Annotated in this window: 50 protein-coding genes and 1 pseudogene (1 of these 51 running past the window's edge); 25 read left to right on the forward strand and 26 right to left on the reverse strand. The window is 43.7% G+C overall.

The window, feature by feature from the left end:
- Nucleotides 1–76 precede the first annotated feature (76 nt).
- Together IEY48_RS12415 and IEY48_RS12420 are read left to right on the forward strand one after the other, a co-directional pair.
- Entirely contained in the window at nucleotides 77–436 is a 360-nt protein-coding gene (locus tag IEY48_RS12415; RefSeq protein ID WP_188920764.1) for a YciI family protein, read from the forward strand.
- 140 nt (nucleotides 437–576) lie between these two features.
- Nucleotides 577–876, forward strand: coding sequence for a 2OG-Fe(II) oxygenase (locus tag IEY48_RS12420; protein WP_188920852.1), 300 nt, complete (start codon nucleotides 577–579; stop codon nucleotides 874–876).
- A 66-nt stretch (nucleotides 877–942) separates the two neighbouring features.
- Here the strand turns inward: IEY48_RS12420 and yfaE are convergent, their stop codons facing one another.
- The 5 genes from yfaE to ubiG all read right to left on the reverse strand — a co-directional run bounded on the left by yfaE (nucleotide 943) and on the right by ubiG (nucleotide 6,802).
- Nucleotides 943–1,311 (reverse strand): class I ribonucleotide reductase maintenance protein YfaE, encoded by a 369-nt coding sequence (gene yfaE, locus IEY48_RS12425; protein ID WP_188920766.1) that lies wholly within the window; start codon nucleotides 1,309–1,311, stop codon nucleotides 943–945.
- The gene (gene nrdB, locus IEY48_RS12430; protein WP_188920768.1) at nucleotides 1,301–2,431 is read right to left on the reverse strand and encodes a class Ia ribonucleoside-diphosphate reductase subunit beta; all 1,131 of its coding nucleotides are present in this window, start codon (nucleotides 2,429–2,431) and stop codon (nucleotides 1,301–1,303) included. The genes yfaE and nrdB overlap by 11 nt, the downstream gene beginning before the upstream one ends.
- Before the next feature lie 67 nt (nucleotides 2,432–2,498).
- Nucleotides 2,499–4,787: a class 1a ribonucleoside-diphosphate reductase subunit alpha gene (nrdA, locus tag IEY48_RS12435; protein WP_188920770.1), complete on the reverse strand. Its 2,289-nt coding sequence runs from the start codon at nucleotides 4,785–4,787 to the stop codon at nucleotides 2,499–2,501.
- Between the two features lie 536 nt (nucleotides 4,788–5,323).
- Nucleotides 5,324–5,986 (reverse strand): HAD family hydrolase, encoded by a 663-nt coding sequence (locus IEY48_RS12440; RefSeq protein ID WP_188920772.1) that lies wholly within the window; start codon nucleotides 5,984–5,986, stop codon nucleotides 5,324–5,326.
- Between the two features lie 93 nt (nucleotides 5,987–6,079).
- The gene (gene ubiG / locus IEY48_RS12445) at nucleotides 6,080–6,802 is read right to left on the reverse strand and encodes a bifunctional 2-polyprenyl-6-hydroxyphenol methylase/3-demethylubiquinol 3-O-methyltransferase UbiG (RefSeq protein WP_188920774.1); all 723 of its coding nucleotides are present in this window, start codon (nucleotides 6,800–6,802) and stop codon (nucleotides 6,080–6,082) included.
- Between the two features lie 387 nt (nucleotides 6,803–7,189).
- Here ubiG and gyrA point away from each other — a divergent pair, with 387 nt between their 5' ends.
- The 5 genes from gyrA (at nucleotide 7,190) to IEY48_RS12470 (ending at nucleotide 14,822) form a co-directional block, all read left to right on the forward strand.
- Nucleotides 7,190–9,901, forward strand: a complete 2,712-nt coding sequence (gene gyrA, locus IEY48_RS12450) for a DNA gyrase subunit A (protein WP_188920776.1) — start codon at nucleotides 7,190–7,192, stop codon at nucleotides 9,899–9,901.
- 212 nt (nucleotides 9,902–10,113) lie between these two features.
- A complete protein-coding gene (gene serC, locus IEY48_RS12455) occupies nucleotides 10,114–11,205 on the forward strand; it encodes a 3-phosphoserine/phosphohydroxythreonine transaminase (RefSeq protein WP_188920778.1) in 1,092 nt (363 codons plus the stop codon).
- A gap of 207 nt (nucleotides 11,206–11,412) precedes the next feature.
- Nucleotides 11,413–12,813: a ferredoxin reductase family protein gene (locus IEY48_RS12460; RefSeq protein WP_188920780.1), complete on the forward strand. Its 1,401-nt coding sequence runs from the start codon at nucleotides 11,413–11,415 to the stop codon at nucleotides 12,811–12,813.
- A 9-nt stretch (nucleotides 12,814–12,822) separates the two neighbouring features.
- Complete coding sequence (locus tag IEY48_RS12465) at nucleotides 12,823–13,038, forward strand: 4Fe-4S dicluster domain-containing protein (protein ID WP_137227248.1); 216 nt, start codon at nucleotides 12,823–12,825, stop codon at nucleotides 13,036–13,038.
- Complete coding sequence (locus IEY48_RS12470; protein WP_188920782.1) at nucleotides 13,038–14,822, forward strand: FAD-dependent oxidoreductase; 1,785 nt, start codon at nucleotides 13,038–13,040, stop codon at nucleotides 14,820–14,822. The genes IEY48_RS12465 and IEY48_RS12470 overlap by 1 nt, the downstream gene beginning before the upstream one ends.
- A 71-nt stretch (nucleotides 14,823–14,893) precedes the next feature.
- On the opposite strand, the gene IEY48_RS12475 is transcribed toward IEY48_RS12470, so the two are convergent.
- Nucleotides 14,894–16,087, reverse strand: coding sequence for an amino acid aminotransferase (locus IEY48_RS12475; RefSeq protein WP_188920784.1), 1,194 nt, complete (start codon nucleotides 16,085–16,087; stop codon nucleotides 14,894–14,896).
- A 425-nt stretch (nucleotides 16,088–16,512) separates the two neighbouring features.
- Here IEY48_RS12475 and aroA point away from each other — a divergent pair, with 425 nt between their 5' ends.
- The 9 genes from aroA (at nucleotide 16,513) to IEY48_RS12520 (ending at nucleotide 24,591) form a co-directional block, all read left to right on the forward strand.
- A complete protein-coding gene (aroA, locus tag IEY48_RS12480; RefSeq protein ID WP_188920786.1) occupies nucleotides 16,513–17,793 on the forward strand; it encodes a 3-phosphoshikimate 1-carboxyvinyltransferase in 1,281 nt (426 codons plus the stop codon).
- Nucleotides 17,794–17,977: 184 nt separating this feature from the next.
- Complete coding sequence (cmk, locus tag IEY48_RS12485) at nucleotides 17,978–18,667, forward strand: (d)CMP kinase (protein ID WP_188920788.1); 690 nt, start codon at nucleotides 17,978–17,980, stop codon at nucleotides 18,665–18,667.
- Between the two features lie 116 nt (nucleotides 18,668–18,783).
- Nucleotides 18,784–20,451 carry a 30S ribosomal protein S1 gene (rpsA, locus tag IEY48_RS12490; RefSeq protein ID WP_188740495.1) on the forward strand — a complete coding sequence of 556 codons (1,668 nt, stop codon included), beginning with the start codon at nucleotides 18,784–18,786 and terminating at the stop codon, nucleotides 20,449–20,451.
- A gap of 77 nt (nucleotides 20,452–20,528) precedes the next feature.
- Complete coding sequence (ihfB, locus tag IEY48_RS12495) at nucleotides 20,529–20,816, forward strand: integration host factor subunit beta (protein WP_188920789.1); 288 nt, start codon at nucleotides 20,529–20,531, stop codon at nucleotides 20,814–20,816.
- Nucleotides 20,817–20,938: 122 nt separating this feature from the next.
- Nucleotides 20,939–21,235, forward strand: a complete 297-nt coding sequence (locus IEY48_RS12500; protein WP_188920792.1) for a LapA family protein — start codon at nucleotides 20,939–20,941, stop codon at nucleotides 21,233–21,235.
- Between the two features lies 1 nt (nucleotide 21,236).
- A complete protein-coding gene (lapB, locus tag IEY48_RS12505) occupies nucleotides 21,237–22,397 on the forward strand; it encodes a lipopolysaccharide assembly protein LapB (RefSeq protein WP_188920794.1) in 1,161 nt (386 codons plus the stop codon).
- Between the two features lie 55 nt (nucleotides 22,398–22,452).
- Complete coding sequence (gene pyrF, locus IEY48_RS12510) at nucleotides 22,453–23,151, forward strand: orotidine-5'-phosphate decarboxylase (RefSeq protein WP_188920796.1); 699 nt, start codon at nucleotides 22,453–22,455, stop codon at nucleotides 23,149–23,151.
- Between the two features lie 37 nt (nucleotides 23,152–23,188).
- Nucleotides 23,189–24,013, forward strand: coding sequence for an SDR family oxidoreductase (locus IEY48_RS12515; protein ID WP_188920798.1), 825 nt, complete (start codon nucleotides 23,189–23,191; stop codon nucleotides 24,011–24,013).
- A gap of 26 nt (nucleotides 24,014–24,039) precedes the next feature.
- Nucleotides 24,040–24,591 carry a DUF2058 domain-containing protein gene (locus IEY48_RS12520; protein WP_188920800.1) on the forward strand — a complete coding sequence of 184 codons (552 nt, stop codon included), beginning with the start codon at nucleotides 24,040–24,042 and terminating at the stop codon, nucleotides 24,589–24,591.
- A 51-nt stretch (nucleotides 24,592–24,642) separates the two neighbouring features.
- Here the strand turns inward: IEY48_RS12520 and IEY48_RS12525 are convergent, their stop codons facing one another.
- Together IEY48_RS12525 and IEY48_RS12530 are read right to left on the reverse strand one after the other, a co-directional pair.
- On the reverse strand, nucleotides 24,643–25,167 hold the full coding sequence (locus tag IEY48_RS12525; protein ID WP_229786433.1) for a hypothetical protein: 525 nt from the start codon (nucleotides 25,165–25,167) through the stop codon (nucleotides 24,643–24,645).
- Nucleotides 25,168–25,182: 15 nt separating this feature from the next.
- Nucleotides 25,183–25,419 (reverse strand): DUF2798 domain-containing protein, encoded by a 237-nt coding sequence (locus IEY48_RS12530; RefSeq protein ID WP_188920802.1) that lies wholly within the window; start codon nucleotides 25,417–25,419, stop codon nucleotides 25,183–25,185.
- Between the two features lie 151 nt (nucleotides 25,420–25,570).
- Here IEY48_RS12530 and IEY48_RS12535 point away from each other — a divergent pair, with 151 nt between their 5' ends.
- Nucleotides 25,571–26,482, forward strand: a complete 912-nt coding sequence (locus IEY48_RS12535) for a LysR family transcriptional regulator (protein ID WP_188920804.1) — start codon at nucleotides 25,571–25,573, stop codon at nucleotides 26,480–26,482.
- Nucleotides 26,483–26,539: 57 nt separating this feature from the next.
- Here IEY48_RS12535 and IEY48_RS12540 read toward each other — a convergent pair whose 3' ends face one another.
- Nucleotides 26,540–27,457 carry a hypothetical protein gene (locus IEY48_RS12540; protein WP_188920806.1) on the reverse strand — a complete coding sequence of 306 codons (918 nt, stop codon included), beginning with the start codon at nucleotides 27,455–27,457 and terminating at the stop codon, nucleotides 26,540–26,542.
- 214 nt (nucleotides 27,458–27,671) lie between these two features.
- Here IEY48_RS12540 and IEY48_RS12545 point away from each other — a divergent pair, with 214 nt between their 5' ends.
- Nucleotides 27,672–29,429 (forward strand): acyl-CoA dehydrogenase C-terminal domain-containing protein, encoded by a 1,758-nt coding sequence (locus IEY48_RS12545; RefSeq protein ID WP_188920808.1) that lies wholly within the window; start codon nucleotides 27,672–27,674, stop codon nucleotides 29,427–29,429.
- Between the two features lie 75 nt (nucleotides 29,430–29,504).
- Here the strand turns inward: IEY48_RS12545 and IEY48_RS12550 are convergent, their stop codons facing one another.
- From IEY48_RS12550 to hyaA, 12 genes are all read right to left on the reverse strand, one after another.
- Entirely contained in the window at nucleotides 29,505–29,669 is a 165-nt protein-coding gene (locus tag IEY48_RS12550; protein ID WP_188920810.1) for a hypothetical protein, read from the reverse strand.
- Nucleotides 29,670–29,727: 58 nt separating this feature from the next.
- A complete protein-coding gene (locus IEY48_RS12555; RefSeq protein ID WP_188920812.1) occupies nucleotides 29,728–30,072 on the reverse strand; it encodes a hydrogenase maturation nickel metallochaperone HypA/HybF in 345 nt (114 codons plus the stop codon).
- Nucleotides 30,072–31,079, reverse strand: a complete 1,008-nt coding sequence (gene hypE / locus IEY48_RS12560; protein ID WP_188920813.1) for a hydrogenase expression/formation protein HypE — start codon at nucleotides 31,077–31,079, stop codon at nucleotides 30,072–30,074. Before hypE ends, IEY48_RS12555 begins: the two co-directional genes overlap by 1 nt.
- Complete coding sequence (gene hypD / locus IEY48_RS12565; protein WP_188920815.1) at nucleotides 31,069–32,196, reverse strand: hydrogenase formation protein HypD; 1,128 nt, start codon at nucleotides 32,194–32,196, stop codon at nucleotides 31,069–31,071. The genes hypE and hypD overlap by 11 nt, the downstream gene beginning before the upstream one ends.
- Nucleotides 32,196–32,435, reverse strand: a complete 240-nt coding sequence (locus IEY48_RS12570) for a HypC/HybG/HupF family hydrogenase formation chaperone (protein WP_188920817.1) — start codon at nucleotides 32,433–32,435, stop codon at nucleotides 32,196–32,198. The genes hypD and IEY48_RS12570 overlap by 1 nt, the downstream gene beginning before the upstream one ends.
- Before the next feature lie 2 nt (nucleotides 32,436–32,437).
- On the reverse strand, nucleotides 32,438–33,190 hold the full coding sequence (hypB, locus tag IEY48_RS12575) for a hydrogenase nickel incorporation protein HypB (RefSeq protein WP_188920819.1): 753 nt from the start codon (nucleotides 33,188–33,190) through the stop codon (nucleotides 32,438–32,440).
- 185 nt (nucleotides 33,191–33,375) lie between these two features.
- Nucleotides 33,376–35,775: a carbamoyltransferase HypF gene (gene hypF / locus IEY48_RS12580; protein WP_188920821.1), complete on the reverse strand. Its 2,400-nt coding sequence runs from the start codon at nucleotides 35,773–35,775 to the stop codon at nucleotides 33,376–33,378.
- A gap of 47 nt (nucleotides 35,776–35,822) precedes the next feature.
- Nucleotides 35,823–37,712 (reverse strand): NiFe hydrogenase, encoded by a 1,890-nt coding sequence (locus IEY48_RS12585; RefSeq protein ID WP_188920822.1) that lies wholly within the window; start codon nucleotides 37,710–37,712, stop codon nucleotides 35,823–35,825.
- Nucleotides 37,678–38,232 carry a HyaD/HybD family hydrogenase maturation endopeptidase gene (locus IEY48_RS12590; protein WP_188920824.1) on the reverse strand — a complete coding sequence of 185 codons (555 nt, stop codon included), beginning with the start codon at nucleotides 38,230–38,232 and terminating at the stop codon, nucleotides 37,678–37,680. Before IEY48_RS12590 ends, IEY48_RS12585 begins: the two co-directional genes overlap by 35 nt.
- A 5-nt stretch (nucleotides 38,233–38,237) precedes the next feature.
- Nucleotides 38,238–38,903, reverse strand: a complete 666-nt coding sequence (cybH, locus tag IEY48_RS12595) for a Ni/Fe-hydrogenase, b-type cytochrome subunit (RefSeq protein ID WP_188920826.1) — start codon at nucleotides 38,901–38,903, stop codon at nucleotides 38,238–38,240.
- Between the two features lie 30 nt (nucleotides 38,904–38,933).
- Nucleotides 38,934–40,637: a nickel-dependent hydrogenase large subunit gene (hyaB, locus tag IEY48_RS12600; RefSeq protein ID WP_188920829.1), complete on the reverse strand. Its 1,704-nt coding sequence runs from the start codon at nucleotides 40,635–40,637 to the stop codon at nucleotides 38,934–38,936.
- Nucleotides 40,638–40,639: 2 nt separating this feature from the next.
- Nucleotides 40,640–41,776, reverse strand: a complete 1,137-nt coding sequence (gene hyaA / locus IEY48_RS12605) for a nickel-dependent hydrogenase small subunit (protein ID WP_188920831.1) — start codon at nucleotides 41,774–41,776, stop codon at nucleotides 40,640–40,642.
- 380 nt (nucleotides 41,777–42,156) lie between these two features.
- Between hyaA and IEY48_RS12610 the strand changes: the two genes are divergently transcribed.
- Nucleotides 42,157–43,008 carry a mechanosensitive ion channel family protein gene (locus IEY48_RS12610; RefSeq protein WP_188920832.1) on the forward strand — a complete coding sequence of 284 codons (852 nt, stop codon included), beginning with the start codon at nucleotides 42,157–42,159 and terminating at the stop codon, nucleotides 43,006–43,008.
- A gap of 54 nt (nucleotides 43,009–43,062) precedes the next feature.
- Here IEY48_RS12610 and IEY48_RS12615 read toward each other — a convergent pair whose 3' ends face one another.
- The 5 genes and pseudogenes from IEY48_RS12615 to IEY48_RS12635 all read right to left on the reverse strand — a co-directional run bounded on the left by IEY48_RS12615 (nucleotide 43,063) and on the right by IEY48_RS12635 (nucleotide 47,696).
- Nucleotides 43,063–43,965: a DMT family transporter gene (locus IEY48_RS12615; RefSeq protein WP_188920834.1), complete on the reverse strand. Its 903-nt coding sequence runs from the start codon at nucleotides 43,963–43,965 to the stop codon at nucleotides 43,063–43,065.
- Between the two features lie 181 nt (nucleotides 43,966–44,146).
- Nucleotides 44,147–45,247 (reverse strand): alkene reductase, encoded by a 1,101-nt coding sequence (locus IEY48_RS12620; protein ID WP_188920836.1) that lies wholly within the window; start codon nucleotides 45,245–45,247, stop codon nucleotides 44,147–44,149.
- A gap of 13 nt (nucleotides 45,248–45,260) precedes the next feature.
- Nucleotides 45,261–45,371: pseudogene (locus IEY48_RS12625) on the reverse strand (lactoylglutathione lyase); the annotation flags it as partial.
- 207 nt (nucleotides 45,372–45,578) lie between these two features.
- Nucleotides 45,579–46,397 carry a RecX family transcriptional regulator gene (locus IEY48_RS12630; RefSeq protein ID WP_188920837.1) on the reverse strand — a complete coding sequence of 273 codons (819 nt, stop codon included), beginning with the start codon at nucleotides 46,395–46,397 and terminating at the stop codon, nucleotides 45,579–45,581.
- A 96-nt stretch (nucleotides 46,398–46,493) separates the two neighbouring features.
- The gene (locus IEY48_RS12635) at nucleotides 46,494–47,696 is read right to left on the reverse strand and encodes a multidrug effflux MFS transporter (RefSeq protein ID WP_229786435.1); all 1,203 of its coding nucleotides are present in this window, start codon (nucleotides 47,694–47,696) and stop codon (nucleotides 46,494–46,496) included.
- A gap of 336 nt (nucleotides 47,697–48,032) precedes the next feature.
- Between IEY48_RS12635 and IEY48_RS12640 the strand changes: the two genes are divergently transcribed.
- The 6 genes from IEY48_RS12640 to IEY48_RS12665 all read left to right on the forward strand — a co-directional run.
- Nucleotides 48,033–49,223 carry an efflux RND transporter periplasmic adaptor subunit gene (locus tag IEY48_RS12640; protein WP_188920841.1) on the forward strand — a complete coding sequence of 397 codons (1,191 nt, stop codon included), beginning with the start codon at nucleotides 48,033–48,035 and terminating at the stop codon, nucleotides 49,221–49,223.
- Between the two features lie 3 nt (nucleotides 49,224–49,226).
- Nucleotides 49,227–51,170 (forward strand): MacB family efflux pump subunit, encoded by a 1,944-nt coding sequence (locus IEY48_RS12645; protein ID WP_188920842.1) that lies wholly within the window; start codon nucleotides 49,227–49,229, stop codon nucleotides 51,168–51,170.
- Nucleotides 51,171–51,172: 2 nt separating this feature from the next.
- A complete protein-coding gene (locus IEY48_RS12650) occupies nucleotides 51,173–52,570 on the forward strand; it encodes an efflux transporter outer membrane subunit (RefSeq protein ID WP_188920844.1) in 1,398 nt (465 codons plus the stop codon).
- A 388-nt stretch (nucleotides 52,571–52,958) separates the two neighbouring features.
- Nucleotides 52,959–54,164: an efflux RND transporter periplasmic adaptor subunit gene (locus IEY48_RS12655; RefSeq protein ID WP_188920846.1), complete on the forward strand. Its 1,206-nt coding sequence runs from the start codon at nucleotides 52,959–52,961 to the stop codon at nucleotides 54,162–54,164.
- Nucleotides 54,165–54,167: 3 nt separating this feature from the next.
- Complete coding sequence (locus tag IEY48_RS12660) at nucleotides 54,168–57,386, forward strand: efflux RND transporter permease subunit (RefSeq protein WP_188920848.1); 3,219 nt, start codon at nucleotides 54,168–54,170, stop codon at nucleotides 57,384–57,386.
- Nucleotides 57,379–57,671 carry the 5' portion of an efflux transporter outer membrane subunit gene (locus IEY48_RS12665; RefSeq protein WP_188920850.1) on the forward strand. The gene runs 1,219 nt beyond the window's last position, so the window shows 293 of its 1,512 coding nt (coding positions 1–293); it begins with the start codon at nucleotides 57,379–57,381; its stop codon lies beyond the right edge, outside the window. Before IEY48_RS12660 ends, IEY48_RS12665 begins: the two co-directional genes overlap by 8 nt.

Raw genomic sequence — 57,671 nt, forward strand, 5'->3', positions numbered from 1 at the left:
TGAAGGCTTCAAGGTACATATTTTACTCTCCTAAAAGAGAGTATAAGATCACAGCTAAGCCAAGGCGTCAAACAGATTGTGTGTCAATATCAGCAGCTCAAAAAACGTTCACGATCTCACCCTGCTCAAGCGTGGGCCTAATCAAGATCGCACTAAAGCTAAAGCCGATGAGTTACAACGCTTACATATGGCCAATATTGGACGTTTAGCAGAAGAGGGTAAATTGGTATTGGCAGGGCCTTTTTTAACTGATGGCGAGCTCCGTGGTATTTATATTTTCGATGTAGAAACCATTGAACAGGCCAAACAATTAACTGCAACTGACCCTGCGATTCAAGCGGGCAGTTTAGTGATGGAGCTTGTGCCCTGGTATGGCAGCGCAGCATTAATGGAAGTCAATGCTATTCATAACACGCTGGCCAAAACGCTGATGTAATAATGAGTCATAAGTTAATCGAATTGATTTAGGTTAAGCATCCAATAAAACTAAATATCATATGCTATTTTGAATGGACATTTCACCTTAAAACCAACGGATTAGCAGGTACAATGTCCTTTGTTAAGTCGATGGGATCCATTATGGCCAAGGTGGTTAATAAAGCGATATTCAGTAGTCGTGTATTTTCTGTTAATTTAGTGACTTATCATATTAATCATCGGGTAATGAACCATGTTGATCCAGTACAGCAAGGGCGCTATTTTAAGTTCAACATTATTGTTAAACAGCCTAAGGTGGGTGGGGTGTTTATCTGCCAAAAGACGATATTTAATTTATTTAATCGAGTGTATTTATTCCGCCCAGATCGTTATGAGCACAGCGTGACTAAAATAGAGTCGGGTAAACGGGTTATATTGAGTATTGCTGTGAATATTTGACGTAAGGTTACAACATCATCATATCAGTGTTGTGGAGGGGAGTTCGCCATTTAGTACTTAAGCTGATTAACCTTCGTGGGCAAGTTTAGTCATTACGGGTGCAGATGTGTTGGTCTCTGTGTATTGGCGCTTAGCCACCACCTCGACACCTTTACATGATAATTTAAGGTTAAGGTCAGTTTTAGGTACACAACAGCAGGGTAGGCATTCGTCGTCTTTTAATTCTGCCAGTGGCTCGGTGAAGTAACTGACTTCACCTGAAATCACTGTGGTTTTACAAGCACCGCAAAAACCATTGCGGCACTCAGAAAACGTTTTCACTTTTTTAAATTCAAGCGCGTCTAATAAACTTGAATGCTGGCCGTCGAACAAGATGACTGGCTGGCCCTTCAGGCTTACTATGGGTGCTTTTTTAAAAAAATTCTTATAAGTCAAAATCTAAAAACTCATCGCCATCAACAGAAGAATCAATTTGTCCTACAAGGTATGATGACACTTCAACTTCTTGTGGCGCTACTTGAACGGCATCGCTTTCTAACCAGTTCTTCATCCACGGAAGTGGGTTTGAAGACTCTTCGTAAGGTTGTGGTAAGTGCACTGACTTCATACGTTGGTTAGTAATGTATTCAACATACTGACATAAGATTTGTTCGTTAAGGCCGATCATTGAACCGTCTTTGAACAAGTACTTAGCCCATTCTTTTTCTTGCTCAGCGGCTTTAACAAACAGGTCGTAGGCTTCTTGTTGACACTCAATGGCAATTTCGGCCATTTCAGGGTCGTCTTTACCACCTTGCATTAAGCTTAGAATGTGCTGAGTGCTGTTAAGGTGTAAGGCTTCATCACGGGCGATTAAGCGAATGATTTTGGCATTACCTTCCATTAAACGGCGCTCTGCAAAAGCAAATGAACACGCAAAGCTTACATAGAAACGAATCGCTTCTAGTGCGTTGACTGACATCATGCATAAATACAACGATTTTTTTAGGATGCGCAAGTTGACGGTAATTTTTTCACCGTTGACGATATGCGTGCCCGAGCCGTGCAGGTTATGCACCTGAGTCAGCTTAATTAAGTCATCGTAATAACGGGCAATGTCGCCTGCACGTTTTAAGATGTGATCATTTTCGACGATATCGTCAAATACCACTGACGGGTTATTAACGATATTACGAATAATATGGGTATATGAACGTGAGTGAATGGTTTCAGAAAACGACCAGGTTTCAATCCAGGTTTCTAACTCTGGTAATGACACTAACGGTAAAAACGCCACGTTGGGTGAGCGACCTTGAATAGAGTCAAGCAGGGTTTGATATTTAAGGTTTGAAATAAAAATGTGCTGTTCGTGCTCTGGTAAAGCACCAAAGTCGATTTTGTCACGGCTGACATCAACTTCTTCAGGGCGCCAGAAAAACGATAATTGTTTTTCAATCAGCTTTTCGAAGACTTCGTATTTTTGTTGATCGTAGCGAGCCACGTTAACTGATTGGCCAAAAAACATCGGTTCTTTAGTGGCATCGTTAGGTGTTTGACAAAATGTTGAGTAAGCCATTATTTAGGTGTCCTGAAAGCGCATTTGAAAAAGCGAGGAAGTCCCCGCTAATAATTCCATTCGATGATTAAATCTTGCAAGCTCCGCCTGCGCAACCGTCATCTTCTTCCTCTACGGCAATCAAGTCGTCAAACTGATCTTTAGCGCCGTCACGGGTGTTATGATAATACAAAGTCTTAACCCCTAACTTGTACACACTTAACAAATCTTTAAGTAAGGTTTGCATCGGTACACGACCGCCTTCAAATCGGCTAGGGTCGTAGTTAGTATTGGCTGAAATCGCCTGGTCAATAAACTTCTGCATAATGCCCACAAGTTGGATGTAACCATCATTGTTTGGCATGTTCCATAACAATTCATACTTGTCTTTAAGTTGGTCAAAGTCAGGTACTACTTGCTTTAATTGTCCGTCTTTACTGGCCTTAACACTGATTAAGCCGCGCGGAGGCTCGATACCGTTAGTCGCGTTTGAAATTTGCGATGAGGTTTCAGACGGCATTAATGCAGACAAGGTTGAGTTACGTAAACCGTACTGTTTAATGTCGCTACGGAGTGTTTCCCAATCCATGTGTAATGGCTCGTCACAAATCTTATCGAGGTCACGTTTATAAGTGTCGATAGGTAAGATACCTTGCGAGTAAGTGGTCTCGTTAAATAACGGACATGCACCTTTTTCTTTCGCGAGGTTCATTGAAGCTTTCAATAAATAGAACTGAATCGCTTCAAATGTTTTGTGAGTCAGGTTGTTTGCTGAACCGTCTGAGTACTTCTTGCCATTTTTAGCAAGGTAGTTAGCAAAGTTAATCACACCAACACCTAGGGTACGGCGGTTCATTGAACCAAGCTGTGCAGACTTAATTGGGTAATCTTGATAATCCAATAAATTATCAAGAGCACGCACGGCTAAGTCGGCTAATGGCTCAAGTTCAGATAAATCTTCAATTGCCCCTAAGTTAAGCGCAGACAGTGTACAAAGCGCAATCTCACCATTTGGATCGTCAATGTTATTCATTGGCTTGGTCGGCAATGCAATTTCTAAACATAAATTAGATTGCTTAATTGGCGCGACTTTAGAGTCAAACGGGCTGTGGGTATTACAGTGGTCCACGTTTTGAATGTAGATACGGCCAGTAGAAGCACGTTCTTGCATCATTAGAGAGAACAACTCAACCGCTTTAATTTGCTTTTTACGGACACTGTCGTCTTGTTCATACTGAAGATATAAACGTTCAAACTCAGCCTGATCTTCAAAGAAGGCGTCGTAAAGGCCGGGTACGTCTGATGGGCTGAATAAGCTGATGTATTCACCTTTAATCAAACGTTGGTACATGAGTTTGTTTAACTGTACGCCGTAATCAAGGTGACGAACACGGTTGTCGTCAACACCTCGGTTGTTTTTAAGCACTAGTAACGACTCAACTTCTAAATGCCATAACGGGTAGAACAGGGTCGCAGCACCACCACGAACGCCGCCTTGAGAACAAGACTTAACCGCAGTTTGGAAGTACTTATAAAAAGGTAAGCAACCGGTATGGAATGCTTCGCCGCCACGAATAGGGCTACCTAATGCGCGGATTCGACCAGCGTTAATACCAATACCTGCACGTTGGCTAACGTATTTAACGATAGAAGATGCCGTTGCGTTGATTGAATCTAAGCTGTCATCACATTCGATTAATACACATGAGCTGAACTGACGCGTAGGTGTACGCACGCCAGACATGATAGGTGTCGGTAATGAAATCTTGAACAGAGACGTCGCATCGTAAAAATCTTTAATGTACTTTAAACGCACATCTGCTGGGTAACGTGCAAATAAACACGCTGCCACAAGAATATATAAAAACTGCGCGCTTTCATAAACTTCATGAGTCACACGGTTTTGCACCAGATATTTACCTTCTAATTGCTTAACAGCAGCATAAGAGAAGTTCATATCGCGCCAGTGGTCGATATAGCTGTCTAGTGTGTCGATTTCTTCACGAGTGTAGTCGGCCAAAATATGCATATCATATTTGCCCATTTCCACTAAACGCGTCACATGATCGTACAGCTTAGGTGGCTCGAACTGACCAAAGGCTTTTTTGCGTAAATGAAATACCGCTAAGCGAGCCGCTAAAAATTGATAATCTGGCGATTCTGGCGAGATTAAGTCAGCAGCGGCTTTAATAATGGTTTCATGAATGGCTTCTGTTGGAATGCCGTCAAAAAACTGCAGGTGAGATCGAAGTTCAACTTCAGATACTGAGACGTTTTTTAATCCCTTGGCTGCCCAAGTGATTACGCGATGAATTTTATCTAAATCGATATTTTCACGTTCGCCACTGCGTTTAGTGACTGTCATATTGCTATTCATTGAAGAGAGGCCTTGGTTCTATATCAGGTCATGTGATCATGTTCAGGATGCTGTAGCTTTTATTCGATCAGAACAAATCACAAAACAGTTCCATGTTAAAACAATCAAAGTGAATGGACTTACGGCAATGTCTATCTACAGTACACTCACGATACTAACTACGTCTTTTGTACGACAACAACGTAGTGTTTTGATTGTTACCCACACACAAGATATGGTGTTATTTATTAACTGAGATACAAGATAGTGAGGTTTGAAGTGATTTGCAAGCCACAATTACATTAACTTCTTGTGGATAAGTTGAGGATAACGGCTAGGGTTAGTAACGACTAACCCTAGAGCCCAAATTTTTATAGCGTTTTTGATAGGTGATGTTTTTTCAATCGATAGATTAGAAAAATTTGATCGCTAAAATAAGCAGCGATCAAAATATTCAGCCCATTTTTAGATTGATCTTTTACCCTATTTGATATGCGACGTTGGCCGTAATCAATTGAGCACAATTATTCAGAACGTGGTTGCAATTATCCCTTGGGTTATTCAACAAAAAACTGCTTTAACGACGCACCATGCTCAAAGTGGCGTTTAGCCGGCCACAAATGCGGATTGTCGGCTGCAGACAAGTAACCCCATAACGCAACGCCACCATGCATATTGGCATTGTCTGCGGCCACTAAGTCACGTTCAGCATCGCCAAGATACAAAATTTGTTCAGGTGGGACTGCGATTTGCTGGGCCGCTAGAAACATTGGCGCGGTATGCGGTTTGGCATGGCGGGTACTGTCACCGCTCACCATGGCTTTAAGATGAGGTGTTAAGCCTAGTTTATCAACCAATGGCCGAGCAAAACGGGCAGGTTTATTGGTGACCACCCCATAAGGGATCCCCTGTTGGTCCAATAAAGTCAGCAGCTCTGGTAAATCATCAAATAGACGACTGTGCTGACCGTTGATACGGCCATAATGTTGTAACAGCCCTTGTTGAATACTCATTTGTAAGGCTTCATCTGCATCAGGAATCGCGGTTTTAACCAGAAATAAACTGCCGTGGGAGGCAGCATGACGCATTGTATCAAGGGGTTGAGCACTAAAACCGGCGTCATCTAAACTCAAATTAAGTGCATAAACTAAGTCTGGCGCGGTATCAGCAAGGGTACCGTCAAGATCAAATAGCACGCCTTTAACATCATGTTTATGCACTGTGTGATTCCTTTATTCTGAGGGGAATGGTGCTTGAGAGCAGGGCACCGATAAACTTAGCGTTTATCGGTGTTATTTGATTGGTTAATACAGTTAGTCGATTTTTTGTGTGGCAATCATGTAGTTAACATCAACACTATTGGTGTACTTAAATACGCCAGATAATGGATTGTACGTAATACCGAGGGCGTCTTTACACAATAAATCAGTGTTATCAACCAGCGCCATAAGCTCAGATGGACGCAAAAACTTGCTGTGGTCGTGAGTACCGACTGGCAACATTTTCAAAAGATACTCTGCACCAATAATCGTTTGCAAGTAAGACATCACATTGCGATTAATGGTCGAGAAAAACACAAACCCGTTAGGTTTAACCATGTCACAACACGCCTGAATAACCGATTGAGGGTCTGGCACGTGCTCAAGCATTTCCATGCAGGTGACGACATCATAGTGTTCGCGGTGATTATCACGGTGTTCTTCTGCGGTCGTTTTAAGGTAATTAACTGTCACTCCAGAATCTAACGCATGCAATTTTGCCACTTCTAACGGTTCTGTACCCATGTCGATGCCATCAACATTCGCGCCAATACGTGCCATGCTTTCAGATAAAATCCCGCCACCACAGCCAACATCTAATACTTTTTTACCAAATACGCCGCCTGAGGTTTGATCAATATAATTTAAGCGCAGTGGGTTGAGTAAATGTAATGGTTTGAACTCGCCATCAAGATCCCACCAAGTTTGTGCCATGGCTTCAAATTTTGCGATTTCTTCAGGATCAACATTGGCCGGTAATTGTTCAGCGTGTGACATAAGCTAACCTAAGTGTCTAATAATGTATGGCGGTTATTATAACGATTACCTTAGCGAATAGTAGTCAACATTACGCTTTTGCCAGGTTGCGCAGGTTATAAAACCACCGTTCAGCATCGAGCCTGACTATTTTTATAAACCAAAGCGCTTAAAGCTGCAGCAGTTTGGCTTTTATGTCGGCATATTGAGCCACTATATTAGCAACTGAATATACTAAATTTGCTGAAAATATTGGCTTTTTTATAAATTTTACCCTGCATAGTACATTTGGCTGGTGTTTGCTCTGGCGACATTAAATATCTGTGTTAGAATGCCAAATCACGTTTTTAAGCTAGATAATAATATGGAACATTTATTGTCAGCTAATTTTAGGGGAACGCGCAGTTTATGACTGATCTGGCATCATCTATTTCGCCAATTAATATCGAAGACGAACTTAAGAATTCTTACCTTGATTACGCCATGAGTGTAATTGTAGGTCGTGCATTACCTGACGTACGTGACGGTTTAAAACCAGTTCACCGTCGCGTATTGTTCGCCATGAGTGAATTGAAAAACGATTGGAACAAACCATATAAAAAATCCGCTCGTGTTGTTGGTGACGTAATCGGTAAATATCACCCACATGGTGATACCGCTGTATACGATACGATTGTTCGTATGGCGCAACCATTCTCGCTTCGTTACACCTTGGTTGACGGACAAGGAAACTTTGGTTCGGTCGACGGTGACTCTGCAGCAGCAATGCGTTACACAGAAATCCGTATGCAAAAGTTGGCGCACTCGCTGCTTGCCGACCTTGAAAAAGAAACCGTCGATTTTGTTCCTAACTACGACGGCACAGAATTTATTCCTGCAGTATTGCCAACACGTGTACCTAACCTGTTAATTAACGGTTCATCAGGTATCGCGGTCGGTATGGCGACTAATATTCCGCCACACAACTTAACTGAAGTTGTTCAAGGCTGTTTAGCCTTAATCGCAGAGCCTAGCCTGTCGATTGAGCAGCTAATGGAATACATTCCAGGTCCTGATTTCCCAACAGCAGCATCGATTAATGGTCGTAAAGGCATTATTGATGCGTATAAAACGGGTCGCGGCCGAGCTGTGATGCGTTCTAAAGCAGAAATCGAAACCGAAGATAATGGCCGCGAACGTATTATCGTTCATGAAATTCCATATCAGGTGAACAAAGCTAAGTTAATTGAAAAAATTGCTGAGCTAGTAAAAGACAAAAAGATTGAAGGCATTAGCGGTTTACGCGACGAGTCTGATAAAGACGGTATGCGTATCGTGATTGAAATCAAGCGCGGCGAAGTGGGCGAGGTTGTATTAAACAACTTATATGCGCAAACGCAAATGCAGTGTTCTTTTGGTATTAACATGGTGGCATTGACTAACGGTCAGCCTAAATTGTTTAACCTTAAAGAAATGCTCGAGTGCTTTATTCTTCACCGCCGTGAAGTGGTTACCCGCCGTACCGTGTTTGAACTGCGTAAAGCGCGCGAACGTGCTCATATCCTTGAAGCACTAGCGATTGCACTGGCTAACATCGACCCAATTATTGCATTAATTAAAGCCTCTCCAACACCAGCTGAAGCGAAAGTGAAGTTAGTGGCACAAGGCTGGGAATTAGGCCATGTACAAGGCATGCTTGAAAAAGCCGGCGATGATGCTGCACGTCCTGAATGGCTAGAGCCTGAGTATGGTATCCGTGATGGCAAATACTATTTAACAGAACAACAAGCACAAGCGATTCTTGAGTTACGTTTACACCGTTTAACCGGTTTAGAACATGACAAGATTTTAGCTGAATACGAAGATCTATTAGTGCTCATTGCGGGTCTATTATTGATCCTTCGTAGTCCAGAGCGCTTAATGGAAGTCATCAAAGAAGAGCTAGAAGAAATTCTAGAACAATATGGTGATGCCCGTCGCACCGTGATCAACGCCAACGAAATTGACATGAGTCTTGAAGACTTAATCAATGAAGAAGACGTTGTGGTGACCTTATCGCATTTAGGTTATGCCAAGTACCAGCCATTGTCTGATTACCAAGCACAACGCCGTGGCGGTAAAGGTAAAGCTGCAACTAAAGTGAAAGACGAAGATTTTGTTGAAAAACTACTGGTTGCTAACACCCATGACACCATTTTGTGCTTCTCTGACTTTGGAAAAATGTACTGGCTTAAAGTGTACCAGTTACCGCTTGCGAGCCGCACAGCACGTGGTCGTCCAATTGTTAATTTATTACCACTGTCTGAGGGTGAGCGCATTACTGCGATTTTACCCGTACGTGAATACGCTGATGACAAATACATCATCATGGCGACTGCTGACGGTACCGTGAAGAAAACGGCATTAACTGCGTACAGCAACCCACGCGCTAACGGCATTATTGCCGTGAACCTAAAAGATGGCGACCAATTAATTGGCGTCGATATTACTGAAGGTAGCGACGACATTATGTTGTTCTCTAACGAAGGTAAAGTGGTTCGCTTTAACGAAAAAGCCCGTGACTCTGAAACCGGTGAAGTGAAGATTGATGCTGAAACCGGTGAAGAAATCATTGCATTACGTCCAATGGGCCGTACAGCAACGGGTGTACGTGGTATTAAGCTTGAAGACGGTCAAAAAGTGGTATCACTGATTGTACCTAAAGGTGATGGCGCAATCTTAACGGTAACCGAAAACGGTTATGGTAAGCGTACTGAACTAGAGGAATACCCAGCGAAGAGTCGTGGCACCAAAGGTGTTGTATCCATTAAAGTGAGCGAGCGTAATGGCTCAGTCGTGGGTGCAGTACAGGTTGGCGAGTTTGATGAAATTATGCTGATTAGTGATAAAGGCACCTTGGTTCGTACGCCAGCAGAAGGCGTATCAGTCATTGGCCGTAACACGCAAGGTGTGACCATCATTCGTACCGCAGATGACGAGAAAGTCGTTGGCTTGCAACGTATTGAAGAAATTCAAACTGAAGATCTACTCGATGCAGACGGTAATGTGATTGTGCCTGCAGATGCGATTGAAGGTGAAGTTGCTGCAGAACAACCTGCAACAGACGTAGCTGATGATGCAGAAGGTGACGAACAGGAATAATCTGAACGTAACACCAATGCAACGATAACGAGCGCCTTAGGGCGCTCGTTTTATTTTGCGGAAAATTATTCATCAAAATAGGCAAATAAAGGCCTATTCAACAGCACATAAAGCCCTTAGTATTAACGGCTATTATGATAGTAATCCTATGCTCAGTTGTGTCGACAGAGCATATGATTGTTATGAGTACAAACTGAATCAAGGAGTTGTCTGTGAGCGCGATTTATAATTTCTGTGCGGGTCCTGCGATGTTACCTCAAGCTGTAATGCAAAAAGCACAACAGGAATTAATCAATTGGAATGGTCTTGGTGTTTCCGTTATGGAAATAAGCCATCGGAGTAAAGAGTTTATCGCCTTAACGGAGCAGGCTGAAACCACCTTGCGCCAGTTAATGCACATTCCAAAAAACTATCACGTGTTATTTATGCACGGTGGTGGCCGCGCTCAGTTTTCTAATGTGGTGAATAACTTTTTAGGCGACAACGGCCGTGCCTTGTATTTAATCAGTGGCCAATGGTCGTCTTCGGCGGTTACTGAAGCACGTAAATTAGTTGATGAAAGCCAAATAGACAGTCTTAATATTGTTGAAAAAGTTGACGGACTAAACCAGGTTAACTTGCCAGATCTTAATGCAATCGATAAAGACTATCGTTATGTGCATTACTGCTCTAATGAAACCGTAGACGGCATAGAAATCTTTGAAGAGTTAGACAGCCCATGGCCAGTGGTTGCCGATCTTTCTTCAACCATTATGTCTCATAATATTGATGTCAGTAAATATGGTCTTATTTATGCGGGTGCACAAAAGAACATTGGCCCATCGGGCTTATCTATTGTGATAGTGCGTGATGACATGCTTAAGTTACCAGCATTGCCACAATCGTCTATCATGGATTATCGTGTTGCGGTTGAGCATGGCTCAATGTTTAATACGCCGCCCACGTTTGCATGGTACCTCGCATCTGAAGTGTTTGCCTGGTTAGCGGCAAATGGTGGTGTGAGCGAAATGGCTGAAGTCAATCAGCAAAAAGCGGCATTACTGTATGATTGTATCGATTCAAATCCATTTTATAAAAATGGTGTTGCGCCGCACAATCGTTCACGCATGAACGTTACTTTCCAGTTGGTGAATGACGCTCTTGATGGCGAGTTTTTAAAACAAGCAGAGCAGGCGGGTTTAGTTGCGCTAAAAGGCCATCGTATTGTCGGCGGCATGCGCGCGAGTATTTATAACGCAATGCCATTAGCGGGTGTGCAAAAACTGGTCAACTTTATGAATCAATTTGCCACTCAGCATGCTTAACGTTTGCTTCCATTGTTAACGCCTCTGTTGAGGCGTTAAACCCCAAAAAGATCCCGAGAGGATCTTTTTTGCTATGTGTAGCGTAAATGTGGATGAGTCATCACTTATCTTTGCATAGCTTTACCCTTAAATACGGGTTTGTTAACCCCTTTTTAACCGCATAAGTTTTATAGTCTTTCCATGGCGCGACACTCATGGAGACAAATAATGACCAGTCCAACAGCAACAAAATCGCCTATCCATAAGACCAGTATTAACCCATTACAACTGCCTAAAAGTACCAAGTTGGCAGTGGCCTATCTCTCTATCGTGATCGTTCCGGTTGTCATAGCACAGCTTTTAGGTATGCAAATTGAAGGTATTTACACCAGCATATTAAGTGTGGTTAACTTACTTGCCATGAGTGTGTTTTTTATGCAATTCCCGCTGGCGGGTCGCATCAAGCAATTACCTTTGTTCGCCAATATTGACTGGGGGATCACCAAACATAAACAGCTCGGGCAGTATTTAGGCATATTCTTTTTCTTACATCCCATTTTGATTTTACTGCCTAAAGCTATGATGTCATTTGACGACTTTAGTGTCAGCCTCATCAGCGCAATTACGTCACCCCATTTATTAACAGGGATACTCGCCTGGGTCACGATGGCGGTGTGGGTGTTGATGTCGGTGTTTAAAGATAAGCTCAATATCAAATATGAAACTTGGCGTTTTCTGCATGTGATTGGCTTTAGCATTATCGCTACACTGGCAACATTGCATATCACCACAGTGGGCAGTCATGGCCAGTATAATCAACAGTTTAATGTTACTTGGTGGCTGCTATATGCCGTGTCTATGACATTAATTGTGTATAACTATGTCATTAAACCGCGTCTAATTAAGCAACGTCCTTATGCCATTTCTCATGTTGAAAAAATGAATGAATCTGATTGGCAGGTTAACATTGCACCGACCACCTCCAATGCGCTGGCATATCAGCCAGGGCAATTTGTGTGGCTCAATACCACGGGCAACCCTTACAGCTTTGAGCAACATCCATTTTCAATTGTGACAGGGACTGAACAAGGGCAATTAGGCTTTATTATCAGAGCACTTGGCGATTATACCTCGTCACTTGATCAACTAACTGCAGGTCAAACCGTGTTTGTTGATGGCCCCTACGGCTGCATGACGTTAGATCAAAGCCAGCTTGCCAGTGGTATCACCCTCATCGCCGGCGGAGCGGGGATTGCACCCATGTTAAGTTTATTACGCCAGCTTGCCGCGCAACATGATCCACGGCCTATCCGGTTGCTCTATGCTAACCGCACCCAAGCGCGCATGGTGTATGTTGATGAGTTAGTTGAGCTTGAAAAAACCATGATCGATTTTAAAGTACAGCTAATATGTGAACAGCTAAATGTGCATGATGACAGCTTACCGAGTTACCTCGTACCAGGACTGATTAATCAAACGCTTATCAATGCCACCATGACAACAGGTAAAGAGTCACAATGGGCGTTTTACTTATGTGGCCCAAAAGGGATGATTGCTGCAACGACAACACATTTACACACGTTAGGCATTACTCAGCCGCAAATTAATTTTGAACAACTTGCATTTTAGGAGCGCAGCATGCCAATTAAACAAATTTCTGGATGTATTGGTTGTGAGGCTTGCGTTAAAAGTTGTCCAACCGATGTTATCCATATGAATAAAGAAACAAATAAAGCCGAAATACGTTATCCAGAAGACTGTCAAATCTGTCATTTATGCAGACTGTATTGTCCGGTTGGGGCGATTACCATCACGCCCGATAAAAGTATCCCTGTTATGGTTTCGTGGAGGTAATGATGAACCCTAAAGCTAACTTATCGCGCCGTCAGTTTATTGGTATTGCTGGCGGCATTGCAGGGGCTGCTGCATTAGCCAATATTCCGTTTGATGCACCCGCGCAAGAAAATAAACCTAAAATAGACAGTAATGGTTTTGATATTGAAAATCGCCACCTTGACGTATTGATCATTGGCGGCGGCATGGCCGGTGTGTTTGCGGCGGTCAAAGCCCACGACGCTGGCGCTAACGTGTTGATGGTGTCTAAAGGTCGTGTTGGCAGCTCTGGGTTAACGCCTTTTGCCAAAGGTATTTTTAGTTACGATAAAGCCAATGCCAGCATGAGCATTGATGAATTTGTCGACACAGTGACCGAATCTGCAATACAAACCAACAACCCAGTGTTTACCAGACAACTTGCCGAACATTCTTATGCGCGAGTTCAAGAATTAAAGGATTGGGGTTTTTTTGACTCGCCACTCTATAATCACAGTTTTATGAAGCCTCTAAGTGAGCGCAATATACCGATTGAAGAGCGCATGATGATCACTCATCTGCTCAAACAAGATGGCCGTGTGGTTGGCGCGTCAGGATTTAGTTTGGATCTGCAAAAAATCGTTCATTACCATGCAAAAACCGTGGTGCTATGCACAGGATCTGGTGGGTTTAAACCCAATGGTTTTCCGGTATGCGACTTAACCCATGACGGCACCATCATGGCCTATAAAATTGGCGCTAAAGTCACCGGTAAAGAATGGAACGATGGTCATCCCGGTTCGGCTAAAAATTCTGGGTCAAGCTACGATAATTGGCATGGACAAATTGAAGAGAAGCCATCGATTACCTCAGCGCAAATTAACCATCACTTGGGTGTAGATATGAATTATCAAGCATACACACAAGGTGCGCCCGTTATGATGATGCCACCAAGGCCTCAACGCCCAGGTGAGAAGCCTAAACAGCAAGCTGTAACTCAGCAAGAGGTCTTTCCTGCTGGGCCATTTGTGCCAGAAGCCTTTAAACAATCAGGGCCACCACCAAAACCACCAGAGGAAGGTTTTTTACGCGGTTTAGTGTCAAGTAAAGGCCATTCTGGCCCTCCAGGTATGGGTGGCGAGCAAGTGGGCGGTTCAAGTGCTGGGATGGCAATCCATAAATCAGAAGGGCTAGTGCCAATTAATGCCCAAGGTTTGTCGACGATTCCTGGTTTATATGCCGCAGGTGATGCCTTAGGGTCTTATATGTCGGGCGGTATTTATACTCAAATTGGTTCATCGTTGGCGGGCTCAGCGGTACAAGGGGCAATTGCAGGAGCTGCTGCGGCAAATGACAGTCTTGGTATGGCTAGCAAGTTGGATGTGTCTGAACAATATTTGGCATTGGTTAATCAGCAAATTTTAGCACCATTAAAGCGTGAACGTGGATATAGCCCCGCCTGGGTGACTCAAGTTTTGCAGGGAGTGATGATCCCAAACTTTGTGCTTTACATCAAAAAAGAGCGCATGATGCAAGCCGCGTTAGCCTATGTTGAGGAGCTCAATGAGCACCATGTACCCATGTTGATGGCAGATGATTTACATGCACTGCGTTTAGCGCACGAAACTGAAAATATGATCATCACCGCAGAGATGAAGCTCAAAGCATCCATTATGCGTAAAGAAAGTCGTTGCAGTCATTACCGTTTAGACTGTCCCGATATTGATTACGAAAACTGGCAAGCGTGGATAAACATCTCTCAAGATGAAAAAGGCAACATGGTATTAGAAAAGCAACCGTTTGATAGTTGGCCTAATTTTAGTTAACAGCTTAATCAGACAAAATAAAGCCGACTTAAATAAGTCGGCTTTATTATTTGTGCAATAACGGCAAAACGTTATTTGATTACTGCCGCGATTGATTTCGCCAAATAATCAACGTTTGCTTCGCTAATACCGGCAATGCTAATGCGGCTTGAACCGACCATATACACACTGTACTGCGCTTTTAAGCTTGCCACTTGCTCTGGGTTTACCCCTAAAAATGAGAACATGCCTTTTTGACGAGCGATAAAGCTAAAGTCTCGCTCAACACCGTTGGCTTTGAGTTGCTTAACCAGCATCTCACGATTGCCGTTAATGCGATCGCGCATGACGGTTAACTCTTCTAGCCATTGCTGTTTAAGGGCAGGGGTACCGAGAATGGTTTCAACGATGGCCGCGCCATGTGCTGGCGGCATCGAATAAATACAGCGGATCACATACAACAATACCGATTGTGCAATGTCTGCCGTGGCGCTGTCTTTAGCCACAATGGTACAAGCCCCGATACGCTCGCGGTAGAGGCCAAAGTTTTTAGAGCATGAGCTACATAAAATCATGCTTTCCACAGCCGCAGCCATTTGGCGCACGCCGTAAGCATCTTCGTCAACACCATCACCAAAGCCTTGATAAGCCATGTCTATTAGTGGTGTAAAACCTTGCTTCACCGTCACCTTAACCACTTCATCCCACTGCTCTGGGGTTAAATCCATGCCGCTTGGGTTATGACAACAAGCATGTAATAACACCACATCGTCTTTACCTATGGTGTTTAAGGTTGCCAACATTTGTTCAAACTTGAGGCTCTTGGTGTCGTAATCATAATAGGGGTAGGTCTTTACCGTAATACCCGCCGCTTCAAACAAACCAGTATGGTTGGCCCAGGTTGGGTCACTCACCCATAAAACGGCATTAGGATTACAACGCGCAATAAAATCAGCCGCTACGCGCAATGCGCCGGTTCCACCAGGGGTTGATACTGTACGCACCCGGTTGGCAATAAGTGCACTGTGACTGGCACCAAAGGCTAATTCAGACATTAACTGGTTAAAGGGAGCAGAACCTGTTGGGCCGATATAGACCTTGGTGGTTTCGGTGTCTAAACGAATTTTTTCAGCGGCTTTTACACAGTCTAAAATCGGAGTGTGACCTGCAGGATCTTTATAAACCCCAACGCCTAAATCAACTTTATTGGGATGGCTGTCTTCTCGATACTGGGTCAAAAGACCTAAAATTGGATCAGACGGTAAGGCTTTTAGGGTATCAAACATGAATGGAACCTTGTAATGACTATTTGCACTAAGCATAACGCGCTTTAAACACAGAGTTAAAGTCAAAATTGGCTGCCTAGATAATTAATTGCTCATTGAGATTTTTTCAATTGGAAAGTTAAATGAACGGACAAATAATACTGTCATATCGAGAGATTATCTGCTGTAATGGTGCTCCATTACAGTGTTTGGTCGTTGTTAACGTGAAATCGTGGTGAATACTCGATGTTAACAGACATAAATAATTCATTTTATGCTTGATATCACTGTGGCGATCCGTATTTTATAAGCATCAATGCGTCGCTCGCACTGAATGGACACTGTAATGAATTTGTGCCACTTGATTTACGCTGTTTGGCAATAACTGAGTGATGTTTACCACCAAGATTAATCTGAGGTTAATCTGTAGCAAAAGAAGAAAGCGAATGAAGCAACTGCGTCTTAACCCAATTACGTGCATCAACGGCGAAATTAATATTCCTGGCTCTAAAAGTATTTCTAACCGTGCATTACTGTTAGCTACACTCGCTAAGGGCAGTACCACTCTCACCAATTTACTTGATTCAGATGACATCCGTTATATGTTGGCATCGCTCAAGCAACTGGGTATTCAGTACAGTTTAAGCGACGATAAAACGGTGTGTGTGGTTGAAGGCAACGGCGGCCCAATATCATCTGACAGCGCTCAAAATTTATTTTTAGGCAATGCAGGCACCGCAATGCGTCCTTTGTGTGCCGCGTTGACCTTAGGTCAGGGGGAATTCACCTTAACGGGCGAGCCGCGCATGGAAGAACGTCCTATTGGCGACTTAGTGGATGCGCTGCGTCAGTTAGGCGCCGATGTGACTTACCTTAAAAACGAGGGTTTTCCACCATTAACCATTAATGCAACAGGCCTTAATGGTGGTGATGTCGAAATTGCCGGTGATTTGTCGAGTCAGTTTTTAACGGCTTTATTGATGGTTGCGCCGCTCACCAAAGACAGTGTAAACATTAAAATTAAAGGCGAGTTAGTGTCTAAGCCTTATATCGATATTACAATTGCCTTAATGAAACAGTTTGGTGTTGAAGTGATTAACCATCAATATCAGCGTTTTGAAATTAAAGTCGGTCAGCAGTATGTATCACCTGGTAAAGTGTTAGTTGAAGGCGATGCGTCATCGGCATCGTACTTTTTAGCTGCGGGTGCCATTCAAGGCGGTGAAGTTAAAGTCACTGGCGTTGGGCGTTTAAGTATTCAAGGTGATGTGAAGTTTGCCGATGCTTTAGCTAAAATGGGCGCCGATATAGAGTGGGGCGATGATTACATTATTGCCCGTAAATCGCCGTTAACGGCCATCGAAATGGACATGAACCACATCCCTGATGCCGCCATGACCATTGCTACGGCAGCGCTATTTGCTAAAGGCACTACTAAACTGACTAATATTTACAACTGGCGCATTAAAGAAACTGACCGCTTAGCCGCAATGACAACAGAGTTGCGTAAAGTGGGCGCAATTGTTGATGAAGGCCATGACTACATTACCATTACACCACCTGATCAGTTAAACACCGCCGATATTGATACTTACAACGATCACCGTATGGCTATGTGTTTTTCAATGATGGCTTTTGCTGAGTGTGGCATTACCATTAACGATCCAGATTGTACGTCTAAAACGTTCCCCGACTATTTTGCCCAGTTTAGTCGTTTAGCTAAATAAGCTGATAACCTCTGTTTACCTGTCGCCCTTTTGTGTTTCTTTACAATGCAAAAGGGCGATCTTGGTTTAAATAACTAAAAATTCATCAGTAATTAACATTTATTTGTTATACAATGCGCGCGCTCAATTTTGGCGAAACCCTTTTTTTATTATCAGGGAAGATAGATTATTTTCGGAGGAAATTATGTCTGAACGGTCTCCAGTGATCACAGTTGATGGCCCTAGCGGTGCAGGGAAAGGGACAATCTGTCAATTATTGGCACAGCATTTAGGCTGGCACTTATTAGACAGTGGTGCAATTTATCGTGTGTTAGCGTTAGCCGCTATTCATCATGATGTAGAACTCGAAAACGAAGAAGCATTAACACTGCTGGCTGCCCACCTTGATGTGCAGTTTCTTACTGGCACAGAACAAAATGCCATTAAAGTGATTTTAGAAGGTGAAGACGTCACGACGACGATCCGCACCCAAGAATGCTCTAATGCCGCCTCTAAAGTGGCCGCATTACCTCGCGTACGTGAAGCATTATTACGTCGCCAACGTGCTTTTAGTGCCGCCCCAGGTTTAGTGGCCGATGGTCGCGATATGGGCACGGTTGTTTTCTCTAAAGCACCGGTAAAAATATTTTTAACTGCGTCCGCTGAAGAACGGGCGCAAAGACGCTATAATCAGTTGCAGGACAAGGGCTTCGATGTTAAAATCGATCGCCTTTTAGCTGAAATTATTGAGCGAGATGACCGTGATATTAATCGCGCCGCCTCGCCATTAGTACCTGCTGAAGACGCACTTGTTATTGATACAAGCGGCGTAGGCATTGACGATGTGTTAAAGCAAGTGCTTGAATACGTTGGACAAAAAATTACTGTAGCCTAATCGAATGCCCGGTTAACGCGCACAGTAGGTATTCGTGTTAAGGATGATACGAATAATATTACTAGACTCCACATCTAGGATGGATGGTGGTTTATTTAATGAAAGTAACCTAAAACATGACTGAATCTTTTGCTGATCTATTTGAACAATCCCTTCAAACCCTAGAGTTCCGTCCAGGTTCTATCGTTCGTGGTACAGTTGTTGCCATCGAAAACGGTATGGTACTTGTTGACGCAGGCCTTAAGTCTGAAAGCCCAATCTCTGCTGACGAATTCAAAAACGCACAAGGCGTTTTAGAAATTCAAGTAGGCGATGAAGTTGACGTAGCGCTTGACTCTGTTGAAGATGGCTTTGGTGAGACTCAATTGTCTCGCGAAAAAGCTAAGCGTCATGAAGCTTGGATCGTTCTAGAAAAAGCGTACGAAGATGCTGAAACTGTAATCGGTATCATCAATGGTAAAGTTAAAGGTGGTTTCACTGTTGAATTAAACGGTATCCGTGCCTTCTTACCAGGTTCTCTAGTTGACGTGCGCCCAGTTCGCGACACCGCTCACTTAGAGTACAAAGAATTAGAATTCAAAGTTATCAAGCTTGACCAGAAGCGCAACAACGTTGTTGTTTCTCGTCGTGCAGTTATCGAATCTGAAAGCAGTGCAGAACGTGATGCACTTCTTGAAAATCTACAAGAAGGCCAAGCAGTTAAAGGTATCGTTAAGAACCTTACTGACTACGGTGCATTCGTAGATTTAGGTGGCGTTGACGGTCTATTACATATCACTGATATGGCGTGGAAACGTGTTAAGCACCCATCTGAAATCGTTAATGTTGGTGACGAAATCAACGTTAAAGTTCTTAAGTATGACCGTGAGCGTACTCGCGTATCACTAGGTCTTAAGCAACTTGGCGAAGATCCATGGTTAGAAATCAGCAAGCGTTACCCAGAAAGCACTAAGCTTACTGGTCGCGTAACTAACCTTACTGACTACGGCTGCTTCGTAGAAATCGAAGAAGGCGTTGAAGGTTTAGTACACGTTTCAGAAATGGATTGGACTAACAAGAACATTCACCCATCTAAAGTTGTTAACTTAGGTGATGAAGTTGAAGTGTTAGTACTAGACATCGATGAAGAACGTCGTCGTATTTCTCTAGGCCTTAAACAGTGTAAAGTTAACCCATGGGATGACTTCGCTACTAAGTTTAACAAAGGCGACAAAGTATCTGGTAAGATCAAGTCAATCACTGACTTCGGTATCTTTATCGGTCTTGACGGTGGAATCGATGGTCTTGTTCACTTATCTGACATTTCTTGGAACGGTACTGGCGAAGACGCAGTGTCTGAATACAAGAAAGGCGACGAAATCCACGCAGTGGTTCTATCAGTAGACCCAGAGCGTGAGCGCATCAGCTTAGGTGTTAAGCAAACTGAAGATGATCCATTCAACGCATACTTAGCAGACAAGAAGAAAGGCACCGTAGTTAACGGTACTGTTTCTGCTGTTGACGCAAAAGGTGTTACAGTTGAATTAGCAGAAACTGTTGAAGGTTACATCCGTGTAGCTGACATTTCTGCAGAGCGCATCGAAGATGCATCTACTGTATACTCAGTAGGTGACGCAATCGAAGCTAAGTTCATGGGTGTAGATCGTAAGAACCGTTCTATCAGCTTATCTATCAAAGCGAAAGATGAAGCTGAACAGAAAGAAGCGATTGCTACTCTGAACAAGCAAGATGACGTTGTAATGAGCAGCGCGATGGCTGAAGCTTTCAAAGCGGCTCGTAAGTAATCGAAAATCGTCTGTTGTATGGGGACACCGTCCCCATTAGGCGACTGTGTTTGGCTTGATAATATGGGATAGCTAAGATGACAAAATCTGAACTGATCGAAAAACTTGCCACTAGGCAGTCGCAATTGTCGGCGAAAGAAGTGGAAAGTGCAATCAAAGAGATGTTGGAGCAAATGGCAACAACATTAGAAGGCGGTGATCGTATAGAAATCCGTGGCTTTGGTAGTTTTTCTCTTCACTATCGTGCACCTCGTACTGGTCGTAACCCAAAAACAGGCACATCTGTTGAATTGGAAGGCAAGTATGTACCGCACTTTAAGCCAGGCAAAGAACTGCGCGAACGTGTCGATGCTGTTAATGTTTGATTAACGCTTTAATAAAAAGCCTCCTTTTGGAGGCTTTTTTGTATCTAAACACAGTCAATGCTGGTCAGCTTAGTAAATTTCTTGGATAATCATTATATTGATGCGTATACATGGAGAATAACGTGAGATCTTTTATTGTCATTGTACTAATTGGATTACTGTTTGTTTTAGCCTTATTGTTTGGCGCTAAAAACGAACAAATTGTCACTTTGAGTTATTTTATTGCCGAAGGTGAATACCGCTTACCCGTCGTACTTGCGAGTGTGTTTTTTGGTGGGTTTATCATTAGTTGGATATTTGCGAGCTTTTATATCATTAAGCTCAAATTGGCATTACGTAAAAGTAATAAAGCACTCAAAAAATTTACCACAGTTGATGCGATAAACATCGACGTACCCGCTAAGGATCAAGCTGTCTAGTATGCTAGAAATCTTGTTCTTGCTATTACCCATTGCCGCTGGATACGGTTGGTACATGGGGCGACGCAGTATTCGCCATAGTGATAGCCAACAAAGTAAGAAATTAAGCCGAGACTATTTTACTGGGCTTAATTTTTTACTGTCAAATGAGTCAGATAAAGCTGTAGACTTATTTATTAGCATGTTAGATGTGGATGATGAAACCATTGATACACACTTATCATTAGGGTCATTGTTTCGTAAGCGCGGCGAAGTGGACCGCTCAATTCGCATTCATCAAAATTTAATTGCTCGCCCAAGCTTAACCAATGAACAGCGTGATATCGCGATGATGGAGTTAGGTAAAGATTACATGGCCGCAGGGTTTTACGACCGTGCAGAAGAAATCTTTACTAATTTGGTTAGCCAGGATGATCACAGCGAAGAAGCTGAAACACAGCTGATTTTGATTTACCAGGTGACCAAAGAATGGCAAAACGCCATTGATATTACTAAGCGTCTTCCGCGCAAGCGCCAGCAAGCGCTAAAAAACACCACCGCACATTTTTATTGCCAGCTTGCCGATGAAACACCTAATGACGCCGATAAAATAAAAAAACTGCAACAAGCCATCAAACAAGACGCCAAATGCGGCCGAGCTTGGTTAACGCTTGCCAAAATTTACCTCGACGCAGGGCAATTTGAACAATGTAAACAAGCGCTGTCAGAGCTCAAAGTGGCCGACATCGACTTATTTGCCGATGGTGTCGCGATTGCAAAACAAGTGTATCGCGATACTCAAGACCCCGAAGGCTTTCATGAGCTGCTTGCCAAAGCGATTGCCGACGGTGCTGGCGCCAGCGTCGTCGTCGCGCTAGCCGAACATAAAATCACACTGAACCAACATCAAAGCGCTGAAACCATGATGCTCGATAATCTATATCGCCATCCGACCATGAAAGGGTTTCAGCACTTAATGAAATTACACATTAAACAAGCAGAAGATGGCCAGGCAAAACAAAGTTTATCCATGCTTGAGCAGCTTGTTGAGCAACAAATTAAATTCCGTCCTAGTTATCGCTGTACTGCCTGTGGTTTTCCATCACACGGTTTATATTGGCATTGTCCATCATGTAAACAGTGGGGCAGTATTAAGCGCATTAAAGGCCTGGACGGTGAATAACCCCGCACTAAACACTCTATAATAACTAACACATGCTATTGCCGCTGGAGTTCTAATGACTGATAAATCAATTGTAGTTGCCCTCGACTATGACAATAAAGCTGACGCGCTGACTTTCATTGATAAACTCGACCCCAACATGTGCCGCTTAAAAATCGGCAAAGAAATGTTTACCTTGTTTGGCCCGCAATTGGTAAAAGACATCCACAACCGTGATTTTGATTTATTCCTTGATTTAAAGTTTCACGATATTCCCAATACCGTCGCTAAAGCTGTAGCTGCTGCGGCAGAGCTAGGTGTTTGGATGACCAATGTGCATGCCAGTGGTGGACTAGCCATGATGCAAGCTGCAAAAAAAGCATTGCAGCCATATGGAAAAGACGCGCCATTATTAATTGCCGTGACCGTATTAACGTCAATGTCTGATGAAGATTTAGCGTTGCTCGGTATTAATGTGCCAGCCTTTGAACATGTGTTACGTTTAGCTAAACTCACTCATCAAGCAGGGCTTGATGGCGTGGTGTGCTCAGCTCAAGAAGCTAAATTACTTAAATCGTCATTTGGCAAGGATTTCACCCTAGTGACACCAGGCATTCGACCAGCGGGCAGTGATGCTGGCGATCAACACCGAGTGATGACACCGCCACAAGCGATTGCCGCGGGTTCTGATTACCTCGTGATTGGTCGGCCGATCACCCAGGCGGCAGATCCATTGGCTGCACTGACGGCAATCCATCAATCACTTCAAGCTTAAGTGTTATAACGTCAATCAAAACAATAAGGGAATGACTATGACTGCAACAGGATTTGATTACACGGGTAAAAATGTCGTTGTCGTTGGCGGCACCTCAGGGATTAATCTGCAAGTGGCCATTGCGTTTGCCAAAGCAGGTGCCAATGTTGCGGTAGCGAGTCGCAGTATTGATAAAGTCAATGCTGCGGTTACCCAACTGAATCAGGCAAACCCGAATGCAGTCCACATGGGGGTGAGTTTTGATGTGCGTGATAATGATGCACTAACCCTAGGCTTTAACGAAATTGCAAAGGCGTATGCTCATATCGATGTGTTAGTCAGTGGCGCAGCCGGTAATTTCCCTGCCAGCGCAGCTAAACTGTCAACCAATGGGTTTAAATCGGTTATTGATATTGATTTAATTGGCAGTTTTCAGGTGTTAAAGCAAGCCTATCCTTTATTGGCTCGTCCCAATGCCAGTGTGATACAAATTTCTGCACCGCAGGCCTTTATTGCCATGCCACTGCAAGCGCATGTATGCGCTGCCAAAGCTGGGGTTGATATGTTAACGCGCACATTAGCGCTAGAATGGGGCGTAGAAGGTGTTAGAATTAACTCCATTGTGCCAGGGCCAATTGCTGATACTGAAGGGTTTAATCGCCTAGCACCCAGCGATGAATTACAACAGCGCGTGGCTAATAGCGTGCCCTTAAAACGTAATGGCCAGGGACAAGATATTGCTAACGCAGCATTATTTCTTGCATCTGACATGGCATCGTACATTACCGGTGTGGTATTGCCCGTTGATGGTGGCTGGTCTCTCGGTGGCGCCAGTATCGCGATGACCGAATTAGGCGATATCGCCGCTAAACATGGCTTATAGACATAAATATTTAAAGGTAACAAATCATGGCAAATGCATTACAAGATCAATTACTCAAAGCCGGTCTTGCCAGCAAGCAAAAAGTACGCGATGTAAAGACCCAGCAACGTCGTAACAAAAAAGCCAAAGTTGATGACGGCAGCGGCGAGCTTAAAAAGCAAATTGCTGAACAAAAATTACAGCAGGCTAAAAAAGACAAAGCGTTAAATGAACAACGCTTCGCCCAAGCGTCAGAAAAAGGCCAGGTTCGTGGCTTGATTACTGAGTTTTCTAAATTTGCCATCAACATCCCTAAAGATGCTGAGCTTAAGTTTAACTACACCTTAGAAAACAAAATTTATTCTTTGTACATTACCGATAAAATTCAAGCTGAACTGCTTAACGGCACGTTAGGTATTGTGCGTCATGAAGACAAAAGCTATTTGGTGCCGCATAAGTTAGCCGAACGGGTTAAATTACTGGTGCCGCAGTGGTGTGGATACTTATGGGATAAAGCCGCAAAAGATTCGGTAGAGCAGGTCAGTGATGCCGACGATCCGTACGCAGATTACGCTATTCCAGATGATTTAATGTGGTAATCAGTTAGTATCAATTGCTTGCTCTGAAGTTACCGAGCAAGCAATTGCATTCTATTGATGTACATGCCTTTTATGTATATATAAATACATATTGAGCCAGACCAAACCCAGTACAATCAATGTTAACACTGGGGGTTTTGACTGTAACGGTAACACTTCAGCAGGTACGCCGGGCAGCAAATGCACATAAACGGCTACCAACATAATCACCGTAGTTAACCCACTCGCAGTATAAAAAATCAGCTTGGCTAATTTCGGCGTAAAGCGCTGTTTAATCATTAACGACAACACAAATAATACCCCTGCCATTATCTCACCCAATTGACCTGCCCAACGCGCTAGGGTTGGAAAAGGTAATTCGCTCAACGCTATCTGCGATGCAAACATAGTGGTAAAAGGGTCAAAAAACTTAACTGTTCCAGCCATTATTAAAAAGCTTCCCAGTAACCCGCTTATAAAACCATTTATTCTCAGACCAACACTCACACTATTGCGTTTATTTCGGCTCATCACTATCACAGAAACGATGATTACCGCGCTAATACACAGTAACTCTACAATTAGTTGTTTACTCATGATTTCCTTAATAATTTATTGGTGTTCAATTAATACTTTTGTGACAAACAGACGCACAGTAGGCGCGACAATGACTAATAAAATTAAAGCGGTAGGTACAACCTGTGCAATTGTCTCTAACCAAAGTGATAAAAATGAACCGCCAATAGGCAGATTTTTGTAAACAATAATCGCAGGCATGCTCAATAACATCGTTGGTAACACCATTGACACCATTAATGGGTATTTATACTTAATATTTAATTTTTTCATGGAAATGCTCTGTTAATAATTCAATGAGCTTATTCTATTACTTGTACTATCATTAAAAAATATACAATTAAGATTTTTAAGCATGCATAAATGCATGCATGAGGGTAAACTTAAGCTATGTATTAGTGGATATAACAAGTGATTTTTTGAAATGAATAGCAAAGATATGGCTAACTTATATTGGTTTTGCCAAGCGGTTGAAAGTGGTGGATTTGCTGCTGCGAGTTTACAAACTCAGGTATCCGCAGCCACAATTTCACGTGCAGTGGCCCAACTTGAGCAACAGTTAGGTGAAAAATTACTCCACCGAAATGCAAAACAATTTCAGCTGACCTTAGCTGGTGAAGAATATCATCAGCGTTTTTCAGTCATATTCGAACAACTCGGTGAGCAATGGCAGCAGTTAAACAATAGTCAGCCTAGGTTAACTGGTGATATTTATGTGTCATGTCCTGAACCTTTTGCTGATTATTTTTTACAACAATTGGCTATAAAGTTTATGCAACAGCATCCAGACGTTAATATTCATATCCGTTTTGCTTCTGACACAGAACGCTTTATTGAAGATCAAATTGATCTGGCTGTGGTCACCACTCCAACAACCACTGCACACCTAGTACAGCGACGTTTGTTTGAGTCAACGTTGGCCTTGGCTGCATCACCTGAATATATCAAGCAACATGGGCAGCCACAGCAGGTTGAAGAATTATTACAGCATCAGTTGTTGGCGGGTAACACCATGCCACATTGGAAATTAAAGATGCATGATCAGTCATTTACAGTTCCTATTAAACCCAAATATTCAGTTAACAGTTTACGATTAACGATTCAAGCTGCAAAAGCTGGGGTAGGGATCTGTTTATTACCGCAAGCGGCACTCACTGTATTTGCAGAGCGCGGAGAATTAGTGCCTGTATTGCCTCAAGTACAATGTCCATCAGGGAGCGCTTATATAGTGTGGGTCGATCGAAAGCTGCTCTCTGCCCGAGTGGCTGCTTTTCGTGACAGTATTTTCGAACACATGCAGCACCCAGATGAATTTTTAGTGTCAATCACCCGTTAAAATATGATGAACGGTTATCTAAAATGGTCATTCAGCGCAAGTTACAAGCAAAAATAATTAGTCCGCTTGTTTTGCCGTTAACGCAAACACTTGTTGGCAGTACGCTAAATGATGGCGAATGTTATCTAAAAATTGTGAGGCCTGGTAATCCACTAAATACCAGTAACTGGCTTGCGTTTGCTCATTATAAAACAGCGCTTCAGCAGTGATTAAATCATCTTGTGTTGCATACGATAACCAATGCACGCTCGGTAAATTGTTCAATGCCGCTAACAATGCATATTGTAAATCAGGCTGCGCAGGGCGCTCAGAGGTTACTTGTAAAGCTAAAGCCTGAGATGTGCCTATATGATATGTTGGCTTAACATCGCTGTTTCGGCGACGAATAAAATCACTCAATAACACTTCAAACGGGTTAATGTCAGGTTGTTCAGCTTGAGTATTAAGCTCTTCAGGAATGGCGGCTTGATCAATCAATAACCCCGGCCAGCTAATATGCGGGTTCGTTAATTGTAATCCCAGTGCAAGTCTGCGCTCACCTAACCAGTTATGTACCATGCAGGGTAAGTACTCCTGCTCGCTTAGCCCGCGCGAACGTTTAAGCGATGGCATGAGCGACATGCGTTGTACCGACATGTCACTGGCTAAAATTGACATCAAAAAACAGGTAACGAGCCCTGATGAAGGCCAACAATGCAATTTCTGTTCGAGGGTTGGTGCTACTTGGGTTAATAGCGCGATTAATTGTTGATCATCAGCGCTGTTGCTTACCGCAAAAGCATGACTTGATCCTGCATATGGTCCATTACAAATATTGATGACATTGTCTGCCTGATGTTCAGTCGCATTGAACACAAACGTATGGCCGACATCAGCTGGTTGCCAGGCGCCAGGTGCATTACCTATCACCGTAACTTGCTGGTAAGGATTAAGATTTTTATATTCAGGTGTGGCGGGATTTTGTGGCGTGTGCATTCAGTCTGGTTCGCTTTTTAACATATCAACATCGAGGCGGTATCATTTTATGGTTAACCTGATAGCGCAGGGTTACAGGTAATTGTAACTCATTGATCTGGCATAATGTCGATTATCTTAAAAGGTCACACTTTGTTTAAAAAACCTTTTCTTTTTGTAACGCTTTAGTATAAATTAAAACAACTGTTTTAATTATTCGTTTTAAGAGAGCCCTATGTATCCATATCAAGCCCCATTAAAAGACATGCAATTCTTGCTAGAAAACGTTTTTGATGCGCCAACAACCTGGCAGCAACTTCCAGCAATGGCAGAAACGGTAGACATGGATACTGCGTTAGCTATTTTAGATGAATCAGCCAAAATTAGCCGTGATCTACTGCAACCTTTAAACCGCAATGGCGACGAGCAAGGCGTGGTACATAGCGGTAATGACATCATTACCCCAGACGGTTTTAAAGAAGCGTACAACCAGTTTGCTGAAGGCGGCTGGGTGGGTTTATGCGGCGAAGCTGATTTTGGCGGCATGGGCATGCCTAAAATGTTGGGTGTGTTAGTTGACGAAATGGGTTACAGCACCTGTAACTCTTTCACGCTTTATAACTCGCTTACAGCAGGTGCGGCGCTGTGTATCAATGCCCATGCAACAGACGAGTTAAAACAAACCTATTTACCTAATTTATATTCTGGCCAATGGGCTGGTGCAATGGACATGACCGAGCCGCATGCGGGTTCAGATTTACGTGGCATTCGCACTAAAGCCGAGCCACTAGAAGATGGTAGCTATTCAATTACCGGTAATAAAATCTTTATCACTGGCGGCGATCACGACCTAGCAGAAAACGTGATCCATTTAGTGTTGGCTAAGTTACCAGACTCTAACGGTATCTCATTATTTTTAGTGCCTAAAATCCGTGTTAATGCCGATGGCAGCCTAGGCGAAGCTAATGGCGTTACTGTCGGTTCAATTGAGCACAAAATGGGCCTAAAAGCCTCTGCAACGTGTGTAATGAACTACGACAATGCCGTAGGTTATCTCATTGGCCGTCCAGCTCGTGGCTTAGTGTGCATGTTCACTATGATGAACTACGAACGTTTAGCCATTGGCTTACAAGGTTTAGGTAACGGCCAAGCGGCTTATCAGATGGCCAGCGATTACGCTAAAGAGCGTCTTCAAGGTGTTGCTGCTGCGGGGTCACCAACAGGGGCCACTTCTGATCCTATTATTGTGCATGGCGATGTGCGCAGAATGTTACTCACTATCAGAGCCTTGACTGAAGCGGGCCGTGCACTATCTGTGTATACCGGTAAGCAGTTAGACTTAGCCAAATACGCCAGCGATGATGTGCAAGCCAAAGCTGTTCGTTATGTTGGCTTGTTAACGCCAGTATCAAAAGCATTTTTAACCGATCGCGGCCTAGATACCACAGTGATGGGGCAACAAGTATTTGGCGGCCATGGTTATATACGTGAAACCGGTATTGAGCAGTTTGTGCGTGATACGCGTATTGCACAAATTTATGAAGGTACTAACGGTATTCAGGCCATTGACTTTTTAGGCCGTAAAGTGACCGGTGACAATGTCGCAACCTTGACTGAGTTTGTGGCAGACGTGAACGCGGGTCTCGCTGAGTTAACTCAAGCCAATGCCGATCATAAAGCGAAAGTAAGCAAGGTGTTTGCTGAGTTATTGGCGACTGCGAATTACATCAATGACAATAAACATGAACAACCTGCGCTGGTTAACTCATGTGCGGTCGACTTTTTAGATGCCTTTGGTTATGCACTTTATGGTTACTTCTGGTTATTAATGGCAGATAAAGCCAGCGGCCATGAAGACACGACTTTTGCCGCGCAAAAGCAATATGTTGCAGATTTTTATATGGACAAGTTGTTGTCTAAATCTCAATACCATTTATCACAAGTTAATCAAGGTGATAAGTCTATTATGGCCATGCCTGCTGAGATGTTCTAAACCACTTCCGTGGATAATAGACAACACAATAAGCCTTCCTAATGGAAGGCTTATTTATATTAGTTAGCGGCGTATTTATTTGCTGCGTTTCCAATAGATAAACGCCACAATCGCAATTAAGGCGATGGCCGGTGCAAGATCCATTAAGTGATGAAATAATCCAACACCACCGTGTCCCTCATGTGCCATAGCAAGAGTTGGAGTAGCGGCAAGAATAAAGGCAAGTGATAAGTATTTCATGGTGTAGTCCTTTTATTGTGTTCACTTTTTTGTTTTACGGTATGTGTGGTTAATAACGTCAGGTATCGAGTACCAGTTGCATTAACATCATGTCTTCGCCATCAATGACTAAGGTATTATTACTGGTACAAATAGGGCAGATAATGGTGCGCTCATCGACTTGTGACTGTTGGTCACAATCGCGGCACTGCAGCACCAATGGTTGAATATTCATCACTAGTTTGGCGTTATGGCAAATGGTTTCAAGCTTAAAGGTTTCAAATGCTTGAGCTAACAACGCCGGCTCTACGCCACTTAAAATGCCAATTTTAAGTTCTACCTGTTCAATGCCTTGTGCCTGATGTTGCAGCGCTAGGCTTTCACATTGTTCCATTAACGACATGACTATCGAATATTCGTGCATTAACAAATCCTTGGCAGTAATTCACCTTGTGGTAAATCCAAGTAACGGCTACTGCCCCAAGGTGTGTTTAAAATCACTTTCCCCGGTTGCTTCTTGGTGACATGGCCAATGATTGCGGCCTGTTCACAATGGCCATAGCGTTGCATCACTTCTATGGCGCCGTGGGCAAGCTCTTTTGGCACCGACAGTAAAAAGGTACCTTCATTGGCTAAATCGTAAGGTTCAAAACCAAATAGTTCACATAAGCCTTTGACTTCATCGCACACAGGGATGGCGGTTTCATCGACACTGATGCCCACATTGGAAGCTACCGCCCATTCATTTAATACCGCTGAAATACCGCCACGGGTCGCATCACGCATCGCGTGGATTTTGATGTTTGCCGCCAGTAATTGCTCGACAATAGGCCACAGGGTGTCACAGTCACTGCAAAGAGATGACTCAAGCGTCAAGCCATCACGGGCCATTAAAATGGCCGCGCCATGACGACCTATGTCTCTAGAGACAATGATCGCGTCGTCTGTTTGTAAGTGTTTAGCCGAAATGTTTGGGTTTAAAATACGCCCAACACCTGAAGTATTGATAAACAGGCCATCGGCACAGCCTTTAGGCACCACTTTGGTGTCTCCGCAGACAATTCTGGCTCCCGATTTATGTAATTCTTCGGCCATGCTGTTCACAATGGCGCTTAAGTCATCAAGCGCAAACCCTTCTTCAATAATAAAGCTGCAACTTAAGTATTCTGGTTGAGCGGCCATCATCGCAAGGTCATTTACCGTACCGGCAACGGATAACTTGCCAATATCACCACCAGCAAAAAAGAGTGGAGAGACCGTGAAAGAGTCGGTTGTAAAAGCAATATGGCCACACATGTTTAATTTGGCGGCATCTTCTTGCGAAGCTAAAATAGGGTTGTTAAACGCCTTAAAAAACATCTCAGTAATTAACTGATTCATTTCTTTACCGCCACCACCATGGCTTAGCTGTACTGTCTTTTTAGTTGCCATTTTGTACTTCTCCATAGCGATAATAAGCGTTACAAGCTCCTTCTGAGCTCACCATACAACTGCCCAATGGCGTTTGTGGCGTACAGCCTCGGCCAAAAACTTTGCAGTCCTTTGGTTTTGATAATCCACGTAAAATATCACCACATTGGCATGCTTTATGGTCATCAATTTCAGTTGTGGGTAGCACCTCAACGTAGATACGTTCAGCGTCTCGGTGTTGATATTCGGGTTTTAAAGTAAGCGCAGAGCGCGCGATTGGCCCTAGTCCGCGCCAACGAAAGCTGTCACGCACGGTAAAATAAGTATCCACCAGTTGCTGTGCTGCAAGGTTGCCTTCATAGGTCACTGAGCGGCTGTATTGATTATCTAGCACAGCTTCGCCAGCCACTTTTTGTTTTACAATGCGTAAAATAGACTCCATCACATCGACAGGTTCAAAACCAGACACCACCACAGGTGTGTTGTAATTGTCGACTGCTGGTTGATAAATTTTAGCGCCGCTGATCACGCTGACATGTGCCGGGCCAATAAACGCATTTACCTGAGCGCGACTGTCTGCCATTACTGCATTGATGGCAGGGGGAACCAGCACATGATTAATATGAAACAATAGGTTAGGGATGTGTTGCGCTTCAGCCTGGGCAATCAATGCAGCGGTCATCGGGGTGGATGTTTCAAAGCCGATGGCAAAAAAGATCACGGTTTTATCAGGGTTGTCTCGGGCGATGGTTAATGTATCGAGTGGGTCGTAAATGGGGCGGATATCGCAACCCTGAGATCGAAATTGCGCCAGACTACCCATAGAACCAGGCACTCTTATCATATCGCCTAGGGTGACTAAAATAACATCGTCTTGACTGGCAAGTACTGCCGCGTGATCAATGCGTTCCTTTGGCATCACGCACACGGGGCAACCTGGTCCGTGAATAAAGCGAATGTTGTCTGGCAGTAGTTGCAATAACCCGTATTTCATAATGGTATGTGTATGGCCACCACACACTTCCATTATGTTAATTTGCTCTGTGGTTTGCGCTGCCTGCTCGCGAATTAACGCCGCTAAATGACCAATCGTTTTTGGGTCTCGAAACCCTTGATAGAAGTCATTAAGGCTGATCATTACTCTGACTCCAATTGCATTTTTTCAACGATTTCTTGGTATAAATCTAGACTTTGTTGCGCATCTTTGTCATCGATTTTATTCATCACAAAACCAATATGAATTAATACAAAGTCTCCTTCGGTTAACGGTTCGGTCATTAAATGACTGCTCACACGACGGCGCACGCCTAGCGTGTCAACTGTAACGCTGGCATCATTATGTATTTCAACAACTTTTGAAGGGACTGATAAGCACATGGTTAGCGCTCCAGATTATCATCAATCCAATGCACAAAGGCATTCATTGAATCAGAATTTTTCACTGAGACTACAAAAAGCTCCACATTAGGATTTAACTTTTGTAGCTGCGCTTTGGCTTCTTCAATACTAAAATCAAAGTATGGCAGTAAGTCAGATTTGGTAATTACCACCACATCTGCGCGGCGAAACATCACCGGATACTTTTCAATTTTGTCATCGCCCTCTGGCACCGACAGCAAGACGATATTTTTATGGGTGCCAACATCGTAGCTGGCGGGGCACACTAAATTACCGACGTTTTCCACAAAGCAAATATCAATGGGGTTGAGGTCAATATGATGTAATGCGCCATGCACCATAAAGGCATCTAGGTGACAAGCTGAACCTGTTTGAATTTGATACGCATTAATCCCTTTGGCAATTAAGCGGTCGGCATCGCGTGAGGTTTCTAAATCGCCTTCAATCACCGCGAATTTGTGATTAAGGTATTCGGGAAGGCACTCTAGTAAGGTGGTCTTGCCGCTACCAGGGCTACTCATTAAGTTAAATGCAGTGACATGCTGAGCTGCAAAATGATCGCGGTTGTGTTGTGCTTCAATATCGTTTTTATCCAAAATTTTATGGATAACCGCCAAGGTCTTCTTGTCGTTTAATTGAGGGTTACTGTGAAGTTGCCCATGATGATGATCGCCATGAGTATGTTGATGCCCCACATCGTCATGGGTGATAGAACAGCCGCAATCTTTGCACATGTTATTTCCTTGTAAACCTGATTTACCTTAGTATTAGTGTCAGATAACTTACACATGGATTCTTTGATGCAAGTCAGTTTTTAATAAAAACAAAGTGAACAAGCGCAAAATCAAGATGAAAATGTGATCTGAACCACAGCAGTAATCTTGTAAACCATGCAGTTTGTATTCTTTTTCTAGTGCTTTTATTGCGCCCACCAATGTACGCCATACCATAATTGACCCAGGGCGATACCGCCGTCATTAATGGGCACATGTTGACTGGTTAATACCTGATGATTAGCACGTTTACTTAGCGTTAAACATTGACTGAGTAAGGTTTTATTTTGAAAGACGCCACCACAAAAAACTTGCGGGTAGTCACGATAATCTTGTGCCACCCGATCAATCTTATCCGCTATTTCAGCCATAAATTGCCAGCATAGTTGTTGAGTTAGGAGAGCTGTTGTTATCGCAGAGTCTTGTTGATGAGCCGCTAGCACTAATTGAGTCATAAATTGGCTGCTATGCCACTGAATCACATCGCTGTTATGCGCTTTAGAGGCGCAATGTTGCGATAAGCTAATCTTACTTATCGCGGTGTTAAACTGACTGTTTTGATCTGCGTCTTGTTGTAAATATTGATTGGCCGCAGTTTCAATCATCATGCCAGCCTGACCTTCATAGTCATTTTGCTCAAGTAAATTAAGCCCAACAGCCAACGCATCAAATAAGCGACCCACCGAGCGGCACTTAATACAGTGGCTGTTGTTTACCCATAACCGATGCAAATTAGTCACGGTTTGCGTGCCTAAATGATTAATCGCATTAATGGGCAAACGTAATACCTGCTCAAGCGATAAATGCTCAAATAGCAGTGCCAATAAAATGCGTACTGGCTGCTTAATCGCTTGCTCACCGCCAATCAATGTAAACTCACTAAAATGAGCGAGGGTAGTAAAGCCATTTATGTCGGCTAGCATCACCTCGCTGCCCCATAAGGTGCCGTCATCGCCAAGCCCAGTGCCATCAAAACTCACCCCAAAAACCGTATCTGTGTGTTGGTGCGCGGCCATTACCGACAATACATGCGCGTAATGATGTTGAATGCCAACACATTGACTGCTGGGTAATTCATGTTGTTCTTGATACGCCATAGCCCATTGGCTTGGCGCATATTGTGGGTGATTATCATGAACGACATGGCTTGGATTAAAGTCATATAAGCGGGTAAAGGTGGCCAAACTTTGATGAAAATATTGCTGTGCCTCAAGGCTGAATAAATCACCAATGTGTGGCGACAATATCATGTTGTGATCAAAGCCAAAGGCGACAGCATTTTTTTGCTGCGCGCCCACTGCGAGCACATGTCGTGTTCCAACGCTCTGTTCATCATCAACATTAATGGTGAGTGGCGCATACCCTCGCGCTAAGCGGATCACTTGAATTTGGTTATCAATCACTTGTACCACACTATCATCGCAAGCATTAATAATGGCCCTGTTATGGTCCAATATTGCATCAACGACATGGCCGAGATGACGTTTAATCTCTGCGCTATCGCCAATAATGGGCTCGCCGCTTCGATTTGCACTCGTGGCAACAATGGGATTACCGACAAGTTGCATCAGTAAATGATGCAATGGCGTATAAGGTAAAAATACTCCAAGCCTATCAATGCCAGGTGCCAATTGCTCACTCAAACCTAATGGGTTAATTGGTAACTTGGTTAGCAAGGTAATGGGCTTTTCGGCGCTATTTAATAAGTCCCACTCGGTTTGATTGGCCGTCACACATTGTCTAGCTTGGTTTAGGTCTTTTACCATGATGGCTAACGGCTTGGCTGGACGATGTTTACGTTGGCGTAGCCTAGATACGGCCTCATCGTTGGTGGCATCACACACTAAATGAAATCCACCTAGGCCTTTAATGGCCACAATGGCACCTTGCTTAATAAGCTGAACGGCTTGTTTTAGTGCATCGTATTGGCTCAACTCATCGTTTGATAGCGTCGTCAATTGCGATGCTAACACACTTAATTGTAGCTGTGGCCCGCATTGTAGACAGCTCACTGGCTGCGCATGGTAGCGCCTGTTAAGCGGGTCTGTGTAAGATGCAGCACACTCAGGGCACATATCAAACTTAGCCATAGCGGTATTACAACGGTCGTAAGGCAAGGCATTGATAATGGTATAGCGTGGACCGCAATTGGTGCAGTTGGTAAACGGATAATGATAATGACGGTTGCTAGGATCGTTTATCTCGTCTAAACAATCCTGACAGACACTTTTGTCGGTAGAAATAGCCACATTGGCATGTTCGCCGGGCAATACTTGGCTGTCGATAATACTAAATGAGTTAAAACTGACATCAGCGCTGCAAGGAGTTTGCTCAATATGGTCAATACGGGCAAGGGGCGGTGGGCAGCTTTGCAGTGTATCGATAAATAAATCAATCACAGCAGACGGGCCCTGTAATTCAATCGTCACGCCTAAGTGATTATTGAGTACCGTGCCAAATAAGTTGAGTTCTGTGGCAAGCCGATAAACAAAGGGCCGAAAGCCGACCCCCTGTACAATGCCTTTAACAAATACTGTAATTTGCATTGAGTGATTACCGATTTATATAAAGTCAGTTATGGCTAAGATACTTGTTATCCTCGGCGTTGTTTGAGATACAGACCACCAATGGCAATATTAACCCCATCAAGATCCAATAGTGGATTGAGTTGCAACGGGTAGTTTTTACCAATACGTAAATGCACTCGTTCAGCAAGCACCGGGTTTGCAAAGTCACTGCCGGCGACCACCAGTTGTTTAATGCCAACATTTTGATCCACATGCTCAACCCAATTACTGAGGTAATCGGCAAACGAGTCATGAAACGCAAAAGCAAGTTTTGCTAAGTTGACATCGCCCGCCAGTTTAAAGCTCATAAGCGAGCCTAATGTTCTGCACCAATTAAGGCTGCGATGAGCCATGCCTTTGGTGAGCGGAAAATCAATTCTGGGTGCATTATTGTCTTGATATGACATTGCTAACGCGATAAATCGGTCTGCCAACTCTGTCACACTCACAGGCTTACCCTGATGGCTATTGATTTGGCCTGCACCAATAATGGCCGCTGCCACAGCCATTAATTGCGTTAATGCGCTGTCTTTATCCGATAAATGCAAATCAAGTAGCTGGTTATATTCAGCGGGGTGTAATTGCTTAAATTTATCGAGTAAGTTTTTTTGAGGCGAATCTAGCAAGCTGTGGCACAGCTCATACCCGCTGTTCGGTAAGCTAGGCAGTTGAAAAAATAACTCCGCATTACTTTGGCTATCCACCGTGACAATTTGGCTGGCATGGTGCCGACCAAAATACAATACAGCGGCATTTTTGACATACTGTGCCTTGTTATGATGCTCATGGTCATTGTGGCGTAATAACCCCGCCGACAATGCACATAAACTGTAATTGATGTGAGTCGCGTTGCCTGGGTCAGCTGATTGAGCTTTTGGCTCATGTAACGGTACAACCTGCCATTGCAGTTGATCGGCGTTGCTTTTGGCTAAAAACTTATGTTGATCCGTTTGATAGTGATATTCGCTGTGTAAACAGGTGAGGTTGCTTGGCAACGCCATTTTTCCTGACTGTAACTCTGTAGTGGGTATCCAATATTGCGCCACCCCAGCTAACCTTAATGGAGGGTCGATATGTGTATTAACCGTGCTTAATTGGTTTACATATACCCAATGAATATTTTTTTGACGCAGCATTTCACACAAAATCACCAATAACCGATTTTCAGCAAACTGAATATCGTATAACGGGGCGTGCAAATTAGGATGGTCGCTACACGGTCTGACCCTTAATAACGGTTTTTCAATGCTCGACAAAGCTAATACTTGGCTGTCAGAGATACAAAATTGGCTATTGAGCGAGTTAGGATTACAAATTAACACTCTCGGTTGTTGATAATCAGTCAAACTGGTTTTATTGCTCGATAAGCTTAATTGCAGCCCAAGCATGGGTAACACAAGTTCCTTGCTCGCTAACAAAGTGTTTGCCATGGCGCCAATGTCAGCTTTAGTGAGTGATTTGAGTTCACGGCTGAGCTTATAGTGGCCTTTGCAGTGTTCACAGGCCAAATTAATGTCGCCAAAGAGTGGGTGTTGATTATCACCAAATTGCGGCTGACAATGCTGGCAAAAATACAAAGGTAACCCTTTATGATGCTTCACAATAAAGGCATTTGTTGATCCCATCTTGGCATCAATCCGCTTGATTTCGGTATGTTGTAGCCACACAGACAGTAAAAAATCGGCAGCAATGTCGTCTGCTAACTGCTCTAATTCAGCTTGGGGCGCACTGGCTTCTATAAAATAACAAATTGCACCAGTGTCGGCATTTTGCTCACGGCCTATGCTGATATTAAGTTTATCTAAGTGTAAGTATTGATTGCATAAATGTGCATATAGCGGCACGGGTCTTTGGCAAACAAAATTAAAACGAATGGTGTGGTTACGCATCGGCATAGCAACCTCGTTTATAGGCATCTGGGATCACCTGTTCGATAGTTAAATCGGCCTTGCATGGGTAAGTAAAGCCAAGCGTTGTTAAATGTGCAAGTAGGGCCTTTTCCATTGTGGGAATAGCCTGTAACAGGTGAGGCGTTAAGCCTAACGTCATGGGTTCAATGACCGTGGGAGTGACGCCTAAAACAAAGGTGTGTGGCCTGTCGCCAACAATGTCCATCATATTGAGGGTTTGCAGCATTTCAACCTCGTGAGCACTGCCTTGCCAGTCAATTTCAGCAGGAGCATGGTCAAAATCAAAAAAGTACACTTCACCCGGACCTACATCCACGCTATTGACAGTGTCGACGACGATTAAATGATCATACTGACAAATGATGGGGATCAACCCCTGGGCCAAGGTGCCGCCGTCAACAATATCGAGTTGATACTGCAAGTGGTTAAATTGATATTTATCATTGATATAATTGACAAAATGTACGCCGACTCCTTCGTCGGCGTACAATACATTGCCTATACCTAACAGCAATATTTTTTTCACGCTAATTAGTGATCCTTATGGTAGTCGTAACCGGACACGATTGAGTCGACAGAGTTATGTTTAAAGCGAATGCCAGACCACACCGCCATATACACATGGATCACCACAAAGATGATAAATGCCCATGTTAAGTAGTGATGAAAAGTCCGTAAATTAGCAAGGCCACCGCATAAGGCCGTTAGCCAATCAGATACGCCACCGAGTAAACCTCCTACACCTAAGTGATACACATTGGCATACAGCACTAAGCCAGTGATACAAACAATGAGTGCCACAAACGAAATCGCCACATAAGTCATAAACTGCAATGGACCATACACCCCAGCTTTGTGTAAATTACCCATCCAGAAATACGATTTAAGCTGCACAATCCAACTGTTTACACTCATTACGTCTTTAAATGATTTTCGTTCAATGTTGTTACGGCTAAAGAAAAACAAATAAAACCGCACTAAGGTGATACTGGTAAGTAAAAAGCCAAACACGATATGCGCAAAGCGGATCCAGCCTTGCACCAACACGTCTGAACTTTCAGGTGCCACTAAAAACGGCCACGAGATATAAAACCCCGTGATCACTAACACCAAAATTGCCAAGGCGCGCAGCCAATGAAATATGCGAATGGCCGGAGTAAATATCAGCTTCCTATTGTGGGTTGCGATATGTTCCATACTTTTATCCCTCCTAATCCATCAGCCTAATTAAAATCCGTTAGGATCAATTTTAAATTGGCCAAGCGTTTGTTTGTTGTAATCCATCACATGGACAGAACACGCCATACAAGGGTCAAACGAGTGAATAATACGAATCACCTCAAGTGGCTTAGTGGGATCTTCAAGTTGTAAGCCAATTAACGATGCTTCGTAAGGTCCCATATTGCCACGGGCATCAACGGGTCCAGCATTCCAGGTTGTGGGCACCACAGCTTGGTAGTTTTCAACTTTACCGTCTTTAATTCGCATCCAATGGCTAAGCATGCCGCGTGGTGCTTCAATCATCGAATAGCCTTCATAGACCTGGTTAGGGTCGATTTCGGGTTTAACATAGGTTGATTCATCAGACTGAATATTGGTCAGCAGTGCGTCAAACGTGACTAAACTAGCCTGGCCGACGAGTAACGTTTGCAACATACGGGCAGCGGTGCGGCCCAATGTAGTAAACAAGGCGTCAATAGGTAATCCTGTACGAGCCAATAAACCATCAACCGCATTAACCACGGTTTGATTGCCACGGGCGTAGTTCACTAACAAGCAAGCTAGTGGTCCCACTTCAACAGGCTCATCTTGATAACGAGGCGACTTAACCCACGAATATTTGCCATCACCGTCAACAGTTGGCAACTTGCCATAAACTGTATCGCGCTCAACAAAACCGGTGTAATCCGGTACCGTTGTACCTTCATACGGATGCTGCGGACCATCGGCTTTGTACCAAGCATGAGTGACATCTTCACGGATTAAATCAGGATTAATGTCCATCACATTGGCTAAATCGCCTTTAATGATCACCCCTTGCTCAAATAAGTGCTGACCATCGGCCATAATAAAGTCATCAGCACACAAGAAGCTACTGACATTAACACCGCCAAGCACACTGGCCTCAGTGCCAAATGCTTCAGCTGCCATCACAATGTCAGCTTGGTAAGCACGTTCAATAAAGTCTTGTACAATAGCGTGTTTTTGCTTCCACTCTTGCAAGCGTGCTGGGCTTAACATGTCGCGTACAGAGGTGACACCACCGACAATAATCGATTGTGGGTGAGGGGATTTACCACCAAAAATGGCGAGCATTTCAGCCGCAACACGCTGTACTTCTAGTGCTTTTAAGTAATGCGATAATGCAATCAGGTTTTGCTCTGGGGTAAAGCGGTAAGTACCATTGCCCCAATATGCATTGGCAAATGGGCCAAGTTTTCCGGTTTCGACTAAGCCTTTCACTCTGGCTTGTACTGCTTTTAATTCACCTTCACCAGCTGCTATGGGCGCGTCTGAATAATTCATCGCTACTTTGGCCGCCAATGCTGGGTCGGCGCTTAATGCTGATACCACATCAACCCAATCTAGGCCGTGTAAATGGTAAAAATGCACAATATGATCATGCATATATAGTGATGACTGCATTAAGCTGCGTAAGTATTTCGCATTAAGCGGGATTTTTACCCCAAGGGCATTTTCAACGGCCTCAGTACCACAGCGATAATGCGAATAAGTACACACGCCACAAATACGTTGCACAATTAAACCGACGTCCATCGGTGTGCGACCTTTTAAAATCACTTCAATACCACGCCACAAGGTCGATGATGACCAGGCTTTAGTGATGACATTATTATCATCCACTTCCACCTCGATACGTAAATGGCCTTCGATACGGGTGATTGGGTCGATTACGACACGTTTACTCATGATTAATCCTCCAAAGGCTTAGCAAATACGCTAGCTACTGCATGGGCGCCAATACCAACAACGGTCGCACCTAAAATAACCGCTCCAACTGTGTCAGCGGTGGCATCAATGCCATGTAAAAGTTGACGTCCTAGCGGTTTTTCAAAGTCCGCCATGTCATCCCAAAAATTTTGCTCAGAGCAGCCCATACAGCCATGACCCGCAAGAACAGGCCAACTGGTGTGATGATTAAAACGCTCGGTAGGGCAATTGTTATAGGTATAAGGCCCTTTGCAGCCTACTTTATATAAGCAGTAACCTTCTTTAGCGCCTTCATCGCCAAACTCTTCTACAAACTCACCGGCATCGAAGCGGCCACGACGTTCGCAGTTATCATGTACTCGTGCACCGTAGGCCCATTTAGGACGATTAAACATGTCTAGCGCTGGTAATTTTCCAAACATAATGAAGTACATTAATGTACCAACAATGTTCTTCTCGCTCGGTGGACAGCCGCCTAGGTTAATCACGGTTTTATCAACCACCTCATGAATCCCTTTCGCCCCTGTTGGATTTGGTGATGCTGCTTGTACACCGCCAAACGCCGCACAGGTACCGACTGACACAATCGCAGCAGCGTTTTTAGCGGCTTCTTTAACAATATGCAGCCCAGTGTGTCCCTTACAACCCACGGTTAAAAACGCCCCGTTATTGGCTGTAGGCACCGCACCTTCAACGGCGAGTAAATAACGGCCTTTGTAGGTTTCTAAGGCATGCTCAAGGTTTTCTTCAGCTTGCCAGCCCGACGCGGCCATTAAGGTCTCGTGATACTCAAGCGAGATATGATCAAAAATTAAGGTGTCAAGGTTTGGTGAGTCGGTACGAATAAGCGACTCAGAGCATCCGGTACACTCAGCCATGTGTAACCAAATTAACGGCACACGATCGGCTAATTCAGCGGCTTGGGCCACCAGATTACTAAAGGGTAAAGGGAGAGCTAACATCGCGGTGACCGAAGCGGTCCATTTAATGAAGTCTCGGCGAGATATGCCAAGGTCGGCCATTTTTTGTTGTAATGTTAAAGGCTGACGTTGGGCAAATTGACGTAAATAATCAAGACGCTCTTGGCCTTGCTTATAAAGGGCTGCATGTGTGTCCATGTTGATACCTTCTACTTAATTTAGCGCGGGGCTAATAAATAATTGCATTCCATCAGTATCAATACTAAATCTCAGCTAAAAATCATCCTTGATGTAAATCAACTTGTTGAAAATTTCCTTAACATATTTTCTATATTTGTGTCTAATTTATGATGTTGATCAAGTTAACAAATTTGCACATGGACAAATTGTCTCAATCGCATAATCGCCTCATAATGTGATCTTGGTAAGGTGTTATATGACTAATATTGAATCTATTGTCATGATCTAATCGATATTTCCGCTACTGTTACCTTGTTTTCTCACGTTATAGACAATAAAGTGTCGCCTATAAAGGCATAGCGTTTTTTAATAAATTTTTAACAAAATAGGGCGTGGGTTTGGCAGATAACATAGCATTAGTCATTGATTTTCTTTTTGAGCATAAATTATTTTTTACGGCGCTAATCATCGTCATTATTTCATTGATTAAACACGTCATTATTACGGCAATCCGAGGGGACGTTGCATTTTTATCTGATGTGCAGCGTAAATGGATGTCACGCACTAAAAATGGCGTATTTGTACTCACCATATTGATACTGTTTTTGTTGTGGCAAACCGAGGTCAGTAAATTCGCTTTGTCAGTCACTGCGATTGCCATTGCCCTGGTGATTGCTTCTAAAGAAATCATTCTATGTTTTACCGGTTCTATTCAGCGCGCCAGTTCACGTTCGTTTGTGATTGGCGATTGGATTGAAGTAGGCAACATTTATGGCCAGGTGATTGAGCACAACTTAATGGCGACCGTCATTCAAGAAATTGATTTAGAAAATGGTCAATACCATTTCACCGGCAAAACCGCGACATTACCTAACAGCATGTTTTTTACTTATGCCGTTAAAAACCATAACTTTTTAAAGCGCTATGTTTATCATCACATTACGATAACCGTGGCCAAATTTGACAATTTATACCCGTTATTTCCGGCGTTAATTGAACAAATAGACCATCATTGTGAAGATTTTATTGAAGTCGCCAAACGCTATAACGGCGTGATAGAAAAGCATGCAGGCGTTGATTTGCCAGGAAGTGAACCGCACATTCATGTCACCAGCGGTGCTACAGGTGAGCAAAATGTCCATATTATGATATTTTGCCCAACCGAGCGGGCAATCGAGTTAGATGCCTTAATCCGCCAAGACTTTATGCAAGCCTATCACCAACGATTTGGTACACAAGCTCACGCATAAGCTTATCGTAACTAAACGGTGATAAGTGTTAGCCACTCGTCGCCGTTTTTATTTCTAAGGCTTTTGAGAAGCCACAACAGGTTGTGACTGGGATGATCTATTCTGGAATTTAATATAAATAAACAATGAAAAAATGATGATCCCGCCACCAATTAACTTCTGAGTTTCAACTACTTCTCCCAGAAAACTAACAGATAAAATCAAGGTCCAAATGGGTTCAAGAAGCATAATTAACGACGCTTTTTCAATCTTAACGCTAAATTGCCCCAGAGTTTGCGATAAGTAGCGTATGCAGGTGGCAACAAAGGTTGATATGGCAAACCAAAACAAAATGTGGCTATTTAAACTCACACTCTCAGGGCTGACAATTAACATCACAATCAGGCCGACAGCGCCGATCATAAACAATTGCACACAAATGGAGGTTAGCGGCTTAACGCTGTTTAGTACCTGTTTATTTAACACAAAATGCAGCGACAACAGCACCGACGACAATAAGAAAAACCATTGGCTTTTTTCAACGACCCAACCATCGGTTAAGGTCAGCAACATAATACCAATGCAGGTAATAGGGAGCGTAAGCCAAAAAATGCTAGGTGGCCGCACTTTAAACAGTATCCATGAAATAAATGGCGCAATGATCATCGCCAAACTCATAATAAATGCACCAACAGACAAAGTATTAGAGATTGAAATGGCATAAACCCACACTTCAATTGAGGCGGCTAGCACAACGCCTACAGTGCAAAGTGACAATAACTGTTTAGGCCTTAAGGCGAAGACTTGTTTATAGCAAAAGGGTAATAAAATGATGCTTGCCAGTAAAAATCGTGCGGTAACAAAGGTTTCGCCAGGCACTTCTAAAATCACTAGCTTTGAGGCTATCCAGCCTATACCGGCCAACATAGTCGCCAGTAAAATTAATAATTCACCACGGTATGATTGTTTGTTAAACAAAGTATGACTTCCCAATTTAACGGCAGGGCGATGAGGAATGACAAATACTAACAAAAATAAGTGAAAGCTAAAATAAATAAGCGACTCATTAGAGCCGCTTATTGACTTAATTTACATTGTTATTAAGCCGTTAATTATGTTGATTTTTATCGCTATTAACTCAATCAATTAAGCATCTTGATTAGCTTGGGCTGTATTCAGGGTAATCGGTTAAGCCTTTTTCTGCGCCGCCAAATAATGTCTCTGGCGTATGTGCTGCAAGTGGGTAACCGTGTTTAATGCGTGTAGGTAGATCAGGATTTGATACAAACGGGCGACCAAAACCAATCATATCAGCAAGCCCTGCTTCAATGGTTTGCGCAGCCGTTTGTGGGTTATATCGACCAGCGTAAATTAATGTACCTTTATATGCGGCTCTAACGGATTCTTTAAAGCCTTTTGGGGTTTCTGGCGCATCATCCCAATCCACTTCAGCAAAATGAATGTAAACCACATTGAGCTTATTCAACAGTGCAGCTGCAGCGACATAGGTTTCAACCGGATTAGCATCAACCGTTCCATTGAGCGAGGTAAACGGCGCAAGACGCACACCAACACGTTCAGCGCCAATGGCATCTGATACCGCAGTCACTACCTCTGCAAGAAAACGCAGGCGGTTTTCAATATTGCCGCCATATTCATCGGTACGATTATTGGCATTTGAGTCAATAAACTGATTAATTAAATAACCGTTTGCAGCATGGAGTTCAATACCATCAAAACCTGCTTCTATGGCATTGAGTGCAGCCTGGCGATATTGATCGACTACATGGTCAATATCGGCTTTACTCATGGCGCGTGGCATCACTACATCAACAAACCCCGGCGCATTTGAGCCATCATCCACAAACACTTTTACGTTTTCAGCTTTAAGCGCAGACGATGAAATAGGCTGCTCGCCATTAATGTTATCAGGGTGAGTCACGCGGCCAACATGCCAAAGCTGGGCGAAAATGGTGCCGCCTTTTGCATGTACAGCCTCAGTGACTTTTTGCCAACCAGCAATTTGTGCCGTACTGTAAATACCCGGTGTCCAGGCATAACCCTGGCCCATGGCGGAGATTTGTGTACCTTCAGCAACAATAAGACCTGCAGATGCACGTTGGGCATAATATGTGGCCATAATATCGTTAGCTTCATTGCCCGGTTGCGTGGCGCGTGAGCGAGTCATTGGCGGCATAACAATACGGTTTTTTAAGGTTAAATTGCCCAGTTCAATCGGTTGAAATAATGTATCTGACATTGGGTATTCCTTACTAAATTTGGATAAGTTCGATTTGGTAGCCATCAGGATCGACGATAAAGGCGATGTGGACCGGCCCAGGTTCGCGGGTGACGCTGCCGCCACGGGCTTTAATCTCGTTACAGGTGCTTATCAAGATCGATAACACGAAGCATAGTGTGCAAAAATTTCATATTTTTCTTTCACTGGCATCACACCAACACAATACATTGCGTTAGCGAATGAATATCAATTCTGCCAATGTACACCTAAGGCGAGTAAACATAAAATTATGATTTATTATCAATTTAATAAATTTTTGTTATCAATATGCAGTGGTACTAAAACGTAACTAGGTGAGCAATTCATCCTCAATCACCATGGCTTCTTTAATCTCATCACTGCTAAATCCTTTGCGTGACAAATAAGCATAAGCTTTCGATTTTTCTTTGTTATCAGCGAGGTTATAACGCTTTTTAGCCAGCTCATTTTTACAGCTTTGATAAAAATCGATATCATCAGATAAACTGAGTTGATACACAGTGTCTTCAAAGTTAGTCACATCAATCAGCCGTTGTTTGAGCTCTTGCAAAATGAGTGTTTTGCCTTTGCCTTTATTAAACAGCTTGATGATCTCACGGGATAAGTCAGCTTTGTCCGCTTTAATGGCTAATTTTGATCGCAAGGTATCGCGCTGTGGATGTTGGGCTAACGCGTGGTCAATTTCGGCCCGCGAAAAACCTTTAGTGGTCATTTGCGCGTACACTTTCTCTTTGCTGGTGGCCTCAAAATGATCGTACTTATTACGTAATCTGGCAGCGGCCATGGCATAGCTATCTATTTGCTGTGCTTCCACCACTTGCCCAATAGCGTGTTCAATATCATTCATGGCAATGCCGCGTTGTTGTAACTTACGCTTAATTGCGCCAGCGCCCATTTCATTGCTAAACGCCAGTTCACAATAGCGCACGGCAAAATCAACATCTTGTTTGACATAGCCGCCTTCAATTAACCTGGCTAACACTGTGTCAACCCATTGTTGGTTATCGGTTTTGCGTTCAAGTTTGCTGCGGATTTCATTAATGGTGAAATCCTGCTGGCTTAAATGCCAATAAGCACTATTGAAAACATTATCAATGGTTTTGGCTTGTCGAAGTGGAGGGCGCTGCATAATAGTGTGTAATGATAGAGTGATAATAGACTTAGCCACATTCTAGCAGAATGTGGCATAGGTTAGTTGCACATCGACAGCTCGTCTTATTATCGTTTATGGTGTTGTAAGATGATCAACAACATAAGCTTTGTTTTTAGCCAAATACCACATAATACTGGCTAAGGCGCCAATGCTAAATTGAATGATCGCCAAATTGTGGATTAAATTATCTGGATGCAATGTCACCAAGGTCATCCCGATTGCACCAGCCATCATAGAGCAAAACTGGATCACCGCGACTGCAGAGCCTGTGTCACTGGTTTGTTGCTCTAGCATTAAGTTAATCCCAGGTACACGAGTCACAATCACCATTAATGTTGCAGGCGCGGCTAGGCAGGCAAACAACCACGGCGATAAGTGGCCTATGTTATAAGTCAGTACGCCAATCAACATTAATATCAAATAACACACACTAATAATGTTGCTGACCTTAACTCGGTTAGATAATTTGATGTAAATGGTGGGGCCAAATGAGGCAAATAGAGCATTAAAGGCAAACGCATAACTAAAGGTTTGTTCTGATAAACCAAAACCGTCGATATAAATGTATGAACCGGCGGCTAAAAACGACATCAAGGTCATCGGTGGCAAGGTGAAAATGAGCAGTAGCGAAATAAATTTAGGGTTATTTGACACCACAGCGAGTCGGCCCCATGAGCGTAAAACTGAGCCGGTATAGCGTTGCTCTATGGTTTCACGAAAACCAAAGGCCAACACTGTCGATAACGCGCCAAAAATCGCCAGTGCGACAAACATCATATGCCACGAGCCAATTTTTAATAAAAATGCCCCCAGAACCGGAGCAACCATAGGTGCAATAATCACTAACGACATAATTGTCGCCATAATTTTTTCGCGCTCGCGACCATCATATAAGTCTTTAACGATAGCAGTGGCAACTACTGTGACTGCGCTGCCACCAAAAGCTTGTACTAGCCGCGCGCTAATCAGCATTTCAACATTGTTTGCCATTGCACACAGCAAACTGGCCACCACATAAATCCCTAAACCGAGCAACATAATGGGTTTACGGCCAAACTTTTCACTTAATGGCCCCCAAAATAATAAGCCCAGCGCATACGTGACAAAGTAAACACTCAGGGTAAGGTTGACCATGGTTTGAGTGGTATTCAGCATCTCGACCATCGTAGGCAAGGCTGGTAAATACAGATCGGTTGTTAACGGCGGAAATGCGCTAACAATTACTAAAAAGAATAATGTACCAGACGGGCCTAACACGGGCTGTTTAACGTTCAATCTCATACTCCAATTGATTGCAATTCATTAGCAATACATATCGACTGTTTATGATACCGCATTAGGGGTTAAGACAGGGTTAACTTGAGTGGCTTACTGGCAAACAAACATAAAACTTTATAATTTAAAAACATATTGTTACATATCTATTTACATTCAATTACGTTGTGCAGACATAGTTTTACAGCGCGGCATGTAAAATTATCTCATCAAAATAATACGCTAAATGCCTAGCGTCAAAAACATCACGTTAAACCTTGAACATTTTTGATGTGTTAACGATCAAAATCACTCATTGTAATTAACCCATGTTATACCTGTGGATGTGACTCAAACATGAAAAAAACCAGTAGAAAAAAACTGATTATCGTCATTATTGCAATCGTGTTGATTATTTCAGGCGGTGCTTTTTTTGCCTTAAACAGCGGCAGCCCAGCACCAAGTTATGCCACTGAGCCGGTTCGCCGTGGTGATATTGAAAACAGTGTGCTGGCAAATGGCATGCTGCAAGCGTCTAAGTTAGTCAGCGTGGGCGCGCAGGCTTCAGGCCAAATTATCAATTTACCGGTTACGCTTGGGCAGCTGGTTAAACAGGGCGAGTTAATTGCTCAAATAGACAGCTTAACTCAGCAAAACACCTTAAAAGAAGCCATTGCTTCACTCACAAGTAACAAAGCGGAATACCGCGCCAAACAAGCGCAAATAAACCAGGCTCAACAAGAGTTTGACCGACAAAAAGCCATGTTGGCCGATAACGCCAGTTCAAAAGCAGATTATGAATCAGCCCAAGCATCCCTGTTAGTATATCAAGCCGAACTCGACCAACTCATGGCGCAACAAGAACAGGTTAAACTCAGTGTAGAAAGCGCGCAGCTTGATTTGGGTTATACCACTATTAAAGCACCAATGGATGGCATTGTGGTGTACACCGCTGTGACAGTTGGTCAAACCGTTAACTCATCACAATCGACTCCAACCATTGTTGAGTTAGCTGATTTAAGTCAAATGACCGTCAAGGCGCAAATATCAGAAGCTGATGTGATTAAAGTTAAACCTGGGCAATCGGTATACTTTACAATTTTAGGTCAACCTCAAAAGCGTTTCCATGCCACCTTACGCGCCATTGAACCTGGGCCGACCATTATGGACGGTGATGACAGTGACATGACCTCAAGTGACACCGACGCCATTTATTACAACGGCCTATTTGATGTTGATAACCCTGACGGTGTGTTACGTATTGGCATGACCGCAGAAGTGTCGATTATTCTTAATCAAGCTAAAGATGTCATTGTGGTGCCTTCGCAAATATTACAAAGAAATCCGGGGCCAAGACCTAGCTATAGTGTGCCGGTGTTAGTGAATGATGAAATTGAATATCGCAATGTTAGTGTTGGGATAAACAATAAAGTTAACGCTGAGATTACCGAAGGACTTGAAGAAGGCGACCAAATCGTACTCGGGGCAGCTTCATCCGATACCGTTAGTAACCAACGAGGCAATCGTCGCCCACCGATGGGGTTCTAAGCAATGAATGAAGCTTCACTACTTAGTATTTCAGGTGTTTATCGCTCATTTAGTGCAGGCGAGCAACAACTCACTGTACTAAACGACATTAATCTCGACATTAACCGCGGTGAAATGGTGGCAATTGTTGGCGCTTCTGGCTCGGGCAAGTCCACCTTAATGAATATATTAGGCTGTTTAGACAAACCGTCTGAAGGCCAATATTTCATTAATGGTCAAGACACCTCCACCATGGATGCAGACCAACTGGCGCAATTACGCCGTGAACATTTTGGTTTTATCTTTCAGCGTTATCATTTATTGGGCGATCTTGATGCTGTCGGTAACGTTGAAATCCCAGCCATTTATGCTGGTAAAGATAAAAAACAGCGTACCGAACGTGCCCAAGGTTTATTGTCTCGGTTAGGCCTTGCTGATCGACTTGACCATAAACCCGGCCAACTCAGTGGCGGGCAGCAACAACGTGTCAGTGTGGCGCGAGCGCTGATGAATGGCGGCGATGTTATCTTAGCCGACGAGCCAACCGGTGCACTTGATAGTCACAGCGGTAAAGAGATGATGAACTTACTGCAAGAGCTTCATCAAGATGGTCACACCATTATTTTGGTCACCCACGACATGGACGTTGCTCATTTTGCCGATCGCATTATTGAGCTTAAAGACGGGGTGATTATTCGTGATGTTGAGAATGCAAAGCCCACTCAACACAAGACATTACCTGAGGTGCCAAGCACGAAAACTTCGTGGTTAAATTGGGACCGTTACATCGAAGCATTTAAAATGGCTTTACTGGCCATGTTATCGCATCGGTTACGCACCTTTTTAACCATGCTTGGCATTATTATTGGTATCGCATCAGTGGTATCAGTGGTGGCGCTCGGAGAAGGCTCGCGGCAATCCGTGTTAGAAAACATCAGTTCCATGGGAACCAACACCATTGATATCCGCTCCGGCACCGGGTTTGGTGACAGAAGATCCGCTAGGATCCGCACATTAACCGCACAAGACAGCGAGTCGCTTAAAGTGCTGCCCTATGTTGACAGCGTGACACCTTCAATCAGTAGTTCAGGCACAATTCGTTATGGCAACCAAGCGGTTTCAGCCAGTTTCAGCGGCGTGGGCCTCGATTACTTTAGGGTGCGTGGCTACACGCTAGCCGCCGGCCAATATTGGGATGATGACAGCGAAACCGTCATGGCACAGCAAGCGGTAATTGACGACAATACACGTAAATCGTTGTTTCCTGAGCGTCCAGCCGTGGGTGAAGTGATTTTTCTTGATGACTTACCCGTGCGCATTATTGGCGTCACTAAAGCCAAAGAAAGTGCCTTTGGTAACAGTGATTCACTCAATGTTTGGGTGCCTTACACAACCGTGTCGGCACGTATGGTCGGTCAGCGCTACCTAGACAGTATTACAGTAAGGATTGATCAATCTGCATCAAGCAGTGCCGCAGAACAAGGCATTATTGCCCTATTAAAAATGCGCCATGGTACCGAAGATTTTTTCACCATCAATACTGACACGATCCGTCAAAGTATCGAAAAAACCACCCAAACCATGACATTGCTTATTTCAGCCATTGCGGTTATTTCGCTGATCGTTGGCGGGATTGGGGTAATGAACATTATGTTGGTGTCAGTCACCGAACGTACCCGAGAAATTGGTGTGCGTATGGCGGTAGGGGCAAGGCAAGGGGATATATTGCGCCAGTTTCTTATTGAGGCGGTGTTAGTGTGTTTATGTGGTGGCGCCATTGGTATTGGCCTTGCGTACTTAATTGGCCAAATCTTTGCCTTTACCGGCGGGAGTTTCCAAATGATTTACTCTACCGCATCCATTGTTGCTGCATTTGCCTGCTCAACGTTAATTGGAATTTTGTTTGGCTTTTTACCGGCACGCAATGCGGCACAGCTCGACCCCGTTGATGCGTTAGCGAGAGAATAATAATGATAAACCCAAGTTTTACACTCAAACTGTCAAGTATTGCTCTGTGCATGTCGCTCACTACCGCCTGCAGTAGCTTTACTCACACTGATTTTACGCCGCCAGATGTTAGCATTCCTGCAAGCTGGCAAAGTGTTAGTGTTAATCAACAAGTTAAACTTGACCCTTGGTGGCAACGCTTTAACAACCCAGAACTTAACCAGCTTATCGAGCAAGTGTTATTAACCAATAACGATTTAGCGCTTGCCACGTTAACCTTACGCAGTGCTAGGCTACAAGCGGGATTAACTGACACACAACGCTACCCACAAGTGAGTGCCAGCGTGAATGGCGACAAAAGCAAAAATCTAGATGGCGGGGCAAGCGTAAGTGACTATGGCACTAACGTATCACTGAGTTACGAAGTGGATTTATGGGGCCGAGTTTCTGCCGATATGGATGCAGCTAAATGGGCCAGTTTAGCCAGCGAGCAAGACAGAGAAAGCACCGCCCAAAGTTTAGTGTCCACCACGGCCATATTGTATTGGCAAATTGGTTATCTAAAACAAAGCCTTACTCTTAGCCAAAATAGTATTGATTATGCCTTGCAAACTTATGATCTTGCAGAGCGTCAATATCGTTCTGGCTCCGTGTCGCAACTCAATGTATTTGAGGCAAAACGCAGCTTAGCAGGGCAACAGGCAAGCCATAGCGAGCTTGAGCAGCAACTCGTTGAAGCGCAAAATGCACTGGCCATATTGTTTAACCAGCCGCCAGCAAAAATGGCCATTAATATCAAACAATTGCCAGACGCTGAACTGCCTAGCATTGCAGCAGGTATTCCTGCCGATGTGTTAATTCGCAGGCCAGATGTGAAATCGGCACTGTATGAACTTAAATCTGCTTATTCAGCAAAAGATGCCACATTTGCCGGTTACTTACCTACCTTGTCACTTTCTGGCTCGTTAGGAACATCATCAACAGAGCTAAAAGAGTTATTGCAAAACCCCATTGGTACACTGGGAGCAAATTTACTATTGCCATTTGTGCAATGGAACGAAATGCAATTGTATAAAGAGCTTGCCACAGTGGAGGTCGAGTCGGCCGTTGTGAGCTACAGACAAACCTTGTACAACGCCTTTCAAGAAGTCGATAACGCTATTTCTGCACGGCAACATTATCAATATCAAGCACAAAAGTTACGTGAGCAATATCAAGCAGCCATAGCTGCGGAGCAGATTTACGCCAGCCAATACCGCCATGGCGCAGTGAGTATTCAAGACTGGTTAGATGCACAAGAAACCCAGCGCAGCGCCGAAGTGTCGTTATTAGCCAACCGCTATAATTTGTTCAGCGCCCAAGCGACCTTGTATCAAGCCCTTGGGGGCAGTGATATTGCGCCGCCAATTACAAATAACTGATGCTTTGGTACAACGAATGCTTTCGTGATTGCACCATAAACATAGCAAGCACGATAGTTCGTGTATCAGCAGCAAAAATCCAATATCAGCCATGATATTGGATTTTTGCTTTAGTGATGGTTTTTATGCTGCTCTAATATGCTTTTAGTTCGCTGCTTTATGCTTGGTCACTCATATCACCAGAATAAGGTTAACATTCTGATCATTATACTCATCACTTAACACTCGCTAATTGGTCTGATCACTCTTAATGACTCATTAATCTGCGCAACCTTAACCCACCATTAACCACCCGTTAGTTATCCTTAGGTAACATCAAGTCTTTGTGGATACATGAACGTCAGTCCACTTAATGATATCGAGTACTTATTATAACGAGGATAGCTTAATGAATATGTACCTAAGGGGTTCAATAGGTCTTTTTATCACAGTGTTGTTGCTTAGCGGTTGTGAGCAACAAAACGTGTCGCAAGTCGCAACACCTCAAATGGCCCAGGCTACAGCAGTTTCTTATGTAAAAGTAAGCCTCTCTACACATAATATTGATACCAAATTGCAAGGTCGAGTGACGGCCTCAAAAGAGGCAGAAGTGCGTCCACAGGTAAGCGGTATTATTCAAAAGCGTTTATTTACCGAAGGCCAAATGGTGGAACAAGGCCAAACGTTATATCAAATTGAATCTGAAACATATCAAGCCGCTTATAACGAGGCAAAAGCAACCTTAAACAGCGCTGTGGCGGTATTTGATGCGGCAAAATTAAAAGATGAACGTTACGCCAATTTATTAAAAATTGAAGGCGTGTCTCAGCAAGATGCCGACGAGGCACATGCCGCACATATTGAGGCAAAAGCCAATGTTGAAATGTATCAAGCGGCAGTAGACACGGCAAAAATCAACCTTAAATATACTAAAGTGTTGGCACCAATCTCTGGCCGCATTGGCATCTCTTCGGTCACTGAAGGTGCCCTTGTGAGTGCTCAACAAGATTCAGCCTTAGCGACAATTAGAACGTTAGACCCTATTTATGTCGACATGACCCAAAGCAGTAAATCGTTGCTTAAAATGCGCAAATTAATGCTCGACAAGGGCATCAATCAAGGCACAACAGATGTCACGCTAACCCTAGAAGATGGTAGCGACTATGAACTAACCGGTGAACTAAAAATGCAAGAAGTTGCCGTAGATGCGTCTACGGGAGCGGTAACGTTACGTGCAGAATTTCCTAATCCTAATGGCTTTCTACTTCCAGGCATGTTTGTGCGTGCTAGCGTAAATGAAGGTGTCAATAACAAGGCAATTTTGGTACCACAGCAGGGCATTTATCATAGTGCGACAGATAAAACATATGCCTATGTGATCAATCAAGACAACATGGTTGAAAAGCGTAGCGTAGAAATTGCAAGCGCCGTAGATAACAAATGGGTAGTGACTGATGGACTGTCGAGTAATGACAAGCTACTTGTTGAAGGCTCTAGTAAAGTACGACCTGGCAGCCAAGTTAAGCCGATCCAAGTAGAAATGGACAGCTACGGGGTGATGATTGCTCACGTTGATAATGACCAAGTGACACTTGCTTCACAAGGGAGTAAATAACTTATGTTAGCGCGCTTTTTTATCGATCGTCCCGTTTTTGCGTGGGTTATTTCAATTATTATTATGCTAACGGGTATCGCGTCCATTATGTCGTTACCTATTGCACAATATCCCAGTGTTGCTCCCCCAGTGATCAGTGTGAGTACTACTTATACCGGTGCTGATGCGCAAACGGTAGAAAACAGTGTCACACAAATTTTGGAGCAGCAATTAACCGGCCTTGATGGTTTGTTGTATTTTTCATCGTCAAGTACATCAGATGGTTCAGCTTCTGTTGATATTACCTTTGAGCAAGATACTGATGCCGACTACGCTCAGGTACAGGTGCAAAATAAGGTTGAACAAGTCAGCTCTCGTTTCCCGGAGGCCGTGCAGTCTGAAGGGGTAACTGTCACCAAATCAAATACTGACTTTTTACTCGTTGTGTCTGTTTATGATGCAACCGATCAAGCGACGGCTGCAGATATTTCTGACTACATTACCTCTAACATGGAAGACTCATTAGCGCGTGTAGAAGGGGTGGGCGATACCCGAGTATTTGGCTCTGAATATGCTATGCGCATTTGGCTAGACCCAACTAAATTAGCCGCCTATGAGCTTATGGCGTCAGACATTACCAGCGCCTTAGAGGCACAAAACGTACAAGTACCAGCTGGTAATATTGGTGCCAGTCCAACCTTAGCAACCCAAGAATTAAACGCGACAGTAACAGCGCAATCGATGATGTCTACCCCTGAAGAGTTTCGCAATATCATTGTGAAATATGACTCAACAGGCGCCAATGTATTGTTGAGTGATGTAGCAAGAGTTGAAATGGGTAGCGAAACTTATGGCGTCATCTCTCGTTTAAACGGTCACCCATCTTCTGGTATTGCCATCATGTTGTCGCCAGGGGCTAATGCCTTAGACACTGCCACAGCGGTGAAAAGTAAGGTAGCAGAATTAGCCGCTAAGTTACCCACAGGCTATGAAACGGCATTTCCAAAAGACAGCACTGAATTTATTAAAATCTCGATTACTGAAGTGGTACACACGCTAGCAGAAGCCGTTGTGTTGGTCGTTTTGGTGATGTGGCTGTTTTTACAAAACTGGCGCGCAACGCTGATCCCTGCTATTGCAGTGCCTGTGGTTTTACTGGGCACATTTGGGGTGTTATCAGCCTTTGGCTTTTCGATTAACACTTTAACCATGTTCGGTATTGTGCTTTCTATCGGCCTGTTAGTGGACGATGCCATTGTGGTAGTCGAAAACGTTGAGCGTTTAATGGAAGATGAAAACCTTTCGCCGCGAGACGCCACAATTAAATCCATGTCAGAAATTACAGGGGCGTTAATCGGTATTGCTGTTGTACTGTCAGCCGTATTTCTGCCAATGGCGTTTTTTGGAGGCTCTACCGGCGTTATTTATAAGCAGTTTTCAGTCGCTATTGTATCTTCGATGATATTGTCGGTGATTGTTGCCTTAACCCTAAGTCCAACATTATGTGCCACGCTTCTTAAGCACAAAGCGCCCAAAGAGAGCGGTGGCGATAAATCGCAAAAGGGCCAACGTACCAGCTTTTTTGGCAAATTTAATGCGATGTTTAATCATTTAACCACGTCATATACCGGCCATGTGGGCCGAATTGTTAACCAAAAATTTCGTTGGTTAGTGGTGTATGCAATCATTATTGGCGTATTAAGTGTGTTAATTATCCGCATGCCAACAGGCTTTCTACCAAATGAAGACCAAGGCAGTATCATGTTTCAGGTCAATTTACCTGAAGGCGCATCGATTAAACGCACGCGTGCAGCAGTAGAGCAAGTTGAAGATTACTTAATCAATGAAGAATCTGCTGTCGTCGATAAAGCCTTTTCTATTGCTGGCTTTAACTTTTCAGGTACCGGGCAAAATGCGGGAATGGGTTTTGTGTCCATGTATTCGTGGGATGATCGCACCGAAGATGATGAAAGCGCAGATGCATTAATTGAGCGTATTAACAGAAACTTATCAGGTATTCGTGATGCAAGTGTGTTTGCGTTGTCGCAAGCGGTGATTCAAGGTTTAGGGCAAAGCAATGGCTTTACCTTTGAGCTACAGGCCGCTGCCGGGACCAGTCGAGATGAGCTCACCACCTTAAAAAATGAGTTATTAACTCGGGCACGACAAAGTGAGTTGATCACCAGTATTCGTGAAGGCGCATTAAGTGATACACCACAGCTTAAAATTGATATTGATAATAGCAAGGCAAGTGCGCTTGGCCTGTCGATGGCGGATATTTCAGATACATTAACATCGGCTTGGGCTGGCAGTTACGTCAATGACTTCATTGACGACGGTAGAGTGAAAAAAGTCTACATTGAAAGTGAATCGGCGTATCGCGCTAAACCCGAAGACTTACACGAGTGGTATGTCCGTGGGACTAATGCAGATGGTGACACCACCATGACATCGTTTGAAGCATTTAGCAGCTCTTCTTGGTCAAGTGCGCCTCAAAGTTTATCTCGCTTTAACGGCATTGCTTCTTATCAAATTCAAGGCTCTGCTGCCAGCGGCGTGAGCTCTGGTGAGGCTATGGCTGAAATGGAGCGCTTAGTTGAGGAGGTAGGGCAAGGTAAATTGGCTTACTCTTGGAGCGGATTATCGTACCAAGAAAAGATTGCCAGTGGCCAATCAACTATGCTGTATGCGATATCTATCCTAGTGGTGTTCCTCGCGTTAGCGGCCCTGTACGAAAGCTGGTCAGTGCCATTTTCGGTGATTATGGTGATCCCTTTGGGTGTGTTAGGCGCGGCATTGGCCTCAACGTTACGAGGGTTAGAAAACGACATTTATTTCCAAGTGGCGTTACTGACAACGATCGGTCTGGCATCAAAGAACGCCATATTAATTGTTGAGTTCGCAGAAGAATCTTACCAAAAAGGGATGTCGTTAATTGAGGCCGCAGTGAATGCTGCGCGATTAAGATTACGCCCCATTATTATGACATCATTAGCCTTCATGTTCGGGATTTTACCTTTAGCAACGTCGAGCGGTGCGGGGGCAAACAGTCGTATATCCATTGGTACAGGTATTATTGGTGGGACATTAACCGCCACAGTATTGGGAATATTTTTAGTGCCTATGTTCTTTGTGTTAGTGCGTGGCTTGTTCCCTAAGCGTCGTCCGGTATATCACGACACAGACAATAAACACCCAGAACATGCCTTAGTTCAAACGCAGTTGGAGAATGGCCATGACTAATTATTTTGTATCACATCATGCACCATTTGCCGATGTCATCAATAAAACCAAGCAACACCTAGTTAAACCAAGGTGCAGCGCGAGGTTATTACCTATTGTTGCAGCATTAGTGCTCGCAGGATGCAGTACAATGGCGCCAGATTATAATCGTTCAGATTCAGCTGTCGCCAATGAATGGCAGCTCGACAGTGTTGCACAAACCCAAGGGCTATCTTCGCAACAGGCAATAGATATTCCATGGAAAGATTTTATAAAAGATGAGCGCTTAGTTAGCCTTATCGATAT

The organism is Shewanella saliphila, assembly GCF_014648295.1.
Lineage (GTDB): Bacteria > Pseudomonadota > Gammaproteobacteria > Enterobacterales > Shewanellaceae > Shewanella > Shewanella saliphila.

Coding starts and splice junctions, on each gene's coding strand:
- hypE (WP_188920813.1), bottom strand. CDS start 31,079: ATGGCAACTAAAAAGACAGTACAGCTAAGCCATGGTGGTGGCGGTAAA.
- cmk (WP_188920788.1), top strand. CDS start 17,978: ATGTCTGAACGGTCTCCAGTGATCACAGTTGATGGCCCTAGCGGTGCA.
- IEY48_RS12630 (WP_188920837.1), bottom strand. CDS start 46,397: ATGCAGCGCCCTCCACTTCGACAAGCCAAAACCATTGATAATGTTTTC.
- IEY48_RS12465 (WP_137227248.1), top strand. CDS start 12,823: ATGCCAATTAAACAAATTTCTGGATGTATTGGTTGTGAGGCTTGCGTT.
- rpsA (WP_188740495.1), top strand. CDS start 18,784: ATGACTGAATCTTTTGCTGATCTATTTGAACAATCCCTTCAAACCCTA.
- hypD (WP_188920815.1), bottom strand. CDS start 32,196: ATGATCAGCCTTAATGACTTCTATCAAGGGTTTCGAGACCCAAAAACG.
- IEY48_RS12520 (WP_188920800.1), top strand. CDS start 24,040: ATGGCAAATGCATTACAAGATCAATTACTCAAAGCCGGTCTTGCCAGC.
- lapB (WP_188920794.1), top strand. CDS start 21,237: ATGCTAGAAATCTTGTTCTTGCTATTACCCATTGCCGCTGGATACGGT.
- ubiG (WP_188920774.1), bottom strand. CDS start 6,802: ATGTCACACGCTGAACAATTACCGGCCAATGTTGATCCTGAAGAAATC.
- IEY48_RS12640 (WP_188920841.1), top strand. CDS start 48,033: ATGAAAAAAACCAGTAGAAAAAAACTGATTATCGTCATTATTGCAATC.
- IEY48_RS12475 (WP_188920784.1), bottom strand. CDS start 16,087: ATGTTTGATACCCTAAAAGCCTTACCGTCTGATCCAATTTTAGGTCTT.
- hyaB (WP_188920829.1), bottom strand. CDS start 40,637: ATGAGTAAACGTGTCGTAATCGACCCAATCACCCGTATCGAAGGCCAT.
- gyrA (WP_188920776.1), top strand. CDS start 7,190: ATGACTGATCTGGCATCATCTATTTCGCCAATTAATATCGAAGACGAA.
- aroA (WP_188920786.1), top strand. CDS start 16,513: ATGAAGCAACTGCGTCTTAACCCAATTACGTGCATCAACGGCGAAATT.
- IEY48_RS12620 (WP_188920836.1), bottom strand. CDS start 45,247: ATGTCAGATACATTATTTCAACCGATTGAACTGGGCAATTTAACCTTA.
- ihfB (WP_188920789.1), top strand. CDS start 20,529: ATGACAAAATCTGAACTGATCGAAAAACTTGCCACTAGGCAGTCGCAA.
- nrdA (WP_188920770.1), bottom strand. CDS start 4,787: ATGAATAGCAATATGACAGTCACTAAACGCAGTGGCGAACGTGAAAAT.
- hypF (WP_188920821.1), bottom strand. CDS start 35,775: ATGCAAATTACAGTATTTGTTAAAGGCATTGTACAGGGGGTCGGCTTT.
- IEY48_RS12655 (WP_188920846.1), top strand. CDS start 52,959: ATGAATATGTACCTAAGGGGTTCAATAGGTCTTTTTATCACAGTGTTG.
- hypB (WP_188920819.1), bottom strand. CDS start 33,190: ATGTGCAAAGATTGCGGCTGTTCTATCACCCATGACGATGTGGGGCAT.
- IEY48_RS12650 (WP_188920844.1), top strand. CDS start 51,173: ATGATAAACCCAAGTTTTACACTCAAACTGTCAAGTATTGCTCTGTGC.
- cybH (WP_188920826.1), bottom strand. CDS start 38,903: ATGGAACATATCGCAACCCACAATAGGAAGCTGATATTTACTCCGGCC.
- IEY48_RS12525 (WP_229786433.1), bottom strand. CDS start 25,167: ATGAGTAAACAACTAATTGTAGAGTTACTGTGTATTAGCGCGGTAATC.
- IEY48_RS12470 (WP_188920782.1), top strand. CDS start 13,038: ATGATGAACCCTAAAGCTAACTTATCGCGCCGTCAGTTTATTGGTATT.
- IEY48_RS12555 (WP_188920812.1), bottom strand. CDS start 30,072: ATGCACGAATATTCGATAGTCATGTCGTTAATGGAACAATGTGAAAGC.
- IEY48_RS12645 (WP_188920842.1), top strand. CDS start 49,227: ATGAATGAAGCTTCACTACTTAGTATTTCAGGTGTTTATCGCTCATTT.
- IEY48_RS12570 (WP_188920817.1), bottom strand. CDS start 32,435: ATGTGCTTATCAGTCCCTTCAAAAGTTGTTGAAATACATAATGATGCC.
- hyaA (WP_188920831.1), bottom strand. CDS start 41,776: ATGGACACACATGCAGCCCTTTATAAGCAAGGCCAAGAGCGTCTTGAT.
- IEY48_RS12540 (WP_188920806.1), bottom strand. CDS start 27,457: ATGCACACGCCACAAAATCCCGCCACACCTGAATATAAAAATCTTAAT.
- IEY48_RS12535 (WP_188920804.1), top strand. CDS start 25,571: ATGAATAGCAAAGATATGGCTAACTTATATTGGTTTTGCCAAGCGGTT.
- nrdB (WP_188920768.1), bottom strand. CDS start 2,431: ATGGCTTACTCAACATTTTGTCAAACACCTAACGATGCCACTAAAGAA.
- pyrF (WP_188920796.1), top strand. CDS start 22,453: ATGACTGATAAATCAATTGTAGTTGCCCTCGACTATGACAATAAAGCT.
- IEY48_RS12550 (WP_188920810.1), bottom strand. CDS start 29,669: ATGAAATACTTATCACTTGCCTTTATTCTTGCCGCTACTCCAACTCTT.
- IEY48_RS12460 (WP_188920780.1), top strand. CDS start 11,413: ATGACCAGTCCAACAGCAACAAAATCGCCTATCCATAAGACCAGTATT.
- IEY48_RS12515 (WP_188920798.1), top strand. CDS start 23,189: ATGACTGCAACAGGATTTGATTACACGGGTAAAAATGTCGTTGTCGTT.
- IEY48_RS12660 (WP_188920848.1), top strand. CDS start 54,168: ATGTTAGCGCGCTTTTTTATCGATCGTCCCGTTTTTGCGTGGGTTATT.
- IEY48_RS12530 (WP_188920802.1), bottom strand. CDS start 25,419: ATGAAAAAATTAAATATTAAGTATAAATACCCATTAATGGTGTCAATG.
- IEY48_RS12545 (WP_188920808.1), top strand. CDS start 27,672: ATGTATCCATATCAAGCCCCATTAAAAGACATGCAATTCTTGCTAGAA.
- IEY48_RS12585 (WP_188920822.1), bottom strand. CDS start 37,712: ATGCCTATAAACGAGGTTGCTATGCCGATGCGTAACCACACCATTCGT.